The 54,227-nt window shown below is 67.8% G+C and carries 58 protein-coding genes and 1 pseudogene (2 of these 59 running past the window's edge); 21 read left to right on the top strand and 38 right to left on the bottom strand.

The features are described from left to right. Both H8F26_RS10250 and H8F26_RS10245 read right to left on the bottom strand, forming a co-directional pair. Positions 1-1,193 carry the 5' portion of a GH116 family glycosyl hydrolase gene (locus H8F26_RS10250; RefSeq protein ID WP_197153859.1) on the bottom strand. 1,393 nt of this gene lie to the left of the window's left edge, so the window shows 1,193 of its 2,586 coding nt (coding positions 1-1,193); it begins with the start codon at positions 1,191-1,193; its stop codon lies off the left edge, out of view. Between the two features lie 51 nt (positions 1,194-1,244). Next, the gene (locus H8F26_RS10245) at positions 1,245-1,496 is read right to left on the bottom strand and encodes a hypothetical protein (RefSeq protein ID WP_197153858.1); all 252 of its coding nucleotides are present in this window, start codon (positions 1,494-1,496) and stop codon (positions 1,245-1,247) included. A gap of 118 nt (positions 1,497-1,614) precedes the next feature. Between H8F26_RS10245 and cbiE the strand changes: the two genes are divergently transcribed. Further along, positions 1,615-2,949 (top strand): precorrin-6y C5,15-methyltransferase (decarboxylating) subunit CbiE, encoded by a 1,335-nt coding sequence (cbiE, locus tag H8F26_RS10240; protein WP_231605612.1) that lies wholly within the window; start codon positions 1,615-1,617, stop codon positions 2,947-2,949. On the opposite strand, the gene H8F26_RS10235 is transcribed toward cbiE, so the two are convergent. The 11 genes from H8F26_RS10235 to pheS all read right to left on the bottom strand — a co-directional run bounded on the left by H8F26_RS10235 (position 2,931) and on the right by pheS (position 10,420). Next, a complete protein-coding gene (locus H8F26_RS10235) occupies positions 2,931-3,590 on the bottom strand; it encodes a Na(+)/H(+) antiporter subunit B (RefSeq protein ID WP_197153856.1) in 660 nt (219 codons plus the stop codon). The two genes, cbiE and H8F26_RS10235, sit on opposite strands and share 19 nt — an antisense overlap. Then, complete coding sequence (locus H8F26_RS10230) at positions 3,587-4,111, bottom strand: hydrogenase subunit MbhD domain-containing protein (RefSeq protein WP_197153855.1); 525 nt, start codon at positions 4,109-4,111, stop codon at positions 3,587-3,589. Before H8F26_RS10230 ends, H8F26_RS10235 begins: the two co-directional genes overlap by 4 nt. Then, positions 4,108-4,434, bottom strand: a complete 327-nt coding sequence (locus H8F26_RS10225; RefSeq protein WP_197153854.1) for a monovalent cation/H(+) antiporter subunit G — start codon at positions 4,432-4,434, stop codon at positions 4,108-4,110. Before H8F26_RS10225 ends, H8F26_RS10230 begins: the two co-directional genes overlap by 4 nt. After that, a complete protein-coding gene (locus tag H8F26_RS10220) occupies positions 4,434-4,679 on the bottom strand; it encodes a hypothetical protein (RefSeq protein WP_197153853.1) in 246 nt (81 codons plus the stop codon). The genes H8F26_RS10225 and H8F26_RS10220 overlap by 1 nt, the downstream gene beginning before the upstream one ends. After that, complete coding sequence (locus H8F26_RS10215) at positions 4,676-5,107, bottom strand: Na+/H+ antiporter subunit E (protein WP_197153852.1); 432 nt, start codon at positions 5,105-5,107, stop codon at positions 4,676-4,678. The genes H8F26_RS10220 and H8F26_RS10215 overlap by 4 nt, the downstream gene beginning before the upstream one ends. After that, entirely contained in the window at positions 5,104-6,660 is a 1,557-nt protein-coding gene (locus H8F26_RS10210) for a proton-conducting transporter membrane subunit (RefSeq protein ID WP_231597745.1), read from the bottom strand. Before H8F26_RS10210 ends, H8F26_RS10215 begins: the two co-directional genes overlap by 4 nt. After that, positions 6,657-7,031 (bottom strand): cation:proton antiporter subunit C, encoded by a 375-nt coding sequence (locus tag H8F26_RS10205; RefSeq protein ID WP_197153851.1) that lies wholly within the window; start codon positions 7,029-7,031, stop codon positions 6,657-6,659. The genes H8F26_RS10210 and H8F26_RS10205 overlap by 4 nt, the downstream gene beginning before the upstream one ends. A gap of 109 nt (positions 7,032-7,140) precedes the next feature. Further along, the gene (locus H8F26_RS10200) at positions 7,141-7,695 is read right to left on the bottom strand and encodes a DUF192 domain-containing protein (RefSeq protein WP_370594610.1); all 555 of its coding nucleotides are present in this window, start codon (positions 7,693-7,695) and stop codon (positions 7,141-7,143) included. Then, complete coding sequence (locus H8F26_RS10195; protein ID WP_197153850.1) at positions 7,692-8,351, bottom strand: response regulator transcription factor; 660 nt, start codon at positions 8,349-8,351, stop codon at positions 7,692-7,694. The genes H8F26_RS10200 and H8F26_RS10195 overlap by 4 nt, the downstream gene beginning before the upstream one ends. After that, a complete protein-coding gene (locus H8F26_RS10190) occupies positions 8,348-9,271 on the bottom strand; it encodes an NAD(+) kinase (RefSeq protein ID WP_197153849.1) in 924 nt (307 codons plus the stop codon). The genes H8F26_RS10195 and H8F26_RS10190 overlap by 4 nt, the downstream gene beginning before the upstream one ends. 141 nt (positions 9,272-9,412) lie before the next feature. Then, the gene (gene pheS / locus H8F26_RS10185; RefSeq protein ID WP_197153848.1) at positions 9,413-10,420 is read right to left on the bottom strand and encodes a phenylalanine--tRNA ligase subunit alpha; all 1,008 of its coding nucleotides are present in this window, start codon (positions 10,418-10,420) and stop codon (positions 9,413-9,415) included. A gap of 89 nt (positions 10,421-10,509) precedes the next feature. On the opposite strand from pheS, the gene surE reads away from it, so the two are divergent. Continuing rightward, positions 10,510-11,325 carry a 5'/3'-nucleotidase SurE gene (gene surE, locus H8F26_RS10180; protein WP_197153847.1) on the top strand — a complete coding sequence of 272 codons (816 nt, stop codon included), beginning with the start codon at positions 10,510-10,512 and terminating at the stop codon, positions 11,323-11,325. Between the two features lie 44 nt (positions 11,326-11,369). Here the strand turns inward: surE and H8F26_RS10175 are convergent, their stop codons facing one another. Continuing rightward, positions 11,370-11,942, bottom strand: a complete 573-nt coding sequence (locus H8F26_RS10175; protein ID WP_197153846.1) for a DUF3611 family protein — start codon at positions 11,940-11,942, stop codon at positions 11,370-11,372. A gap of 100 nt (positions 11,943-12,042) precedes the next feature. Between H8F26_RS10175 and H8F26_RS10170 the strand changes: the two are divergent. The 4 genes and pseudogenes from H8F26_RS10170 to H8F26_RS10155 all read left to right on the top strand — a co-directional run. After that, positions 12,043-13,035 (top strand): annotated as a pseudogene (locus tag H8F26_RS10170) (bifunctional riboflavin kinase/FAD synthetase); the annotation flags it as partial. A gap of 205 nt (positions 13,036-13,240) precedes the next feature. Beyond that, positions 13,241-14,398 carry a thiamine phosphate synthase gene (locus tag H8F26_RS10165; protein WP_197153844.1) on the top strand — a complete coding sequence of 386 codons (1,158 nt, stop codon included), beginning with the start codon at positions 13,241-13,243 and terminating at the stop codon, positions 14,396-14,398. After that, on the top strand, positions 14,395-14,628 hold the full coding sequence (thiS, locus tag H8F26_RS10160) for a sulfur carrier protein ThiS (RefSeq protein WP_197153843.1): 234 nt from the start codon (positions 14,395-14,397) through the stop codon (positions 14,626-14,628). Before H8F26_RS10165 ends, thiS begins: the two co-directional genes overlap by 4 nt. An 86-nt stretch (positions 14,629-14,714) precedes the next feature. Continuing rightward, complete coding sequence (locus H8F26_RS10155) at positions 14,715-15,650, top strand: DUF1517 domain-containing protein (RefSeq protein ID WP_197159119.1); 936 nt, start codon at positions 14,715-14,717, stop codon at positions 15,648-15,650. Here the strand turns inward: H8F26_RS10155 and larB are convergent. Genes larB through era form a run of 5 tightly spaced genes read right to left on the bottom strand, consistent with a single transcriptional unit; the run spans position 15,619 to position 19,719 of the window. After that, positions 15,619-16,332 (bottom strand): nickel pincer cofactor biosynthesis protein LarB, encoded by a 714-nt coding sequence (gene larB, locus H8F26_RS10150; RefSeq protein ID WP_197153842.1) that lies wholly within the window; start codon positions 16,330-16,332, stop codon positions 15,619-15,621. The two genes, H8F26_RS10155 and larB, sit on opposite strands and share 32 nt — an antisense overlap. Beyond that, a complete protein-coding gene (locus H8F26_RS10145) occupies positions 16,329-16,781 on the bottom strand; it encodes a TIGR03792 family protein (RefSeq protein WP_197153841.1) in 453 nt (150 codons plus the stop codon). The genes larB and H8F26_RS10145 overlap by 4 nt, the downstream gene beginning before the upstream one ends. Continuing rightward, positions 16,781-18,004, bottom strand: a complete 1,224-nt coding sequence (trmD, locus tag H8F26_RS10140) for a tRNA (guanosine(37)-N1)-methyltransferase TrmD (protein WP_370594703.1) — start codon at positions 18,002-18,004, stop codon at positions 16,781-16,783. Before trmD ends, H8F26_RS10145 begins: the two co-directional genes overlap by 1 nt. A gap of 11 nt (positions 18,005-18,015) precedes the next feature. Next, positions 18,016-18,585, bottom strand: a complete 570-nt coding sequence (locus H8F26_RS10135) for a phycobiliprotein lyase (RefSeq protein WP_231597741.1) — start codon at positions 18,583-18,585, stop codon at positions 18,016-18,018. Positions 18,586-18,636: 51 nt separating this feature from the next. Beyond that, positions 18,637-19,719, bottom strand: a complete 1,083-nt coding sequence (era, locus tag H8F26_RS10130; RefSeq protein WP_197153839.1) for a GTPase Era — start codon at positions 19,717-19,719, stop codon at positions 18,637-18,639. Positions 19,720-19,753: 34 nt separating this feature from the next. On the opposite strand from era, the gene H8F26_RS10125 reads away from it, so the two are divergent. Continuing rightward, positions 19,754-20,287 (top strand): hypothetical protein, encoded by a 534-nt coding sequence (locus H8F26_RS10125; protein WP_197153838.1) that lies wholly within the window; start codon positions 19,754-19,756, stop codon positions 20,285-20,287. Between the two features lie 214 nt (positions 20,288-20,501). Here H8F26_RS10125 and H8F26_RS10120 read toward each other — a convergent pair whose 3' ends face one another. From H8F26_RS10120 to H8F26_RS10100, 5 genes are all read right to left on the bottom strand, one after another. After that, a complete protein-coding gene (locus tag H8F26_RS10120) occupies positions 20,502-21,233 on the bottom strand; it encodes a Bax inhibitor-1 family protein (protein WP_197153837.1) in 732 nt (243 codons plus the stop codon). A gap of 76 nt (positions 21,234-21,309) precedes the next feature. Next, the gene (locus H8F26_RS10115) at positions 21,310-22,305 is read right to left on the bottom strand and encodes a PhoH family protein (protein WP_197153836.1); all 996 of its coding nucleotides are present in this window, start codon (positions 22,303-22,305) and stop codon (positions 21,310-21,312) included. 11 nt (positions 22,306-22,316) lie between these two features. Then, complete coding sequence (gene rpsP / locus H8F26_RS10110; RefSeq protein WP_197153835.1) at positions 22,317-22,703, bottom strand: 30S ribosomal protein S16; 387 nt, start codon at positions 22,701-22,703, stop codon at positions 22,317-22,319. A gap of 69 nt (positions 22,704-22,772) precedes the next feature. After that, complete coding sequence (ffh, locus tag H8F26_RS10105) at positions 22,773-24,269, bottom strand: signal recognition particle protein (RefSeq protein WP_197153834.1); 1,497 nt, start codon at positions 24,267-24,269, stop codon at positions 22,773-22,775. A gap of 143 nt (positions 24,270-24,412) precedes the next feature. Further along, a complete protein-coding gene (locus tag H8F26_RS10100) occupies positions 24,413-26,635 on the bottom strand; it encodes an IMS domain-containing protein (protein WP_197153833.1) in 2,223 nt (740 codons plus the stop codon). A gap of 109 nt (positions 26,636-26,744) precedes the next feature. On the opposite strand from H8F26_RS10100, the gene pdhA reads away from it, so the two are divergent. Next, complete coding sequence (pdhA, locus tag H8F26_RS10095) at positions 26,745-27,839, top strand: pyruvate dehydrogenase (acetyl-transferring) E1 component subunit alpha (protein WP_197153832.1); 1,095 nt, start codon at positions 26,745-26,747, stop codon at positions 27,837-27,839. A 48-nt stretch (positions 27,840-27,887) separates the two neighbouring features. Here pdhA and H8F26_RS10090 read toward each other — a convergent pair whose 3' ends face one another. Together H8F26_RS10090 and H8F26_RS10085 are read right to left on the bottom strand one after the other, a co-directional pair. Continuing rightward, positions 27,888-28,820 (bottom strand): RNA polymerase sigma factor, RpoD/SigA family, encoded by a 933-nt coding sequence (locus H8F26_RS10090; RefSeq protein WP_197153831.1) that lies wholly within the window; start codon positions 28,818-28,820, stop codon positions 27,888-27,890. A 140-nt stretch (positions 28,821-28,960) separates the two neighbouring features. After that, complete coding sequence (locus H8F26_RS10085; protein ID WP_231605130.1) at positions 28,961-30,643, bottom strand: NAD(P)H-hydrate dehydratase; 1,683 nt, start codon at positions 30,641-30,643, stop codon at positions 28,961-28,963. 165 nt (positions 30,644-30,808) lie between these two features. Between H8F26_RS10085 and mnmA the strand changes: the two genes are divergently transcribed. Then, positions 30,809-32,011 carry a tRNA 2-thiouridine(34) synthase MnmA gene (mnmA, locus tag H8F26_RS10080; protein WP_197159116.1) on the top strand — a complete coding sequence of 401 codons (1,203 nt, stop codon included), beginning with the start codon at positions 30,809-30,811 and terminating at the stop codon, positions 32,009-32,011. Positions 32,012-32,033: 22 nt separating this feature from the next. Here mnmA and H8F26_RS10075 read toward each other — a convergent pair whose 3' ends face one another. Together H8F26_RS10075 and H8F26_RS10070 are read right to left on the bottom strand one after the other, a co-directional pair. Next, positions 32,034-32,291, bottom strand: a complete 258-nt coding sequence (locus tag H8F26_RS10075; protein WP_197153830.1) for a 2Fe-2S iron-sulfur cluster-binding protein — start codon at positions 32,289-32,291, stop codon at positions 32,034-32,036. A gap of 8 nt (positions 32,292-32,299) precedes the next feature. Then, a complete protein-coding gene (locus tag H8F26_RS10070) occupies positions 32,300-33,952 on the bottom strand; it encodes a Ppx/GppA phosphatase family protein (protein ID WP_197153829.1) in 1,653 nt (550 codons plus the stop codon). An 80-nt stretch (positions 33,953-34,032) separates the two neighbouring features. Here H8F26_RS10070 and H8F26_RS10065 point away from each other — a divergent pair, with 80 nt between their 5' ends. Next, positions 34,033-34,944, top strand: coding sequence for a 4-hydroxybenzoate polyprenyltransferase (locus H8F26_RS10065; RefSeq protein WP_197153828.1), 912 nt, complete (start codon positions 34,033-34,035; stop codon positions 34,942-34,944). Further along, the gene (locus H8F26_RS10060) at positions 34,941-35,942 is read left to right on the top strand and encodes an LD-carboxypeptidase (protein WP_197153827.1); all 1,002 of its coding nucleotides are present in this window, start codon (positions 34,941-34,943) and stop codon (positions 35,940-35,942) included. The genes H8F26_RS10065 and H8F26_RS10060 overlap by 4 nt, the downstream gene beginning before the upstream one ends. A gap of 52 nt (positions 35,943-35,994) precedes the next feature. Here the strand turns inward: H8F26_RS10060 and ispD are convergent, their stop codons facing one another. Continuing rightward, entirely contained in the window at positions 35,995-36,723 is a 729-nt protein-coding gene (gene ispD / locus H8F26_RS10055; protein WP_197153826.1) for a 2-C-methyl-D-erythritol 4-phosphate cytidylyltransferase, read from the bottom strand. A 33-nt stretch (positions 36,724-36,756) separates the two neighbouring features. Here ispD and H8F26_RS10050 point away from each other — a divergent pair, with 33 nt between their 5' ends. Genes H8F26_RS10050 through fabG form a run of 3 tightly spaced genes read left to right on the top strand, consistent with a single transcriptional unit; the run spans position 36,757 to position 39,582 of the window. After that, positions 36,757-37,623, top strand: coding sequence for a glycosyltransferase family 9 protein (locus H8F26_RS10050; protein ID WP_197153825.1), 867 nt, complete (start codon positions 36,757-36,759; stop codon positions 37,621-37,623). A gap of 25 nt (positions 37,624-37,648) precedes the next feature. Continuing rightward, the gene (locus tag H8F26_RS10045; protein WP_197153824.1) at positions 37,649-38,770 is read left to right on the top strand and encodes a TrkA family potassium uptake protein; all 1,122 of its coding nucleotides are present in this window, start codon (positions 37,649-37,651) and stop codon (positions 38,768-38,770) included. 50 nt (positions 38,771-38,820) lie between these two features. After that, the gene (gene fabG, locus H8F26_RS10040; protein ID WP_197153823.1) at positions 38,821-39,582 is read left to right on the top strand and encodes a 3-oxoacyl-[acyl-carrier-protein] reductase; all 762 of its coding nucleotides are present in this window, start codon (positions 38,821-38,823) and stop codon (positions 39,580-39,582) included. A gap of 95 nt (positions 39,583-39,677) precedes the next feature. On the opposite strand, the gene H8F26_RS10035 is transcribed toward fabG, so the two are convergent. Continuing rightward, positions 39,678-39,968, bottom strand: coding sequence for a hypothetical protein (locus H8F26_RS10035; RefSeq protein ID WP_370594609.1), 291 nt, complete (start codon positions 39,966-39,968; stop codon positions 39,678-39,680). 165 nt (positions 39,969-40,133) lie between these two features. Here H8F26_RS10035 and groL point away from each other — a divergent pair, with 165 nt between their 5' ends. Further along, positions 40,134-41,813 (top strand): chaperonin GroEL, encoded by a 1,680-nt coding sequence (groL, locus tag H8F26_RS10030; RefSeq protein WP_197153822.1) that lies wholly within the window; start codon positions 40,134-40,136, stop codon positions 41,811-41,813. A 71-nt stretch (positions 41,814-41,884) separates the two neighbouring features. Here groL and H8F26_RS10025 read toward each other — a convergent pair whose 3' ends face one another. From H8F26_RS10025 to H8F26_RS10005, 5 genes are all read right to left on the bottom strand, one after another. Beyond that, entirely contained in the window at positions 41,885-42,616 is a 732-nt protein-coding gene (locus tag H8F26_RS10025) for an N-acetylmannosamine-6-phosphate 2-epimerase (RefSeq protein WP_197153821.1), read from the bottom strand. A 3-nt stretch (positions 42,617-42,619) separates the two neighbouring features. Next, a complete protein-coding gene (locus tag H8F26_RS10020; RefSeq protein WP_197153820.1) occupies positions 42,620-43,486 on the bottom strand; it encodes an ABC transporter permease in 867 nt (288 codons plus the stop codon). Between the two features lie 101 nt (positions 43,487-43,587). Next, entirely contained in the window at positions 43,588-44,619 is a 1,032-nt protein-coding gene (locus H8F26_RS10015) for an ATP-binding cassette domain-containing protein (RefSeq protein ID WP_370594608.1), read from the bottom strand. A gap of 67 nt (positions 44,620-44,686) precedes the next feature. After that, positions 44,687-45,664, bottom strand: a complete 978-nt coding sequence (locus H8F26_RS10010) for a heme o synthase (RefSeq protein WP_197153819.1) — start codon at positions 45,662-45,664, stop codon at positions 44,687-44,689. Continuing rightward, entirely contained in the window at positions 45,657-46,571 is a 915-nt protein-coding gene (locus tag H8F26_RS10005; RefSeq protein ID WP_231605126.1) for a heme A synthase, read from the bottom strand. The genes H8F26_RS10010 and H8F26_RS10005 overlap by 8 nt, the downstream gene beginning before the upstream one ends. Before the next feature lie 217 nt (positions 46,572-46,788). Here H8F26_RS10005 and H8F26_RS10000 point away from each other — a divergent pair, with 217 nt between their 5' ends. The 4 genes from H8F26_RS10000 to H8F26_RS09985 all read left to right on the top strand — a co-directional run bounded on the left by H8F26_RS10000 (position 46,789) and on the right by H8F26_RS09985 (position 50,785). Then, entirely contained in the window at positions 46,789-47,733 is a 945-nt protein-coding gene (locus tag H8F26_RS10000; RefSeq protein ID WP_197153817.1) for a cytochrome c oxidase subunit II, read from the top strand. A 77-nt stretch (positions 47,734-47,810) separates the two neighbouring features. After that, entirely contained in the window at positions 47,811-49,475 is a 1,665-nt protein-coding gene (gene ctaD / locus H8F26_RS09995; protein ID WP_197153816.1) for a cytochrome c oxidase subunit I, read from the top strand. Positions 49,476-49,580: 105 nt separating this feature from the next. Then, positions 49,581-50,198 carry a cytochrome c oxidase subunit 3 gene (locus H8F26_RS09990; RefSeq protein ID WP_197153815.1) on the top strand — a complete coding sequence of 206 codons (618 nt, stop codon included), beginning with the start codon at positions 49,581-49,583 and terminating at the stop codon, positions 50,196-50,198. A gap of 152 nt (positions 50,199-50,350) precedes the next feature. Further along, the gene (locus H8F26_RS09985) at positions 50,351-50,785 is read left to right on the top strand and encodes an AbrB family transcriptional regulator (RefSeq protein WP_197159113.1); all 435 of its coding nucleotides are present in this window, start codon (positions 50,351-50,353) and stop codon (positions 50,783-50,785) included. Positions 50,786-50,793: 8 nt separating this feature from the next. Here the strand turns inward: H8F26_RS09985 and H8F26_RS09980 are convergent, their stop codons facing one another. Next, entirely contained in the window at positions 50,794-51,393 is a 600-nt protein-coding gene (locus H8F26_RS09980; RefSeq protein WP_197153814.1) for an HdeD family acid-resistance protein, read from the bottom strand. Positions 51,394-51,449: 56 nt separating this feature from the next. Then, positions 51,450-52,118, bottom strand: coding sequence for a riboflavin synthase (locus H8F26_RS09975; RefSeq protein ID WP_197153813.1), 669 nt, complete (start codon positions 52,116-52,118; stop codon positions 51,450-51,452). A 64-nt stretch (positions 52,119-52,182) separates the two neighbouring features. Between H8F26_RS09975 and H8F26_RS09970 the strand changes: the two genes are divergently transcribed. Beyond that, entirely contained in the window at positions 52,183-52,776 is a 594-nt protein-coding gene (locus tag H8F26_RS09970; RefSeq protein WP_197159112.1) for a bifunctional nuclease family protein, read from the top strand. A gap of 88 nt (positions 52,777-52,864) precedes the next feature. Then, positions 52,865-54,019 carry an aldo/keto reductase gene (locus H8F26_RS09965; protein ID WP_197159111.1) on the top strand — a complete coding sequence of 385 codons (1,155 nt, stop codon included), beginning with the start codon at positions 52,865-52,867 and terminating at the stop codon, positions 54,017-54,019. 103 nt (positions 54,020-54,122) lie between these two features. On the opposite strand, the gene H8F26_RS09960 is transcribed toward H8F26_RS09965, so the two are convergent. Beyond that, positions 54,123-54,227 carry the end of a twin-arginine translocation pathway signal gene (locus H8F26_RS09960; protein ID WP_197153812.1) on the bottom strand. 900 nt of this gene lie beyond the right edge of the window, so the window shows 105 of its 1,005 coding nt (coding positions 901-1,005); its start codon lies beyond the right edge, outside the window; its stop codon occupies positions 54,123-54,125.

Raw genomic sequence — 54,227 nt, 5'->3', positions numbered from 1 at the left:
GCGGCATTGTCTCCCACCGCACCGAAGACATCGGTGTAGCGACGCAGGGCGGTCGTGCCGCTGGCGAAGGCCGTGACCGGCAGGTCCCAGCTGATCACCACTGGGATCTCGACCGTGGCGCCGGGCTCCAGGCGCAGCTGCACCGCCAGGGCGGCACTGGCGGGATCGTTCTCCGCACTGCGGCGATCGTTGTCGCCATCGGGGATGGAGCCGTCGCGGGCGAAGGGTTCCCAGAGTTCGGCGCCACTGCCAGCCGGGTTCCAGCGGCTGCAGCGCTGAATGCGGGCCCCCGGCACGCCGGCTGCCTCCAGGGCTGCGGCATCGGGCACCGCCAGGCACCACTGCCCTTCCCCTTCGGCGATCGGCTCGCTGCGCTCGCCCTCCAGCAGGATCCCCTGCAGGCCCGGCTGATCGATCCAGCGGTTACGCTGGCCGCGGCTGTGGCCGATGGCGGGCACGTAGTTGTGCTCGGGGCTGCCGTCGTCGCGGAAGTGCACCGAGGCGGAGGGATCGGTATTGCGGAACCAGCCCACGGTGTTGCGCCAGCTCAGCAGCAACGACAGGTCCAGGGGGCGGTCGCTGGGGTTGTGCAGCGTCCACACGAACACCGCCACCGGATAGCTGCTGCGCTGGTAGTCGCCCGGCAGGATCGGACTGAAGGCCTCGCAGCTGAGCTCGGCGGCGAACACACCGCTGTAGTGGGTGGCGCTGAGGGGATAGCGGGCGGCGTAGGTGCCGGTGGTGGTCTCGGCGGTGCTGGCGGGGTACCAGCTCCAGCTGGTCAGGGGCTCGCCCGCCTCGGGCCGGGAGGCGTCCAGCGGCGGCTTCACGGCCAGGGCATGGGCGCGGCTGCTGCTGCCATCGCTCTCGAACAGGGCGAACTGGCAGTCCGGCAGGGTGCCGAACCAGTGCTCGCCGCCGTCCAGGTGCCAGAGGTTGACGCTGCCATCGGGGCCTCGGCCGATGCAGCCGGCGCCGAAGCCCCCCAGGGGCGTGCCGTGGTTGGGGCCGTCGTCGAGGTTGCTGGCGTAGCGCACGGTGTAGGGCGCGTCCCAACCCAGACCAAAGGGTCGCGACCAGCTGGCCACCGGAGGCTTCCAGGCCGTGCCGGCGCTGCGGCGGGACCCTTCAACCGGACGGGATCCGGCGTCCCGCAGCAGCGATGTCAGGGCGGACAGGCCAAAACGCGCCATGCAGGTTCTATGGATGCCCCCAGCTTGTCAGAGCTGGGTTGTCCCGTTCGATCACGGCTGCCACTCCTGGGGCTTCGGCGCCGGGAAGCCCCCATTCACCTCCTGATCCACCAGGGCATCGAGGGTGACGGCGGAGCGCACCAGGGCCTGATAACGCAGCACCACCCGGCGGTTGCGCTCGATCCAGGTGCCGGCATCGCCATCGGGCAGGCCGGCACCGTCGCCGGAAAGCAGCTCCAGGTCGCCCTGCTGGGCCAGCAGGGCGAGCACCAGATCGTGGATGCGCTGGCGGCGGTCATGCATGGCGGAGTGGCCGACGGACTCCCGAGGGAACGGAGTTGAGCATCATGGCCAGCACTGGCCGTGGCAAGCCCTGAGCGAACAATCCTGGCTGGATGTGGTGGGCACCGGTGCCGGCGGCATGGCCAGCCTGCCGGCGGCGGCACAGCAGTTGGTGCGCAAGGCTGCGCTGGTGGCCGCCCCGGCTCGCCTGCTCGACGAGCTGGAGCTCTGGTCGAAGATCCAGGGCCCGCAGACCACTGAGACCCTGACGGAGGCTGCAGGACTGTTCTCCGCCAAGTCAGCCATCACGGGTTCAGGCGCTTCGGACGCATCCGGACCAGGTTCTGGGCCTCTCCTGATCGCCAGCGACAGACCCGCCGAACTGATCCCCCGGCTGCAAGAGGCCTTGGCCCAGAACTGCCGCGTGGTGCTCCTGGCCAGCGGCGATCCGCTCTGGTTCGGCATCGGCCGGATCCTGCTGCAGCACTTCAGCCCGGAGCAGTTGCGCTTCCATCCCGCCCCCAGCTCCCTGCAGCTGGCCTTCGCCCGCCTCGGCCGCCCCTGGCAGGACGCCAGCTGGATCAGCCTGCATGGCCGTGATCCGGCGCCGCTGGCGGCGGCGCTGCAGAAGCGTCCTGCCGCCCTGGCGGTGCTGACCGATCCGGGCCGCGGTGGAGCTGCTGAGGTGCGCAGCCTGCTGCGGGCCTCGGGCCTGGAGGCGGCCTACGGCCTGTGGGTCTGCGAGCGGCTCGGGCATCCAGCCGAGCGGGTGCAGCGGCTGGCGCCTGCCGCGGCCCTGCCGGAGGATCTCGATCCGCTGCACCTGGTGGTGCTGCTCGCGGAGGCGCCGCCGCCGCCGGATCCGCTGGCGTTGCCCCTGTTCGGGCTGGCCGATGGGCTCTGGCTGCAGCACGACGACCGGCCGGGTCTGATGACCAAACGGGAGGTGCGCATCCAGCTGCTGGCCGATCTGGAGTTGCCGCCCAGCGGTGTGCTCTGGGACCTGGGGGCGGGGGTGGGCACGATCGGACTGGAGGCGCTGCGGCTGCGGCCGGCTCTGCAGCTCTGGGCCGTGGAGAGCCGCAGTGGATCCAGCGCCTTGATCGAAGCCAACGCGGCACGGCTGGGCGTCCGACCGGCCGCCATCCTCGAAGGCCGAGCGCCGGCGGTGCTGGAACAGCTGCCCGATCCCGATCGGGTGCTGATCGGCGGCGGCGGCCGAGATCGCGGTCCGATCCTCGAGGCTGTGATGGGGCGCCTGCGGCCCGGCGGCAGAGTGGTGCTTCCCCTGGCGACCCTGGAAGCCCTGGCGGACCTGCGGCCCCGGCTGGAGCAGGCCGGTTTCTGCCTCAGCGTCAGCCAGCATCAGGCCTGGCGCGGGGCTCCCCTGGCCGAGGGCACCCGCCTGGCGCCGCTCAATCCAGTGCTGGTGCTGACCGGAGTCAAGCCCGCCCTTCAGAGCAAACCGCGGTAACGAACGAAGAGCTGCACCATCGCCCAGGAGCCCAGCGTCACCTTGAGGGCGACCAGAATGTTGAGCAGGGGAATCCACCCACCGCTGGCGAGGCTGCCGAAAGCCCCCTGCGGCGGCGCCAGGCCATCCAGGGCGAGGAACGCCAACAGCACGAAGGCGATCACGGCGGCCTTTTCCCAGAGATCGGCCCGGTAGCGCTTGTACAGACGGTCGAAGGCGGCGGCGGATCCACTGATCAGCAGCAATCCGATCGCGGTGCCACCGGCGACCCCGGCGGCGAAGCCTCCTCCTGGGGAAAGATGGCCCCGCAGGGCGAGTTCCACCCCGATCAGGGCTGAGATCGTCGCTCCCAGGCGGCAGAGCGTCACCGATGGGGGGTCGTCGAGGGAGCGGACCCGTGCTGCGGCGACTTCGCCGGCAAGAACAAAGCGAACGCCGAGCGAGGCCAGGGTGAACACCACCACTTCGGCGACCGTGTCGTAGAGCCGGGTGTGGAGAATCACGCCCGACACAAGGTTGGGAACGCCGGTCTGGGAGGTGATGCCAGCCAGCAGGGAAGTCAGCGGCTCGGCCGCGGGCAGGGGCGAGCTCAGGGGCGCCAGGCAGAGCGCGATCGCCGCCAGCAGGTAGAGCCAGGTCATGGCCGCGGCTCCAGCACCAGCTCCCCGCCGTCGTCCTGCCAGCGCTGGAAGCCCTCGAGAGCCCGCAACTTCTCCGCCAGCTGGGGGTTGCCGAGTACCAGCCGTTGCCCCTGCTCGATGCGGCCGTGGCAGGGCATGGGTCCGCTGGCGCTGGCCTCAGACCTGGAGAGCAGGCGAAGACGAAGGTGCAGAGGCTCCAGCCAGGTGCGCAACAGCTGGATCCGCTCCTCCTGCAGGGGCTCGCCCTCGGGCACGGACAGCAGCAGCGCCATCGAGGAACGCAGGGCCACGGCGTAGAGCGTTGTCGAGAGCAAGGTGCCCACCAGTGCCTCAGTCAGGGCGACATCGGGAGCGCCGAGCAAGGCATAGAGCAGGGTGGCCACCGATCCCAGGATTCCGCGCAGCACAAGGGTCTGGTAGGGGTTGGACTGGCTCACCAGCAGGATGGCGGTGAGTGGCAGCAGGGCCGTGATCGGCAGCAACAGATCGAGATCGCTGGCCAGGGTGAAGACCTGGTTCATCGCGGCTCCCCCTGCGGGTTGCGGGAGAAGCCCGTGGGCCTTCTGCGCGATTGGGAACAGGTCGCCAGCACATAGCCGAAAATAGTGTTCCACAGCATCAGTGCCAGCAGCCCCAGGGTGAGCAGCGGCCACTGCCGCGGAATGCGCAGCAGCAGACCCAGAAGCATCAGGGCCGAGCCGAGGGTGTCGGCCACCGAAAGGGCATGCAGCTTACGGGCATAGCTGGAGGTCTCCAGCAGGGGCCAGGTTCCCCAGAACCAGAACACCAGGCCGGTGCCGAGCAGCAGCAGGCTGGCGGTTTCGCTGATGGCAGCCAGGCCCATCACCGCTCCTCCCGCAGCAGATTGGCGAGCAGCAGCATGCCCGCATTGCCGGCGCTCAGCACGATCACCCCCACCAGGCCGAGCATCCAGTCGCTCCTCACCACCGAGACAACGAGGATGATCAGGGCCACCTTCGAGGCGATGCTCGCGAAGGCGGCCAGCCGGTGCCAGACGTCCTGCTGGCGGCAGGCAACGGCAATCGGAATCAGCAGGGCCAGGACCATGCCCCAGAGCAGCACGGTCATGGCGTCTCCTCGGCTGATGGCCTGAGCGTCTGCCGCCGGGGAAGCAAGGCATGGACGCGGTAATGCTGGCCATCGGGCTCCAGCCCCAGGGCGATCGTGAACGGCGTGAGGGTGATGCGGAACACGTCCAGGAAAATCAGCAGCGGAATGCTTCGATTCGTCACCGGTTCCTGGATCAGACGCTCCTCCAGATCGACGGCCACCATCAGCCTCAGGGCCTCGCCGTAGGCCTGGGGGACGGCCGCCAGACTGAGCCAGAGGGCGCGCACCAGCTCTCGCAGGGGCAGCGGCCTCGATCGGGCTCTCGGCAGAGCCAGGGCCACGGCCACACCGATCAGCAGATTGAGACGACCGAGATCGGCCGTGAGCAGGCACCAGAGCAGCAGCCGGAAGCCGGTGCTCAAGAACAGAGGGAGGAGTCTTCTCATGGCTGCAGCGCCACCATCAGGGAGGCCCCGACAATCCCGACGCTGCCGACAAGATCCTGGAAACGTTCCAGGTCTGGCAGCCTCAGCTGGCCCAGTCGGCGCAGCGGCTCCAGGGTGCGGTGGACGATCAGGGCCGCCAGCAGAACCAGGGCGGTCTTGGCGGCACCCTTGAGGATCGAGCTGGACAGATCAGCCATCGAGGCTGTCGAACCAACCAAGGAGGCCGACCCACCCCACCCGGCGATGGGCAGAAGCACAGTCAACAGCAGCAAGGCCGCCAGCAACAGAACGACCCCGGCAGACCAGGAGGCCCCCGATCGGGCTTGCTCCAGCGCGGCGTCCGGTGCGGCTGGGTCATGGGGAAGAGCCGCTGACAAGGGGGTGCCCCAGAGGCGGACATAGACCGCTGCTGTGCCCACCATCAGCACCGTGGTGACCAGGGCCGTTGGCCCGGCAATCGCCTCGTCCAGCTGTTGCTTGGCGAGGTATCCAAGCAAGGGCGGCGCCCCCACGATCGAGAGGGACGCGATCCACAGGGGCCAGGCGACTGCAGCCGGCAGGGGCCGACTGACCCAACCCAGCAGCTGGCGGCTGGGGAAACGCCGTGCCAACAGGAAGAGAGTGGCCTTGGCCAACCCATGGGCCAGGGCATACAGACCAGCTGCGGCCGGCACCAGAACCACAAAGCCCACCTGGGAGAGGGTGCTCCAGGCCAGCAGGCGCTTCGCATCGGTCTCCACCAGCGCGAACAGGATGCCGAGGGCCGCACTGGCCAGGCCGATCGGGACCATCACGGCCGAAAGCGATGGCACGACATCCATCAGACGCACCAGGGGGCAAAGTCCGCCGGCGACGACCACGCCGGAGAGCAGGGCAGACACCTCAGCCGGCGACTCGGCATGGGTGCGCGGTAGCCACAGGCCCGAGAGGAACAGACCGGATTTGGTGAACAGGCCCACCAGCAGCAGGGCCAGGGCACCACCACCGCTGGTGAGGGCCACCGCTTCGAAGCGGAAGCTGCCCTGCTGGAGATAGATCACCGCGGCACCGATCAGATACAGGGTCATCACCGTGTTGCCGATCAGCAGATAGCGAAGCCCCACCCAGAGGCAACGATCCGATCGGCTCGTGAGCACGAGCAGGAAGGCACTGACCCCCACCACCTCCAGGCAGACATACAGGCTGATCAGATCAACGCTGACGAACGCTGAATTGAGGCCGCCCTGCAGCACCATCATCAGCAGCAGAAACGGCCCTGTGCTCGGCCGTTGCCAGCCATCCAGCAGCACCGCGCCGCAGACCAGGGCATTGAGCAACAGGAAGGGAACAGCCAGGGCATCGGGCGCCAGCGCGACCCCTTCAGGGCCAAGAAGCAGGAGCGTGGCCGGCATGGCCTGAAGCCCAATCGCCGCGGCGATGGCAGCAGTGGCCAGCACACAGCCCAGGGCCAGCCAGCGAGCCAGTGCCGGCAGCAGGGCGGCCAGGAAAGCCGCCAGGAACGGCAGCAGCAGCCATGCGGTCAGGATCGTTTCAGGGGAGAGGGCAGCGATCACTGCGTCTCCTTGATGTCGAAGCTGGCCAGATCGAGGCAGGGATCGCGCAGGGAGAGACGCGAGATCACCACCAGCAGCAGGGCCTGGATCGACAGGCCGATCACGATGGCCGTGAGGATCACCGCCTGCGGGATCGGATCGGCCCAGGCCGACACCCCCAGCGCCTGGATGGCCCCATCCGGCGTTCGTCCGAGGATGGGGCTGCGCAGGCCCGAGCGGGCTGCCAACAGCACAAACAGCGCCACAACGGCACTGCCCATCACATCCATGGAGAGAACCTTGAGGAAGAGGTTGCGCCGCAGCAGCAAGCCAACCAGTCCGGCCAGCACGGCCAGGAGAATCAGAAGTTCCAGAAGCCGGAAGGCTTCCATGCGATCAGGTGGCCCGGGGGACAGCCGGGACGGAAGCGGAACAGTAGCGATCCCGGCTGAAAACGGACTGGGGCAGCCGGTGACACCTGATTGCTGCCACGGAGGGCGACTAGGGAGACAAGGAAGGTCCAGAGGGAAGGGGCTCCAGCTGGACGCGGGTCCCGATCACAATGGCCTGGGCTTCCGCCTGGCCCGCCGCCAGCTCGATCACCCCGTCCACCGCCTGGTCGGGGCCGTAGCTCCGGCAGGGAAGATGGGGGCAGGGTTGCGTGTTGGTCTCGATCGCGATCACCTGGCCATCACGCACGAAGAGCATGTCCAGCGGTTCGGGCGTGCGGTGCATCCAGAAGCGGGCCAGGGCCGGGGGGTCGTAGGGGAACCACATGCCCCGCAGGGGCGGCAAGGGGGGACGCAGCTGCAGGCCGAGGGCCTGCTCGCGGGGAGCATCAGCCACCTCCAGGTCGATGCAGCGATCGGCCTCCAGGCACCAGCGAGCCTCGATCGGCAGAAACTGCGGCGCAGCCTTGGGGGCGGAATCCGTTGCAGGGGGGCGGGTGGTGGCTGGGGGATCAGTGCCAGCCCGGGCACACCGAGCGGCCAGCACCAACACCGTCATTCCGATCAGGCGAAGTCCACGCAGGGAGTGTTCTCGGTGGATGCTCATCCACGGCCCTCCAGCGTCGGCAGGCGCTCGGCGAGACAGTAGCCACGGCCCCGCACGGTGTGGATCAGGCGCCGCTCGCCACCCTCTTCCAGTTTCTGGCGCAGATAGCGCACGTACACCTCAATCACGTTGCTGGCCGTGGCCTGCTGGTCGTCCCAGACCTCCCGCAGGATCTGCTCGCGGCTCACCACCTCCCCGGCATGGCGCAGCAGCAGCAGCAGCAGCTGGTATTCCCGCGCCGTCAGAGCAACGGACCGGTTGCCGCGCTTAACCTTACGGCCGCTGGGGTTGACCCGCAGGTCGGCCACCTGCAGCACCGGCAAGGGCGTCGTGCTGCGGGTGGCCAGCTGCAGATGGAGCCGCAGGCGGGTGAGCAGATCACTGGGTGGACTGCTGGAGAGCCAGTAGTCGTCGGCGCCGGCGGTGAGGCAGCGGGAACGGCCTTCCACCGAATCCGTTGCGATATCCAGCAACACCGGGATCGGACCCCAGCGGCGCCGCAGCTCCTGGATCTGGGGGGCCTGATCGGATGAGAGCAGGGCCGCGTCCACGTTGGAATCGTGATCCAGGGCGGTGAGGGGCTGATAGCCCGAGGCCGCCAGCCGCTCCGCCAGGGCCACCGCTTCAGGACCCAGCAGCAGAACGGCGGAGCTCATCGTCCCTGCTCCGGTGCCGACCCCGGCTTGGCCACGTGGGGTAAACCCCAGCCCAGCTTGTTGCGCAACACCTGGAAGAACTCGTGGGCGGCCAACCGCACAAAGCGCACCGGATGGTCGCTGCGACGGATCAGCACGCGATCTTCCGGCCACACATAGCAGCCGGCGCTGCCGTCCACCACCATCATCAAGCGCTCTGGTGTGGCTGGAAACACGGTCACCGGCTCCCGATCGTTGAACACCAGGGCGCGGGAGGCCAGGGAATGGGGTGCGATCGGCGTCAGCTGCAGCACCGGGCAGTCCGGCGTGATCACGGGGCCACCGGCGCTGAGCGCATAGGCCGTGGAGCCGGTGGGTGAGGAGAGGATCACGCCATCGGCGGCGATGTCCACCGGCGCATGGCGGCCGATCGCGATCTCGAAGTGGCACATGCTGGTGAGCGGTTCGCGGTGCAGGGCCATCTCGTTGAGGCAGAGCACCTCCCAGCGCCGCTGCTCACCGCGCATCACACTCACCACCAGCAGAGTGCGCTCCTCCACCGTCCAGCGGCGTTCGATCACCTGCTCGATCACGGCATCGAGGTCCTTGAGGTAGGCCTCGGCCAGGAAGCCGAGGTGTCCCGTGTTGATCGTCAGGATCGGCACGCCGATCGGCGCGGTCTGGCGCGCCGCCGAGAGCACGGTGCCATCGCCCCCGAGCACCACGGCCAGCTCCATGTCCGCGTTGAAGAGGGGCGGAACGCAGGCCGCATAGCCGAGGCTGCGCAGGTGCTGGTCGGGGTTGGCGAAGCCCACCATGCCGCCGGAACTGCTCACCCGCACCACCTCGAAGCCACCGTTCTGGAGGCGCTCTTCGATGGCGTTGGCCGTGGTGATGGCCAGGTCCTTGCCGTCGTTGACGATCAGTCCGACCCGGGGCACCGATCGCAGGCAAGTGGCAAGCTGAGTTTATGGGCGCCGTCCGGCCGCTGACGGGCCCCGTTCACAAGGCGCAGCCGCCCCCTCAGCCGGCCGAGCCACTGTTGCCTCAGAAAGGGCAGAGCACCGGATCAAGGCAACGGCTCAGAACTGCTCAAGGAAGCGGAGGTCGCTGGTGAACAGTCGGCGGATGTCGTCGATGCCGTGGCGCACCATGCAGAAGCGCTCGACCCCCAGGCCGGCGGCGAAACCGCTCCAACGCTCCGGGTCGAGACCCAGACCCTGCAGCACCGCAGGGTCGACCATGCCACACCCCATCACTTCCAGCCAGCGGCCCCGCCATTGCACATCCACCTCGGCGGAGGGCTCGGTGAAGGGGAAGTAGCTGGCCCGGAAGCGCACCGGCAGATCGCCGAAGAACTGCTGCAGGAAGGTGGTCACGGTGCCGCGCAGGTGGCTGAAATCCAGCCCCTCGTCGATCGCCAGCACCTCCACCTGGTGGAACACCGGCGAGTGGGTGGCATCCACGGCATCGCGGCGATAGACGCGGCCGGGGGCCACGATCCGCACCGGCGGTGGGTTGTTCTCAAGGTGACGGATCTGCACCGGTGAGGTGTGGGTGCGCAGCAGACGGTCGCCGGGCAGATAGAAGGTGTCCTGCATGTCCCGGGCCGGGTGGTGCTCCGGAATGTTCAGGGCGGTGAAGTTGTAATAGTCGGTCTCGATTTCGGGGCCTTCCGACACCCGGTAGCCCAGCCCGGCGAACAGGTCGACGATCTCCTCCACGGTGGCGATCAGGGGATGGCGATGGCCCGGCGGCACAAAGCTGCACGGGGCGGTGACATCCAGCGTCTCCTGGGCGATCCGTTCGGCCAGGGCGGCCCCCTTCACCGCCTGCAGCCGCTCGGCCATCAGGCCCTGCACCTGCTCCTTGAGCCGGTTGGCGCGCTGACCCACCAGCGGACGCTCCGGAGCGGGCAGCTTGCCCATGGCCCCCAGCACCCCTGACAGGCGTCCTTTTTTCCCCAGCAGACCGACCCGCAGCTCCTCGAGAGCCTCGGCGCTGGCGGCCGAGGCAATGGCGTCGGCCGCCTCCGCCTCGAGCCGATCGAGCTGGCCTACGAGCTCCTGCAGGCTGACGGGGGCGCTCACGGCAGTCACGGGACGGGTGATGGGGATGGCCGACTGTAAGGAGGCGCCCTGTTTAGGTTGCCAGCAGCCACAGCAGCCAGAGCACACCGATGGCACCGCTCCGGATCCTGATCAGCAACGACGACGGGGTCTTCGCCGGCGGCATCCGTACCCTCGCCGCGGCAGCGGCGCAACGGGGGCACCAGGTCACGGTGGTGTGCCCGGACCAGGAGCGCTCCGCCACCGGCCATGGCCTCACCCTTCAGACCCCCATCCGGGCGGAACGGGCCGACGAACTCTTCGCCGAGGGGATCACCGCCTGGGCCTGCAGCGGCACCCCCAGCGACTGCGTCAAGCTCGCCCTGTTCAGCCTGCTGGATCAGTGGCCCGATCTGGTGCTGTCGGGCATCAACCACGGCCCCAACCTCGGCACCGATGTGCTGTACTCGGGCACCGTCAGTGCGGCCATGGAGGGCACGATCGAGGGACTGCCCGCCCTGGCGGTGAGCAGCGCCGATTTCCAGTGGCGCCAGTTCGAACCCGCTGCCGCTCTCGCCCTCGATGTGGCCGAGATGCTGCTGGCCTCCGGCTGGCCCCAGGGATCCCTGCTCAACCTCAATGTGCCGGCGCTGCCGCCGGAGCGGATCGGAGCGCTGCGCTGGTGCCGCACCGCCGTGCGCCGCTACACCGATCAGTTCGACAAGCGCATCGATCCCCGCGGCCGCACCTATTACTGGCTGGCAGGTGAGGTGGCCAACGATCTGGAGGCCACGGCGGCGGGGCCGGGCGAGTGGCCGACGGACGTGGCCCATGTGGCCGAGGGGGGCGCGTCGCTGACGCCCCTGCAACCCGAGCTGTTCTGGCGTGGTGATGCCATAGCCCTGCCGCCCTGCGAGAGCCTGCGGCCCAGCCGCAAGCTCGACTGAACCCTCCTGGTTAGACCGTGCCGCCGTGCGGGGTCACCTGCCGTTCAGGCCGTGCGGGAGATGCGCTGCAGCATCCAGAGGGTGAAGATCAGGCCGATCAGATGGGCGAACAGCACCTGGGTGTTGCTCAGCACCGAGAGCATTTCCAGGGAGGTGATCGGATAGTTCGTGATCCGCCCATTCGGGGTGCTCATCACCCCGCCGAAGGCGAAACCCGCCTGCATCGAGGCCTGCACGAACAGACTGCCCGCCAGGGCCTGATAGCCCACCGCCGCCAGGGTGAGTCCGACCAGATCGGCCAGCAGCCCGCGTTTGATCAGACGGGCGGTTTCGCCGCGGCTGGGCCGCACCGGACTGGCCAGGGCGCGGCCGCAGCGCACGATCAACCAGCCTTGCCAGAGGCTGAACAGCAATGCAAAGAACGACAGCGTGGTCAGGGAGAGGCCGGGCCCCAGGCCCAGGGCCTTGTCGGCGCGGGCCGCGATCTGACCGCCGATGTTGTTGAACAGCAGCACCCCCACCACCACGACCCCCAGCACCAGCTGGGTCCAGAAGCGCACCCAGCCCACCCGCCGCAGGGCCGCGGAGATGCGCTGGAGATCAAGAGGGTCGGCCATGGAGCGGCACCGAAGCTCCCCAAACTTGCCATGGGAAGATCAGCCCCTGACCTGGAATCGGCCCTGTCGCCCTGCCCCCACGTTCCGGACGCCTGACGCATTGATCCCTCTGCGATCCCCCCAGGACGCCTTTCGTCCTTCCAGCATCGCCCTGGGCAGCTTTGACGGCCTGCATCAGGGCCACCGACGGGTGATCGCGGCGATCACAGGCCAGAACTGCCCCAGTGGCTGCACCCCCACGGTGGTGAGCTTCTGGCCCCATCCTCGGGAGGTGCTCCATGGCGACACCCGCCTGAGGCTGGACCTGCCCGCCGAGAAGCTCGCCCTGCTCCAGCCCCTGGCGGTCAGGCAGCTGGTGTTGATTCCGTTTGATCGCGCTCTGGCCAGCCTCAGTCCTGAAGCTTTTGTCGAGCAGGTGCTGGTCGATCAGCTGCAGGCGCGCCGGATCGCGGTGGGGGACAACTTCCGCTTCGGGGCGGGCCGCCGCGGCGACGCCCAGGACCTGGCCCGGATCGCCGCCGGGCATGGTGTGGCGGTGGCGGTGCTGCCGATGCTCTGGGATGGCAGCGAGCGCGTGAGCAGCAGCCGCATCCGCCGGGCTCTGGCGGCCGGAGAGCTCGACGAAGCCCGACGTCTGCTGGATCGTCCCTACCGCTTCTGCGGCCAGGTGGGCAGCGGCCGCGGTCTGGGGCGGACCCTGGGCTGGCCCACGGCCAATCTGCAGGTGGACGGGCGCAAGTTCCTGCCCGCCGAAGGGGTCTATGCCGCCTGGGCCTGGGCGCATCAGCCTGGCAGCGATCAGGCAGACGGCAACACAGGGGCATTGGCGGAGCGAGCTGCCAGAGCCGGGACAGAGGCCCCCAGGGAGGCGATGGCGGCGGTGATGAACCTGGGTCCCCAGCCCACGGTGGATCCCCAGGCCCCTTCCGCCGTGGAGGTGCACCTGCTGGATCGCCAGCTCAACCTCAACGGCCTCGCTCTGACGGTGGAGCCGTTGCGCCTGCTGCGCAGCCAATGCCGATTCAGTGGTCTGGAGGAACTGGTGGCGCAGATCGGCAGGGACGCTGACCAGGCACGTCAGATCTGCGCGGCGATCGTGCCCGACCCAGACCCCTGGAATGCTGATGGCTGAAGCTCTCAGCCGGCCGGATAGGCGTGGGTGAGCCCCCAGCCGATGAAGGCGGCGATGCCCCCCAGGAGCAGCACTCCAGACACCAGCACCAGCATCGGGTTGTCGCTGCCGCCCTGCTCCATCTCGACTGGTTCCTAGGCTCTCCCACCCTACCCAGGTCGCACCCATGGCGGGTTCTCCCGCGCCGGATCAGGTGGCAATTCATCGCCTGATCGACGCCAACCTCGACCGGGCGCGCGAAGGCCTGCGGGTGCTCGAGGACTGGTGCCGTTTTGCCCTGGAACGCGGGGATCTGGTGGTCCGCACCAAGGACCTGCGCCATCGGCTGGGCCAGCGCCATGCCGATCACTACAAGCTGGCCCGCCGCACCGCGACCGATCCGTCCACGGGGCTGGGCCATCCCGCCCAGGAGCAGCGCCGCACCCCGGATCAGGTGATCGGTGCCAATGCGGCACGGGTGCAGGAGGCCCTGCGGGTGATCGAGGAATTCGCTCGCGCCGGCGATCCTGAGCTGGCCCAGGACGCTGCGGCGATCCGCTATCTCCTCTACGACCTGGAAGTGGAACTGCTCCAGGCCTCAGAGCCCACAGCCGACCCAGCTTCAGCCACAGCCCCAACTCCAGACGCAGCCGCTTCGCGGCGCCAGCGCCTCACCGCTTGCAACCTCTATCTGGTCACCGCACCGGTGCCCGATCTCGCCGGTGTGGTGGAGGCCGCCCTGCGGGGTGGTGTGCGCCTGGTGCAGTACCGCGCCAAGGAGGGCACACCGGGGCTGGATGACCAGCGGCGCCTCCAGGAGGCCCAGGTTCTGTGTGACCTTTGCCGTCAGCACGGTGCCTTGTTCCTGGTGAATGACCGGATCGATCTGGCCCTTGCGGTGGAGGCCGATGGCGTCCATCTCGGCCAGGGCGATCTGCCGGTCCCCCTGGCTCGGCGGCTGCTGGGTCCGGAGCGGTTGATCGGGCGCAGCACCCATGCCCTTGAGCAGTTGGAGCAGGCCGTCGCTGACGGCTGCGACTACGTGGGGGTCGGTCCGGTGATGGCGACGCCCACCAAGCCCGGCCGCGAGCCCGTCGGGCTGGCCTACGTGCGTCAGGCGGCAGCCCAGAGTTCGATTCCCTTCTTCGCAATCGGGGGGCTCACGGCAGAGCATCTGCCCGCCGTCCTGGCCGCCGGTGCCCGTCGGGTGGCGGTGGTGCGGGCCGTGATCGAAGCGGAGGATCCGGCTGCCGCCGCCCGGCATCTGCTCGATCAGCTGGACGTGGGCGGGCCAGCCGACACCCATACTCATCGGGTCCTGAAGCACCAGGAGATCCCCTCGTGACCACGCCGCCGGAGCCCCAGGAGCTCATCCGGCTGCAGGTGAATGGCGAGGAGCGACGCTGCCCGGCCGGCCTCAATCTCGAGCAGGCCCTCGTCGCCCTCGGCTACCGGCCCCAGCTCGTGGTGGTGGAGCTCAATGGTGAGATCCTGCCGCGCCGGCAGTGGCCGGAGCACCGGGTCGTGGAAACCGATGGGCTGGAGGTCGTCACCATCGTGGGAGGCGGTTCCTAGATTCGTTTCACCCGCAAACGGCGTCCCTGGTGTTCTCCCCGCGACCAAACCAGCCCCTTCGGAGCAACAGACCCGGCCAACGCCCCCTGCGGCGATTGTTCAGCTGGCTGGCGATTCCCCTGCTCGTGGCGGGGCTGTTGCTGGCCCATCCGGATCCCAGCTGGGCCGCTAGAGGCGGCCGCATCGGCGGCGGCAGCTTCCGCTCTGCCCCCTCGGTGCCTCGCAGCTATGGCGGCGGCAATCTCGGCGGTGGCGGTTATCGCGGTGGGAGTTACGGCAGAGGTTTCGGCGGCGGCATCGGCTTTCCCTTCCTGATTCCGATCTTCGGCTTCGGCGGAGGGGGCCTGTTTGGTTTCCTGATCCTGATGGCGGTGGTCGGCGTTCTGCTCAACGCCGTCCGTGGCATGGGGAATGGCCCGAGCCTCGGCAGTGGCAACGGCGTTGCCTACCCGTCCCGCCCGGATGGTCCCGTCACGATCGCCCAGGTTCAGGTCGGTCTTCTGGCCACGGCTCGGCAACTGCAGCAGGATCTCCGCAGGCTGGCCGCCAGTGTGGATACGGGGACCAATGCTGGCTTGCAACGGGCCCTGCAGGAGACCACCCTGGCCCTGCTGCGCCATCCGGATCTCTGGGTCTATGCCCACAGCGATGTGGGTCAGGTGCCCTTTGCCAGCGCCGAATCCACGTTCAACCGCCTTTCCATGGCCGAGCGCAGCAAGTTGTCACGCGAGGTGACCAGCAATGTCGGCGGTCAGCGCCTCAGCGACAGCAGCATGACAGCTGGCGACAGCGACGCCACCAGTGATTTCATCGCCATCACCCTGTTGGTGGCAACCCGCACCAAGCTGGCGCTGAAGGGTTCCGATACCGCCGAAGACCTGCGCCAGACCTTTCAGAAGCTGGGTGCCGTGGGCATTGAAGATCTTCTGGCCCTGGAAGTGATCTGGCAGCCTGATGGTGCTGGCGACGTGCTCAGCACCGAGGAGCTGCTCACCGCCTATCCAGATCTGCAGCACCTCTGATCCGCAGGATGCGCAGCGCCGCCATAGCGGCGCCGTAGCCGTTGTCGATATTGACGACGCTCATTCCTGGGGCGCAGCTGGCCAGCATGCCGTGCAGGGCTGCCATCCCTCCGGCGCTGACGCCGTAGCCCACCGAGACCGGCACACCGATCACCGGCTGCGGCAGCAACCCGGCCAGCACCGTGGGCAGGGCTCCTTCCATGCCGGCACAGGCGATCAGCACGGTCGCCTGTTGGAGCCGTTCCAGCTGGCTCTGCAGACGGTGCAGCCCGGCTACCCCGACATCCAGCACCAGCTCCACGGGCACGCCATGGCAGGCCAGGGCAAGGTGAGCCTCGGCCGCGACACCCAGGTCGCTGCTGCCACCGGTGAGAACGATCACGCGGCCGAGCTCCGGATCGGGCGGCGGCGGTGCCGGCAGGGTGAGGCAGCGGGCCTCTGGGTGGTGCAGCGGCCGGTCTGTCTCCTGGCCTTGGCCAACGAAGCTCTCCAGAATGGCCTCGGCTTTGTCGGGGGCCACGCGTGTCACCAGGGCCAGCTCGCCCTGGTCGTAGAATCGGCGCAGCAGGGTCACAATCTGCTCGGCGCTTTTGTGTTCCCCCCAGATCGCCTCCACCATGCCGAGGCGTCCGCGCCGCTCGAAGTCGAGGCGGGCCCAGATCTCGCTGCTGAGCCCGCTCATGGGCGCAGGATCTGCAGTTCGCCCTCCTGAACCAGTGGGAAGGGATTACCCGCGGCCTGTCCGGTGGCCGAGCGGGCCAGTTGCTCGAACTGCTCCTGTACCGCCTCCACCTCCTGGGGGGCGATCGCCTTCCACTGCTCGCGGCTGGCCCAGCGAATCAACAGCAGACCCTCCTCCCGCTCCTGATCCCAGAACAGATCACGGCCCAGGAACCCATCCTGTTGACGCAACCAGGGCTCCCAGCTGCCGCGCTCCGCCTCCAGCCAGGCCTGCTGGCCATCAGCCGGAACCTTGACGCGCAGCTGCTCCACGATCGCCACGTCATAGCCACCCTCGGGATCGGCGAAGGCGGCAATGCTGACCTGCGGATGGGAGCCCAGCAGCACGATGAGGAGCCCAATGGTGCTGAGGACCCTAAGGAGCCAGACACGGGGTCGGCGAGAGCCCATCAGCCGGCGCTGGGGCGCTGCAGCAGAGCCACCGCATGGCAGGCGATGCCCTCTTCACGGCCGGTGGGGCCGAGCTGTTCGTTGGTGGTGGCCTTGATGCCCACCTGGTCGGGATCCAGGCCCATGCAGGTGGCGATCGCGGCACGCATCGCCGTGATGTGGGGTTTGAGCTTCGGGCGCTCAGCCACCACCACCGCATCGACGTTGCCCACACGCCAGCCCCGCTCCGCCACCAGAGCCACCACCTGCTGGAGCAGCTGCAGGCTGTCGGCGCCCTTCCACTGCGGGTCGTCCGGCGGGAAATAAAGACCGATGTCCCCCAGGGACAGGGCACCGAGCAGGGCATCCATCAGGGCATGGACCAGCACGTCAGCGTCGCTGTGGCCGTCGAGGCCCAGGCCGGCTGGATGCTCCAGGGTCTGCCCCCCCAGGATCAGGGGGCGTCCTGGCACGAGGCGATGGATGTCGTAGCCGTTGCCGATCCGCAGCTGCATCATGGAGCGCCCATGGTGGCCGCCAGTCTGTCCTGCCGGAGCCTCCTGCACGAGCCAGCGGGCATGCAGATCCGGCCGCCGCGCGGCGGTGCGCTGCAGCTGTTGCTCAGCCCGCCAGCGGGCGATGGCGCCATGGTCGCCGCTGCGCAGCACGGCCGGCACGGCCATGCCGCGGAAGTCGGCCGGCCTGGTGTAGTGCGGATGCTCCAGCAGGAGGGTGCTGTGGCTTTCCTCCTCCAGGCAGGCCTCGGTGCCCACGGTGCCGGGCAGCAACCGCACCACCCCGTTGATGATCGTCGCCGCCGGCAGTTCGCCGCCGGTGAGCACGAAGTCGCCGATCGACACCTCTTCATCGGCCAGGCTGCGAATGCGCTCGTCGAAGCCTTCGTAGTGGCCGCAGAGGAACAGGAGCTGCTCGTAGTCGCTGGCCCAGCGGCGCAGATCGGCCTGGGTCAGCGGCTTGCCCTGGGGGCTCATCAGCAGCACCCGGCGCCGCGGCACAACCGGAATCGCCTCGACGGCCGCAAACACCGGCTCCGGCTTGAGCACCATGCCAGCCCCGCCTCCGTAGGGGATGTCATCGACCTTGCGGTACTTATCGGTGGCGAAATCCCTCGGGTTGTGAACGTGCAGCTCGGCGATGCCGGCCGCGAAGGCTCGCCCGATCACCCCCAGCCCCAGCAGCGGCGCAAAGGCCTCCGGGGCCAGGCTGACCACATCGAGGCGCATGGCCATCGGCTTCAGACCGCCGTGGCGCCAGGCGCGGCCGCACGGCTGACCCGCCGGATCTCGGAGCTGAAGCTGGCGCGGCCGGGGCTGCCATCGGAGCGGTGTTCCACGGTGCTGCGCAGCCGCAGGTTGGGCTTGGTGAACCAGATGCGCTCGCGCACCTCCGTGCCGCCGCTCTCCAGCCGCAGCTCCAGGCTCCCGTCCGGCCACAGCTGCCAATGTCCCGCTGGGCTGGTGCCGGAGGCTGCCGCTGAAGCCCGGAATCCACCTTGCCGATCGAAGACCAGGCTGCGTTCGGGGTGCCCCTTCGGGGCGATCAGCAGCCCACCGGGTTCCGCAGGGTGCTCGGCCCTGAGGTAGGTCACCACCAGCTCGCCGCGCTCGGAGCTGTGCCACTCATCACCATTGGCGCCCTCTTCCAGCTGCCCCAGGCCAAACAGACTGCGCAGGCTCATCCATTCGCCCGCACAGAGCTGCAGGAAAGCCGTCAGATCACTGGGCGGAAAGGGAGCATCCGTTGACGCCGCCGGGACAGGAGGCGTGGAGGCGGCAGCGCTGGCGCCGGGGCTGGCGTCGACCAAGGCGGATCGGTGCACGATCGTCCCATCCTCTCAGCCGCCCTCCCGATCGCCTCAGTCGCCGCGATAGCCCAGTTCCGCCAACCGTGCCGCGCTGCGCCGCCAGTTGGGCACCACCTTGACGAACAGCTCGAGATAGACCGGTCCGTCGAACACCTTCTGCATCTGCAGCCGAGCCCCCTGGCCGATCTGGCGCAGCATGCTGCCCCCCTTGCCGATCAGGATGCCCTTCTGGCTGGCCCGTTCCACCAGCACCGTGGCCAGTACGGCCGTGCGGGGGCCGTCATCGACGATGCGATCGATCTGCACCGCCACCGAATGCGGCACCTCCTCGCGGGTGTGGCAGAGCACCTGCTCGCGGATAAGCTCGGCCAGCAGCAGTTGCTCCGGTTGATCGCTGGTGGCATCGGGGGGATAGAGGTGGGGGCCGATCGGCAGATCGGCGGCCAGAGCCTCGACCAGCTCCGCCGTGCCGACTCCCGTGAGGGCACTGACCGGATGGAGGGGCCAGTCCAGCCGTGGCGCAGCGGTTGGCCCGACGTCGTCCCCAGGGCTGGCGCCAAGCGTGTTGTCGCCGGCCAGGAGCTGCCGGTAGGTCTCCGCCAGCTCCCGGGCCTGCTCGGGCGGCACCAGATCGCTCTTGTTGAGGGCCACGTGCACCGGCACCCGGGCGTGGCGCAGCAATTCGACGATGAAGCCGTCGCCTCGCCCCGCGGGCTGGCTGCCGTCCACCAGCAGCAGCACCAGGTCCACCTCCCCGATCGCGCCCCGGGCGCTCTGGACCAGCCGCTCGCCGAGCAGATGGTGGGGCTTGTGGATGCCGGGCGTGTCGAGCAACACCAGCTGAGCGCTGGGGGTGGTGAGGATGGCCCGCAGGCGGTTGCGGGTGGTCTGAGCCACCGGCGAGGTGATCGCCACCTTCTCCCCCACCAGCTGGTTGAGCAGGGTGGATTTGCCCACGTTGGGGCGACCGATCAGGGCCACAAAGCCGGAGCGGAAGCCCTCGGGGGCCAGGCCGAAGCTGCTTCCCCCGGCGGCCGGGGGCTGGGGAATCGGCAGCAGACGCCCACCTGCTGCTGCGGTGCCCTCGGGGCTGGGTTGGGGCGACGACGGATCGCCGGGGTGACTTGGCTCCATAACCTCAACACTGCCAGCAGACGGTGCCGACCCCATGGATACGTCCACCCCCCTTGCCCAGCCCACCTTCCCGCAGGCGATGGAGATCACGGCCCAATGGCTGGGGCTGTGGGAGAGCGGCGAGCTCAGCGACGAGGTGCTGGCCGATCGGGTGGGGGAGCTGGTGGCCAGCCGCGACGGAGCCCGTGGCTTTTTCGTAGTGGCGCTGGCGGGCGATTGCCCTCTGATGGACCGCCTGCCCGAGCCGCTGGTGCTGCAGCTGCGGGCCGCCGGCGATGGAGTGGTGGATCTCACCGCCCGCAACCTGGCGATGAGCACCGCCATGACCCTGCACCACAGGCGCGCCGGCGATGATCAGCAGCGTGCCGCCTCCGGGCGGGTGGCGGCACGCTGCACCGAGCTCATCCGCCTGCTGGAACCCCTGGCGGTGAAGACCCGTCTGGAGATCCTGTTGGCGGCCGCCCGGAACGGCTCCGGCACCGATGTGGATTTTCTGGATCGCTGGGGCTACGACACCGAGCAGCGCGCGGCCATTGCCGAGGCAATCGAGGCGGTGGCCGAGGACTGATCGCGAGCCAGACAGTTAATTGGCCAGCCAGCAGCCAGGCAAGCACGTTATTTCACAGAAAGGCACACAATTGACACTGCTGAATCAATATCAATCAGTGCCCCCCAGTTCGGGCACGTCCCATGAAAAAGCGCCCCTTTAGGGGCGCAGAAGAGATTCGAGGAAAGATCAGCAATGACTGCTTTTCAGGCCTTGGGATCAATCGTGCTGGGATTCAGTCGCGACGGCCACCACCCTGCAAGGCGATGATCAGGCGCAGAATGAAGATGAAGAGGTTGATGTAGGTGAGGTACATCCCCAGGGCACCGGCCAGATACTGGTCGTCGGTGTAGGACCTGGGCATCGTGTAGAAATCCAGGAATGCGGCACCGACAAACAGCACGGTGCCGAAACCGGCGATCATCAGTTCAAAACCACCGGTGCTGAACATGCCCGGGGCAAAGATGCTGCCCACAACCTGAACCACCATGGCGATGATCAGGCCGAGCAGACCCAGACCCACCACGGCTCCAAGGGCCTGACCGATGCTGTCGCTCATGCGGCGTCCCAGCACCGACGCCACCACAAAGGTGATGCCAGTGGCCAGGGCGGCTGTGCCTACGGCACCGATACCTGCAGAGGCAACGGCGTAGCCGACGATGCCACTCAGAGTGAAGCCCGTGATCAGGCTGTAGGCGGCCAGCAGCGGCAGAGCGGTGCTGTTGTTGCCCTTGGAGGCCACATTCTGGGCCACGAAGAACAGGATGAAGTTCCCGATCAGAGCCACCCAGAACAGGGGCATGTACAACGGGCTCGACATCATCGAAAGCCCACCCAGCACCCCGCCAGCGGTGAGCACCATGCCACCACCTACGTAGGGCAGCGCCTTGCTGACGACATTGGGCCCAACGAGGGCGCTGGAATTGGCCTCGCGGATCGCTTCCTGGAAATTGCTGCTGGCCGGCATGGCTCACCAGTTCTGCGTACTGACTCATCCTGCCAGCCAGTGACGGGGGCCGGTTGATGCGTTGGTGCGGATCTCCCTATCGTCGGCTGCTGGAGCCGGAGGGCGCTCCATCCCTGCGGGCATAGGCCTGCACCAACCGCTGCACCAGTGGATGCCGCACCACATCGGCAGCTGTGAGGGTGCAGATCGCCACCCCCTCGACCCCCTGCAGCACCTGGGCGGCTTCCGCCAGGCCACTGGTGACCCCAGGAGGCAGATCCACCTGGGTGGGGTCGCCGGTCACCACCATGCGCGAATTCTCACCGAGGCGGGTCAGCACCATCCGCATCTGACCCGCCGTGGTGTTCTGCGCCTCATCGAGGATCACAAAGGCATCGACCAGGGTGCGGCCTCGCATGTAGGCCAGCGGTGCCACCTCGATCACACCCTTTTCGAGCAGCGTGGCGGTGCGCTCGCTGCCGAGCAGGGTATGGAGGGCGTCGTACAGCGGCCGCAGATAGGGATCCACTTTCTGCTGCAGATCACCGGGCAGGAAGCCGAGCCGTTCTCCGGCCTCCACAGCGGGCCGGGTCAGGATCAGCCGTTCCACCTTGCGCTCGTGCAGCATCCTCACCGCCAGAACGGTGGCGAGGAAGGTCTTGCCGGTGCCGGCAGGGCCGAGGGCCAGGGTGAGGTCGTGGCGCTCCATGGCGTCCACGTAGGCCTTCTGCTTGAGGGTGCGGGGGCGCAGCAGTTTGCCGCTCTGGCTGCGGGCCAGCACCTGATCACTGAGGCGCGCATGTTCGTGCTCCCGGCCCGTATCCAGAGCCTTGAGCGCGGTCTGCACGTCCACCCGGGTGATCGCCTGTCCCTCCTGCCACAGCGGGCGAAGCAAATCCACCAGGGCAGAGGTGCGCTCCAGCTGGGAGGCCCGCCCCTGCAGCACAAGGTCGAGCCCGCGCAACACAAGAAGCGTCCCGGTGAGGGACTCAAGGTGCCGCAGGCTCGACTCGGCTTCCCCAGCCAAGGCAAGGGCTGCCTCGGGGGAGGGGAGCGGAATGGAGAAGGTCTGGAGCCCCGCCGCTTCGGCCATGGGGCGGCCGATCAGGCTTCTACGGCGGCGGGTTCGGGTTCAGCGGTCGCTGCTGCCGCCTCAGCGGCCTTGGCAGCGGCTTCAGCGGCGGCCTGCTTGGCAGCGGCCTCACGGGCGGTGGCCTGCTTGGCCTTGCCAACCACCTCGGCGGAGCGGATCGTCTTCTCGATCAGACCACCCTTCTCGAGTAGGTAGCGCACGGTGTCCGTGGGCTGGGCGCCCTGGCTGAGGCGCTTGCGGATCGCCTCGGTGTCGAGGCGCGTCTCTTTGGTGCGGGGGTTGTAAAAACCGAGTTCCTCGAGGGGATGGCCATCCCGGCGTGAGGTGCTGTTGGTGGCCACGAGGCGGAAGCTCGCTTCCCGCTTCTTACCGAACCGCTTCAGGCGGAGCTTGATCATCGAGGCTGTGCCGCTAGGTGTCCAAAGGTCGAATCTACCTCTCAGACCTTCACCCCCCGCAAGAGGCCCTCAGAGTTGCCCGAAGCCCTTGCGCTTCTTGGCCGGCCGGGCCGGTTTCGGCGCGCCGCCACGGCCAGCAGGCGCCCCCATCCCGGGCATTCCGCCCATGCCAGGCATCCCTCCCATCCCCGGCATGCCGCCCATGCCGGGAAAGCCCCCCATGCCAGGGAATCCCCCAGGCATCCCTCCCATGCCCGGCATGCCACCCCGGCTCATCTGCTGCATGAAGCCGCGCATCTTCTGGAAATCGGTGAGCACCTTGTCCACCTCGGCGGGGCTGTGGCCGCTGCCGGAGGCGATGCGCCGCCTGCGCGAGGGCTGGGAGGCCAGCAGATCGGGTTGCTCCCGTTCCTGCTGGGTCATCGAGCCGATCATCGCCTCGATCTTCCTGAGCTGCTGCTCGCCCTGCTTGAGCATGCCGTCGTCGATCTTGTTCATGCCCGGGATCATTTTCATCAGGCCGCCCAGGGAGCCCATGCGCTTGATCAGGCGCATCTGCTGCACGAAATCGGAGAAGTCGAAGGTGGCCTCCTGCAGCTTCTGCTGAATGCGGGCCACATCGGCCAGCTCCACCTCCTTGGTGGCCTTCTCCACCAGGGTGAGCACATCACCCATGCCGAGGATGCGGCTGGCCATCCGTTCCGGGTGGAAGGGCTGCAGCGCCTCCACCTTCTCGCCGGTACCGATGAACTTGATCGGGGCACCACTCACCTTGCGGATCGAAAGCGCTGCCCCGCCTCGGGAGTCGCCGTCGAGCTTGGTGAGCACGGCGCCGGTGATGCCCACCTGCTCGTGGAAGGCGCGGGTCAGTTCGGCCGCCTCCTGACCGATCATCGAATCCACCACCAGCAGCACCTCATCGGGCTGCACGGCTTCGCGGATCCGCACCATCTCCTCCATCATCGACGTGTCGATCTGAAGGCGGCCGGCCGTGTCGACCAGCACCGTGTCGAAGCCCTCCTGCCGCGCTTTGGCGATACCGGCTGCGGCGATGGCCTCAGGCCTGGCCTCGGTGCCCAGGCTGAACACCTCCACGCCGATCTGGCCGCCCAGGGTCCTGAGCTGTTCGATGGCAGCCGGGCGGTAGACGTCCGCTCCCACGAGCAGCGCCTTGCGGCCCTGGTCCTTGAGGTGCAGGCCGAGCTTGGCGGTGGCGGTGGTCTTGCCGGCGCCCTGAAGGCCGGCCATCAGGATCACCGTGGGAGCCCCCTCCGTGCCGCCTGCCGCCAGGGGAGCGTTCTCGCCCCCCATGGTCTCCACCAGCTGTTCATGCACCAGCTGGATGAACTTCTGATCGGGGCTGATGCCACGCACCACCTCCGACCCCACGGCCCGGCTGCGCACCTCGTCCACGAAGGAGCGCACCACCGGCAGGCTCACATCGGCGTCGAGCAGAGCACGTCGCACCTGCTGGAGGGCCCCCTCGACGTTGGTTTCGGTGATTTTGTCCTGACCCCTCAGGCTCTTGACGGCGTCTTCAAAACGCTGGGAAAGCTCGTCGAACATGAAGGGCTGGCGGAAGGGGCTGACGGAAGCAGGCTGACGGAAGACGCGGCCGGAGTCGGGGCCTCCAGTGCCTGCGATCGTAAAAACTCAGCGTCGGTGGTGATCTCCCGGTGGAGCGTTCCCCTCTGCCGCGGATGGGAAGATCAGCCCCCTCGGTGGAAGCTCACCAGCTGCCAGGGACCGTCTTCACGGCCAAACACATAGGTGTTGGTCAGTGTGAAGGGAGGGGTGGTCTCGATCACGGCGCCATCGGCAGCCAGGGTCTGATCGGAGTAGCGCAGCTCAGCCACCAGCACGACCCGCCGGGGCGACTGCTCGGTAATCCGCAGATCCAGCACCTTGGTGTCGATCACCTGGCGCCGATCATGAGCCTGGTCCCGTCGCCTTTCGCCCTCAACGGCAGCGGCCTGGTTGGAGCGAGCCACCGCTTCGAGGGCAACTGCCGGCTTGTCACCGGCGAGTACCGCCGCTTTTGCAGCCAGCCACCCCTCGAGCAAGGCACGCATCTGAGCTTCGCTGGGCTCAGCCGCCTCCAGGGGAAGAGCCTGGGCTGGCGTCGGCATGGTTGCGGAGGGCTGTGCCTGGGGTTGTGTTGGCGCTGCAGTGGAGCTTGGGGACGGAGTCTTCTGAGGAGCTGCAACTTGAGAATCCTGTCGACCCTGATCAGCCACGTGGGGACTCCAGAGCCACCAGCCGGTCGCCAGCAGCCCCCCCCCCACCACCAAGGCCCCACCCCACAGCAGGGGCCGGGGCAAGGCGGCCAGCTCAGTCGAGATCCTGGAGACCGCTGGCTCCCACAGGTTGGACCGCAGCTGGGCGGGATGGAGATCGGACCAGCGCAGGAGCGGCACTTCCTGCAGGTCTGGATCCTCCGCCTCCATGTTCTGTTCGAACTGGGGGGTCATTGATGCCCGGGACAGCTCTTCTGGAAAGGGGTGGTGAGGATCGCGGGTGAGGTCCCAGCCTGGCACCATCGACTCAGCCAGTGGAGGAAGGGGTGCAGCACCGGTGAACAGGCTTCCGGCGGCGGACAAAGCGGCAGGAGTGGCTGGGGACATGGAAGAGCCAGGGGAATTCACAGGCGTCGAGGCCAGACTTCCGCCGGTCGCGGTGGCTGGCGGGGACAATGCCGCAGATGTCGTGGCCGTCACTGACTCGGTCGCAGGCCTGGGATGCTCGGCTTCGGCCCGGCGACGTCGACGGTCCTGGCGTTCCACGAAGCTCTGCACGTCACGATCATTGAAATAGGCGTCCAGGTCAGGTTCGGAGTCCAGGTCGCGGTAGCCGGTGAGCACCTCCCGGGCCAGCCAGTCGCGGCACACGGCGCAGAGCCGAACCAGGAGTGGATCCTCCCCATCAATGGCGTGGTGTGGGTTCTGAGGCGCTGTGCTGGAGAACAGCGCCTCCGCCTGATCCACGTCTCCAAGCAAGAGCAGCAGACAGGCTTGATCGGTCTGCTGGGGTGGTGGCGCACCTCGGATAGCCAGCCGCTCCAGGGCCGCGGCGATCCGTTCGGGTTTGCGCTGGGCGAAGCCGCTGGCAGTGAGAGCCTTGCAGGCCAGAAGTTCGGCGCGGGCCGACCCCGCCCGTGACCAGCGCTCGAACAGATCGAGTTGCTCCTGCAGGGTGAGGAAGGAACGGATCTGGGCCAGAAACGCCAGGAATTCCTGGGGGCTGAGCATCGTGCTGGCTTCACTGTCCATACCACCGCGCTGCTGCACCAACTGCTCCAGCAGAGCCATACCTTCATTCCGCTGAGCCACGGCGGCCAGGTCACGGCTGAGCAGATCGAGGATCCGGTACGGCAGGAGCTGATCGCGCTCCGTGGCCATCTGGTCCCGAAGGGCTGCACACTGGCCCATGCGTTGCAGCAGTTGCAGGCCACGAGTCAAGGTCTGGGAAGCGGCTTCATAGCGGCGTTGACGGCGATATTCGGTTGCGGCTGCCTGGCTGCTCAGCCCAGCCAGCAGCGTGAGATCCGCCTCGCGGCCGCTGCCAAGAGAGGGTGCCCGAGGGGGCTGCAGGCACCGCTCAGCCTGCTCGAAAGTCTCCAGAGGTTGACCGGCTTCAAACAGCAGGAGAAGCCCGCCCACCTCGTGGGAACTGGATACCTCCAAGGCTGCCATGGCCTGGGCGTCGTCGCCCACAAGGGACGTGAGATGGGATTCGTAAGTGCGCCGTCTGTCTTCATCGGTGAGCAGATCGGCACTGGCGCGCAGCAGCTCACCCCTTGCATCCAGCGTCTCATGGGTGAAACCCTGGTCGGGAGCCCGATCGAGCCTCTGCTGCAGGGTACGGAGCACAGACTGGGCGTCTGTGGTGGGGGTGACACCGAGCAGACGGAAGTGATCGATCGGCAGTTCCAACCAGGCATCCGCTCCTGGGAGCCGACTGTAAGCAGGAGAAGCAATCTGGACAGCCGTTCGATGTCGGACCCCGTACAGTCAGCAACACGCTTCAGCATCCGGGCCCGTCATGACGCAGGAGATGGCCGCAGAGACCACCGCTATGGGCAGTGCCATCCCCTCCGGAGCCGGCAGCCATGCCGAGCGCCTGTCCTCCCTTTACCCCTCAGGCAATCTCAGCATCAGCCGCGAGGAGGGTCTGATGCTCTACCGCGACATGACCCTGGGGCGGCGCTTTGAAGACAAGTGCGCCGAGATGTATTACCGGGGCAAGATGTTTGGGTTCGTGCACCTCTACAACGGCCAGGAGGCTGTGAGCACGGGCGTGATCAAGGCGATGAAAGCCCAGCACGACTGGTTCTGCAGCACCTATCGCGACCACGTGCATGCCCTCAGCGCCGGTGTTCCTGCCCGTGAGGTGATGAGCGAGCTGTTCGGCAAGGCCACAGGCTGCAGCAAGGGCCGTGGCGGTTCGATGCACCTCTTCTCCAAGGAGCATCATCTGCTGGGGGGCTATGCCTTCATCGGCGAGGGCATTCCCGTCGCGCTCGGTGCCGCGTTCACCAGCCGCTACAAGCGTGATGCCCTCGGCGATACCGACAGTGACTCGGTCACAGCAGCCTTTTTCGGCGACGGAACCTGCAACAACGGCCAGTTCTTCGAGTGCCTGAACATGGCGGCACTCTGGAAGTTGCCCATCCTGTTTGTGGTGGAGAACAACCGCTGGGCCATCGGCATGGACCATGACCGTGCCACCAGTGATCCTCAGATCTGGCGCAAAGCGGCCTCCTTCGGCATGGCCGGTGAGGAAGTTGATGGCATGGATGTGCTGGCCGTTCGGGCTGCCGCTCAACGCGCCGTGGAGCGTGCCCGGGCCGGCGAAGGCCCGACCTTGCTGGAATGCCTCACCTATCGCTTCCGTGGCCACTCCCTCGCCGATCCAGACGAGCTGCGTGCCGAAGCTGAAAAGCAGTTCTGGGCTCAGCGCGATCCTATCAAGCAGCTGGCTGCTCACCTCACCAGCCAGGGATTAGCCAGCGGGGACGATCTCAAGGCGATTGAAAAAGAGATCGATGCCGAAGTGAGCGATTGCGTTTCCTTTGCACTGGATGCGCCCGAGCCCGATCCAAGCGAACTGACCCGCTACATCTGGGCGGAAGACTGAAAAGCCGCACTGCCGACACTGAGTGCTCGCAGGTCAATAATCTGGGGGCTATCGGCGGGTGAGATTCCGCAGTTTGCGCAGCGCCTTGAGCTCCACCTGCCGTACCCGCTCGCGGGAGACATCGAGCCGGCGCCCGATCTCGGCCAGGGTGTGGCGCTCTTCGCCTTCAAGGCCGAAGCGCAGCTGCAACACCTCCTGCTCCTGCTCGGTGAGCTGACTGAGCCAACGCCCCAGCTGTTCCTGGTGCATCCCCCGTTCGACCCGATCCAGCGGTTCCTCACTGCTGATGTCGGCGATCAAGTCGCCGAGGAAACTGCGACCTTCGTCACCGCTGACAGGCGCATCCAGGCTTGAGGTAGTGAGCGCCTGACGCAGCAAGGAGTCGAGCTCCTCGAGTGGCATATTGATCGCCTCAGCGATTTCGCGGCGACTGGGCATGGCGCCTAACTTATGGGCCAGCTCCAGGCTCACACGGCGCACGGTGGTGAGCCTTTCGCTGAGATGAACCGGCAGACGGATAGTGCGCGACTGGCAGGCGATTGCCCGGGTCATGCTTTGGCGGATCCACCAGAAGGCATAGGTGGAGAACTTGTACCCCCGAGTGGGATCGAACTTCTCCACAGCGCGCTCGAGCCCGAGGGAACCTTCCTGAATCAGATCGAGCAACTCCAGGCCCCTGCCTTGATATTTCTTGGCGACGCTCACCACGAGCCTCAGATTCGCTTTCATCATGCGCTGCTTGGAACGACGCCCCAGACGCAGAATCCGACGCTGCTTCTCCGTTTCCGCGTCGGGCTCTGGCTCACAGTCGCGTTCGCCCCGCTCCAGCAGATGCATCATCGCCTGCACCTGGTTGCCCAGTTCAATCTCCTCGGCTGCGGTGAGAAGAGGCTCGCGACCGATCGTGGCGAGATACCAGCTGATCGAATCACCGCCACGCCGGCGACTGGAGTCCCCCGTCTTCAGGGATGAGGTCGCCATTGGGGAAGGGTCGGAGGCTGGAATGTCGACTATCCACGAAAAGGATGAAAAGGGGCTGTACTTTCAACAACCCTTCAGGTTGTGACAGCAAAACCACACAGTCGAATCGTTAGTCCAGTCTCAAATCAATCTTGCCGTGGTTAATGCTGTTGTGCGGCTCGCAAGTGTGCGGATTTCTTGACTTTCCTCACTGTCGGTAACGCTGCCGCCACCGCTTCCGGTGTGGCGGCCCCCTCCCCCTGCTGACGCACCACCAGGCCACCGGCCTCGGCATGGGCCAGGGCCGCGCCGGCCAGCAGGACCGGCAGCGCTTCCAGGTCTGCTCCGGCCGCCAGCGCTCTGCCCCCCACCCCAGCGGCGAAGCCGGCCAGCACATCGCCCAGCCCAGCCCTGGCTGCGCCAGGCCAGGCTTTCAGCAGCTGCCAGCAGCGGCCATCAGCCGCAGCCACCACGCTGCGGGCACCCTTGAGCAGCACGGAACAGCACGCCAGAGCCGCCGCCTGCCGGGCGGCTTCCAGTGGCTGCAGGTCGCCCAGATCGGGAAACAGCCGGTTGAATTCACCGCGATGGGGCGTGATCCAGGTGGGTCCGCCGCGTCCTCGTAACCAGAGAATCCCAGGCGCCTCGCCCGGCTCACCGCTGGATGCGGCGAGCCGGTTGAGGCCGTCGGCATCAAGCACCAGCAGCCCGGGGAAGGCCTGCAGCTGATCCCAGAAACTCTGTTCCGCCTGCCACAGCCTGGCTTCTGCGGTTGCCGCGGCCGCTCCCAGCCCCGGTCCCAGCAGCACCGCATCGAGACGATCCAGCGCCCCGGCGCCCAGCCCCCCCAGCGCCAGTCCACCTTGGGCAGTGCTGCCCAGGCTGGCCTGCAACACGGTGTGGGGCTGCACCAGCCAGAGCCGCTCCGCCACCGCCTCGGGCAGCGCCGCCCGCAGGCTGCCGACACCGCTGGCACTGGCGCCGCTCAAGGCCAGGATTGCAGCACCGCGGAAGGTCTGGCTTCCAGCCACCACCAGCAGGCGACCACGGCCGTACTTGGCGGCGGTGGGATCGATCTGGGGCCAGGGGAGGGCACCCAGATCGGAAGCAGCCATGGCGCCACCGATACCGAGGAGTTGGCTCGGCGGCAGGGAGCCAAGCAGAGTCGCAGCCAGACCCAGGTCGATCCGCCGCAAACGCCCCACATAGGGCAGGGCCGCATCCTGCACCAGGCCCTGCTTCCGCAGGCCGATGCAGAAGGTGGTGTGGGCCACGGCAGCCCCGTCCCCCAGGCAGCGTCCGGAGTCGCTGCAGAGTCCGCTGGGCACATCGATCGCCAGCAACTGCGCCGGTTGTTGCTGCTGGCGATGCGCCAGCAGCTGCTCCAGGGCTGGATCCAGCCGGCGGGTCTGGCCCACCCCGAACAACGCATCGATCCAGAGGGCCCCATCGGCCGGGTCGGGCTCTCCTTCCAGGGCGGCTATGCCCAGCCAGGCGGCGTGGCGGCGATGGGCTTCGGTGAGCGGTTTGAGCCGCGGCCAGGGGCACCAGATCCGCACCGGCCAGCCGGCCAGATGCAGTTCCCTTGCCACCACCAGGCCATCGCCTCCGTTGTGGCCCGGCCCCACCAGCACCAGCACGCCGGCCCTGCGGGCCCGCCCGCGCCAGGCAGAACCGATGCGCACTCGCTCAGCCACCGCCAGGGCAGCCTTCTCCATCAGGGCCTCGACCGGCAGGCCGGAGGCGAACAGTTGCTGCTCCAGCGCAGCCATCTGGGCACCGCTGACCAGCAGGTGATCCGCATCGCGCCGGGGCCAGCAGGGCGCAGGGGGGAGGGGCGACAAGGCGGTGATGGCGGCACGGTTTCATGATGGAAAGCCTGCGGCCCGCCGACAGCCGCGTACTGCCTCCAGGTCTTGACCGTCCATCCCGCTCCACTGTCTTCGCCGTTGCCTGCGCCGCTGTCTGCTGAAGGCGTGACTGCGTCAGCCGATACCGCCCTCCGCGCCGTGGCCGCCCCGGTCACCCCTGCCGGAGCTGAGGCGCTTGAGCGCCTGCGCCGCTGGCCGGGAGAGCATCGGGTGGCCGTGGGCCTCTCCGGTGGTGTCGACAGCTCCCTCACGGCGGCCCTGCTGGTCGAGGCCGGCTGGCAGGTGGAAGGGCTCACCCTCTGGTTGATGAGCGGCAAGGGGGCCTGCTGCGCCGAGGGCCTGGTCGATGCGGCCGGCATCTGCGAGCAGCTCGGCATTCCCCACCACGTGGTGGATGCCCGGGAGCGCTTCCGCGAACAGATCGTCGATGTGCTGGTGCAGGGCTATGCCTCCGGGATCACGCCGCTGCCCTGCTCGCGTTGCAACCGGGAGGTGAAATTCGGCCCGATGCTGGAGTGGGCGCAGCAGCACCGCCGCATCGAGCGCATCGCCACCGGTCATTACGCCCGGGTGCGCCATGCCGATGCCGGCGATCCACTGCCGGTTCCCACCAGCGCCGCTGCAGAGGGCGCGACCGTGGCCGGGCGCCATCAACTGCTGCGCGGCCTGGATCGCCACAAGGATCAGAGCTATTTCCTCTACGACTTGCCCCAGGAAGTGCTGGGGCGGCTGGTGTTCCCCCTGGGGGAGCTGACCAAGCCGGACACCCGGCTGGAAGCGGCGCGCTACGGCCTGCGCACCGCCAGCAAGCCCGAAAGTCAGGACCTCTGCCTCGCCGACCACCATGGCTCGATGCGGGCGTTTCTGGACGCCTACCTGCCGCCCCGCCCGGGCGAGATCGTGCTGGCCGACGGCACCGTGGTGGGCAGCCACGACGGCATCGAGCATTTCACCATCGGTCAGCGCAAGGGTCTGGGGGTGGCCTGGAGTGAGCCGCTGCATGTGGTGCGGCTCGATGGCGCCATGAACCGGGTGGTGGTGGCTCCGCGGCGGGAGGCGGCGCGGGACCGTTGCATCGTGGGGGCGATCAACTGGATCTCCATGGCTCCGCCGGCGGCGGCGCTGGAGGTGGACGTGCAACTGCGCTACCGCAGCGCCCCCGTGGCAGCCCGGCTCACCCCCCTGGCCGCCCAGCCAGACGACGGGGCCCATGGCCGGCCCCATCGCTGCCAGGTGGAGTTCGCCGAGGAGCAGTTCTCGATCACCCCCGGCCAGGCGGCCGTGTTCTACGCCGGCGAGGTGGTGCTGGGGGGAGGCCTGATCCAGGCTCACCAGGTTTGATCCAGGTGCTCCAACCGGGAGCTCACCAGTAGGGATCAGCGGCCAGCTCCACCTCCAGGCTGCCGCCGGCACTGGCCGGCACCGTGGCGATGCAGGCACGCACCACCTGGCCGTTCACCTCGATCTCGCAGGCGCCGCAACTGCCGCCGAGGCAGCCGGTGGGAATCGACTGGCCCGCCTCAGCAGCCGCCAGTAGCCAGTCGCAACCCATGGCCGCCTGACTGACGCGACCATCGGGCCAGCGGATCGTGATCGTTCGGCGTGTCGCGGGGTCCGCCATCGCTGCCCTCAGGGCACCATCTCGCCATCGGGCCCGGCCACCCGAAGCCGGAAGCCGCTGGCTTCCAGCACCACCTCGGCGCAGGAGCGCAGGCTCCAGCGCTCGAGACCAAGATCGATCGGTGGCTCACCGGGCGCTGGCGGCAATGATCTGAGGCTGATCAGCAGCCCGTTCACCCCATCGTCATCCCGCAGGGGCACCACCTCGAGCCCGGCGATCACGGGAACGGGCCGCCGATCCAGGGCGGCCGCCAGCCGCAGCAACAGGGCCATCGATGCCACGGTGCGGCGCTGGTCGCGCCCCTCGATCAGCTGCCACGACTCATGCCGCTTCTTGGGCAGCCCGCGGCGGTGATACCGGGCGATCGCCGCCACCATCAGATGTTCGGCCTGGGAATACCCCAGCAGCTCGCCGTAGCGGATCAGATACCAGGTGTGTTTGTGGTAAGCAGCGATGTTGATGTGTTTGCCGCAGGTGTGCAGCTGCGCCGCCGCCCAGAGCAGCTGGCGGCCATAGCCGCCGTATTCGTGGTCGTGGTGCAGCAGGCCACGGGTCTGGTCGTAGAGGCTCACGGCCAGTTCGGCCACCCGATCGGCCTGGGCCCGGTCGACGCCGTACGACTGGGCGAGATGACGGACCGTGCGCTGGCGGATCGAGCTCTGGAATGAGAACCGGTCGCCCAGCAGACCCTGCCGCAGCATCCAGTCCACGATCAGGCCCTCCCGCAGGGCGCGGTCGCAGACCACCAGGGCATCGGCCTGGAGCATGGTCATGGCGGTCTGCATGATCAGCACGCCGGGCACGATGATTTCGGCCCGCCGCTCGTTGATCACCGACAGAGCGCGCCGCTGCTCCGGTGTCATGGCGAGCAGCTTGGCCACGATCTGATCGACCTTCTGGCGATCGAGCCGGTAGCCCTGGAACTTCAGCGGTGGCTTGGCCTCCTCGGCGGCCGCCAGGGCCGCCAGGGCCATGGCGGTGCCGCTGGTGCCCACCAGCACGGGCTTGCTGCCGGCCGGCAACGCCGCCCTCACCTGGGCCACGGCGGATTCCAGGGATCCCTGGATATAGGCCTGCAGGAACTTCCTTCGCTCGTCTGGCAGTGGCTCCTCGCGGATGAAGTCGCGCTGCAGCCGCACGGCGCCGATGCGGGTGCTGGTCAGGGCGCGGGAATCGCGGCTGTCCGCCAGGATCAGCTCGGTGGAGCCGCCACCGATGTCGATGATCATGTGGGGCTGCTCGCCGAAGCTCATCCCCGAGAGCACGCCGAGGTAGATCAGACGCGCTTCTTCGGGGCCGCTGACCAGATCCACCTCCAGCCCCAGCTGCTCCTGGACGGCCTGCAGGAAGTCCTTGCCGTTGGGGGCTTCGCGCACGGCACTGGTGGCTGCCGTGACGATCTGTTCGGCCCCATGGCTGGCGGCCAGATCGCGGCAGTGGCGCAGGGTTCGGAAGCCCCGCTCGATCGCCGCCGCACTGAGATCTCCGGTTTCGGGATCCCGTTCCCCCAGTCGCGTGGTCGATTTCTCAGCCAGCACCACGCTGAAGCTCTGCAGCTCCGGATCCACCTCGGCGATCAACAGGTGGATCGAGTTGGTGCCGATGTCGATCGCCGCCACCCGACGCAGGCCGGCCGAGGCGACAGGAGGGATCTGGGCCATCGGCAAGGCCGCCGGGACAGGGGCGGCGTCACTTTGCCACCCCGCACCAGACCTAGGGTGCTGGCGAGCACAACCGCTGCATGGCTCCCAGTCGCCTGGCTTTCCACGGCATCGCCGACCGACTGCGGGCCTGGATCGAGCTGCTGCGGTGGCACAAGCCGAGCGGTCGGCTGATCCTGCTGATCCCCGCCGGGTGGGCTCTCTGGCTCACCCCCCAGGCCCCCCCGGAGCCCGTGTTGGTGGGGTTGATCGTGTTGGGTGGTCTGGCGGTGAGTGGTGCCGGTTGCGTCGCCAACGATCTCTGGGATCGGCGCATCGATCCGCTGGTGGAACGCACCCGCCATCGCCCCCTGGCCGATGGCCGTGCCGGGGTGCCGGAGGCGGTGCTCCTGCTGCTGATCTGCCTGCTGCTGGCCTTGCTGGTGGTGCTGGCCCTGCCTTCAGATGGTCGCTCGCTCTGCCTGCTGCTGGCGGTGGCCACCCTGCCGCCGGTGCTGCTCTACCCCTCCGCCAAGCGCTGGTTCGCCTTTCCGCAGTTGGTGCTGGCCCTGTGCTGGGGCTTCGCCACCCTGATCCCCTGGGCGGCCGCTACGGGCAGCCTGGCCGGCGGAGCGCCACTGCTGCTGGTGTGGCTGGCGGCCGTGAGCTGGACCTTCGGCTTCGACACGGTTTATGCCATGGCCGATCGCGATGACGACGCCGTGCTGGGGGTCCGCAGCAGTGCCCTGAGCCTCGGGGCCCAGGCGCCCGCGGTGGTGGCCGGCTGCTACGGGGTCACCGCCCTGACCCTGGCGATCGCGGCGGTGTTGCAGTCGATCAGCCTGGCGTTCTGGCCGCTCTGGCTGGCGGCCGCTGCGGGGATGCAGCGTGAGGCCTGGGCCCTGCGCAGCCCCTCCCTGCCCCGCTCCCGCTATGGCCGCCATTTTCTGCGGCAGGTCCAGCTGGGCGGCCTGCTGCTGCTGGCCCTCGTGCTGAGCCGGGGACCGGCATGAGCCAGCTGCGCTGGCCGCAGGACTGGCCCCGTCCGCTGCGCCGGGGGGATCGGGTGCAGCTGGTGGCGGCCAGCTCCGCTCTGATCGGCCCTGATGCCCCAGACCGGCTCACGGCAGGTGCAGCGTTGCTGCAGCGGTGGGGGCTGCAGCTGGAGCCCTCCCAGCCGGAGCGTCTGCTGGGGCGCCGCTGGGGCTACCTGGCCGGCCGCGATGCGGAGCGGGCCGCGGACCTGGACGCCGCCGCCGCCCTGTTGGCCTGCGTCAGGGGGGGCTGGGGCTCCGCCCGACTGCTGGAACGGCCGCTGTCACTTCCGAACGGCTGGCTGCTGGGCTTCTCCGATGTCACCTCCCTGCTGTGGGCCCAGCAGGCGCGGGGCCACCGTGGCGGCATCCATGGACCGCTGCTCACCACCCTGGCGACGGAACCCCGCTGGAGCCGGGAACGGTTGCGGGCCCTGCTGTTCGGCGAACCCCTGCCGCCGCTGTCTGGCGTGGGCTGGCAAGCCGGTGTGGCCGAGGGGCCGCTGTTGGTGGCCAATCTGACTGTTGCCACCCATCTGCTGGGCACAGCCCACCTGCCGGAGCTGCGGGGGGCGATCCTGATTCTTGAGGATGTGGGCGAGGCGCCCTACCGGATCGAGCGGATGCTGACCCACTGGCGCCTCTGCGGTGCTCTGCAGGGCCTGGCCGGCATCGGCTTCGGCAGCTTCCTGGGCTGTGATGAGCCCATCGAAGAGCCACCACAAGACGACGAGGTCGAAGCCAACGGCTCATATCAACACGACGGCGCGTCCGAAGACAACAGCCTGATCGCGGCCCGCGGAGCCGCCGGGCGCTTCAGCCTGGAGCAGGTGCTGCGCGAACGCACCCAGGATCTGGAAATCCCCGTGGTGGCTGGCCTGCCGGTGGGCCATGCCCCCGGCAACGCCGCCCTGCCGATCGGGGCACCGGCCCGGCTGGATGGCCGGCTCGGCACCCTGGAGGTGGGTGGGATCTGAGCCGTGGTGCGGTGGTCAGCGGCGGAGTGGTCAGCGGCGCAGTGGTCAGCACTCATCCGGCCGCCCGCTGGGCCAGCACCGCCTCGGCAATCGTGAGATCAAAGGGCGTGGTGAGCTTGATGTTGGACGGCGGCGCCTGCAGCACCTTGACGGGTTTTCCGAGCTTTTCGAACAGGGCCGCGTCGTCGGTGACGCTCCAGCCCTCGGTGGCGGCGATCGCATGGGCCTGGCGCAGATCGTCCACCGGGAAGCCTTGGGGCGTCTGGGCTGCCCAGAGGTCGCTGCGATCGGGGGTGGCTTGGATCGTGCCCGCATCGTCCACCTGCTTGATCGTGTCGGTCACGGGGGTGGCGGCGATCACGGCGGCGCCGGCGGCCACGGCCTCGGCGCAGCGGCTCAGCAGCTCCGGCTCCACCAGGCAGCGGGCTCCATCGTGGATCAGGACCCCCTCGGCCTCGGTGGGCAGGGCCGCCAGGCCGCGGCTCACCGATTCCTGCCGGGTGTCGCCGCCCACGATCCACTGCACCGGCAGCCTGGGCCCGGCTGCCGCCACAATCGCCGCCACGGCCTCCTCATCCACGGGCTGACCCACCACCCCGATCCAGCGGATCACCGGACAGGCCAGGGCCGCATCCAGAGTCCAGGCCAGCACGGGACGACCGGCCACCGCCAGCAGGAGCTTGTTGCCCTCGGCCCCCATACGGCGGCCGCTGCCGGCGGCGGCGATCAGCAGATGCACAAGCAGCTCCCGGAACGACGGGCAGATCAGGAACTGCTCCATACAATCAGGCCGCGATGCCCCGCCCAACGCCTGATGCGCGCCCTTTTTCTGATTCCAGGCGACAGCGTCAGCCAGTTGCAGGTTCTGCCGGCGGTGGCGGCAGCGGCGGATCAGCTCGGGTTCCAGGTGCAGGTGGCCTGCAGCCCTGAAGCCGGGACCGTCTGGAGTCTGTTGCCGGCCGTGGAGAAAATCCTGCCGATCGCCTATGGCAAGGCCACCCTGGCCGACTGGACCAACCTGCTGGGCCTGGTGAGGGATCCTGATTTTCAGCTCTGTATCAACCTCGTGGCCAGCGGACCCGGTGGCCGTGCCATTGATCTGCTGCTGTCGATGAGCCACATCCCCACCCGGGTGGCGGCGGCGGGGTTCTCGGCCACCGAACGGATTGTTCCCTCCAGCCAGGGCTGGATCGATCAGCGCCTGGAGGCCTACCTGCGCCCCGTTGGGGTGCGGTTGGATGCCGCGGCCTACCGCCTGCCGATCGCCAGGGCGGATCTGGACAAGGCCAGCGCTGCCCTGCCACAAGGCTCCGGGCCGATGCTCCTGCTGGCACCAACCGGCGGCGCCGGCGACTGGCCGGCTCCCCACTGGCAGGCCCTGCCGGAGCGCATCCAGACCCGCCTCAGCGATCTGCGCAGCCTCACCCTGGAGCCCACTGCGCCCAGCCCGAGTTCCGGCTCCCTGCGGCGGCGGGCTGCCCAGGTGGCCGCCGCCGACGTGGTGCTGGCCAGCGATCCCGTCACGATCGAGCTGGCCCTGCTGTGCGGTGTGCCGCTGGTGGCCCTGGGCCGCGATCCGGCCAGCCTGCCCCAGCGCCAGGGGGTGACGGGCCTGGGCGAGGCCGCTCAGCTGCAGGAGCTCTCCATCGACCCGGTGCTTCAGGCCCTGGGCCTCGGATGAGCCGAGACCGGATGGGGCTGGCGCCATGATCCCTGCTCTGCGGCGCCGGCGCCGTCCCCCATCCACCCGGTTGCGACGCCCCTGGCGCACCCCGATGGTCGCCCTGGCGATCGTGGTCAATCTGTCTGCCCTCGGCTATCGCCTGACCGAAGGATGGGACTGGGGCGATTGCTACTGGATGGTGGCGATCACGATCAGCACCATCGGCTATGGGGAGGTGGAGCCCCTCTCCCCGGGTGGTCGTCTGGTGACGGCCCTCTCGATCATCGGTGGCCTGATCGTGGTGCAGCTCACCATTCAGGGGGTGCTGGGTCTCACAGAATCGGGCTACTTCCGGCGCATGCGCCAGCGCCGCTTTCTCCGCTGGATCGAGACGATGCAGAACCACGTGATTCTCTGCGGCTACGGGCGGATCGGTCGGGAGATTGCCGAACAGATCAGCAGCGAAGGGGTGTCACTGCTGGTGGTCGAAATGGATGAGGAGCGCAAGCGGGAGGCGGAAGAGAGGGGTTTGCCGGTGCTCAGCGCCGATGCCACCCTCGACGAGACCCTGGTGGAGGCCGGCATCCACCGCTGCCGCAGCCTGGTGGCGGCCCTGCCGAGCAATGCCGCCAACCTCTACGTGGTGCTCAGTGCCCGTGGCCTGGCGCCCGGCTGCCGCCTGATCGCCCGCTCCGACAGCGAAGAAGCTGAGCGCAAGCTGCGCCTGGCTGGTGCCGATCAGGTGGTGAGTCCCTATGTGGCGGGTGGACGCACCATGGCGGCCACAGCCCTGCGCCCCCTGGCGGTGAGCTTCATGGACCTGCTGGCCGGCTCCAATTGCGAGGTGGAGGAGTTCCAGCTCAGCAGTGATCCCCGCCTGCTGGGCGATCTCAGTGGCCGCACCCTCGCCGAACTGACCCTGCGACGGCGCACCGGCGCCCTTGTGCTGGCGATCCGCAATCCGGAACCGCCCAGTCAGCCAATACCCACCTACCGCGGTGCCCCCGTCCTGCCCTCGCCGGTCACCCTGATCGCCAATCCCGATGGTGATGTGCGCCTGGGCCCGGGCCAGCTGCTGGTGGCCCTGGGCAGCAAGGAACAGCTGCGCGCCCTCGCCGACCTGCTCGGCCCGGCCCTGGAGGCTGTCGAGACCATGCAGGAGTGAGGGGGGCGTGGGCGGCACATACGATCGGGCCCACCTTGACCTGATTGGCCATGTCCGGCGGCTTCCCCACCACTTCCCTGGCTGGCCAGGTCGCCCTGGTCACCGGGGCCAGCCGCGGCATCGGACGGGCCATCGCCCTGGAGCTGGCGGCCAGCGGCGCCACCGTGGTGGTGAACTACGCCAGTTCACCGGAGGCTGCCGCCGCCGTGGTGGCGGAGATTGAGGGCCAGGGCGGCAAGGCCTGGAGCTATCAGGCCAACGTGGCCGAAGAAGCGGCGGTGGAGTCGATGGTGAAGGCGGTGCTGGAGCGGGAAGGGCGGCTTGACGTGCTGGTCAACAACGCCGGCATCACCCGCGATGGGCTGTTGATGCGCATGAAGACCAGCGACTGGCAGAGCGTGATCGACCTCAATCTCACCGGCGTGTTCCTCTGCACCCGCGCCGTGAGCCGCACGATGCTCAAGGCCCGTGCCGGACGGATCATCAACATCACCTCCGTGGTGGGCCTGATGGGCAACCCCGGCCAGGCGAACTACAGCGCCGCCAAGGCAGGCGTGATCGGTCTGACCCGCAGCAGCGCCGCCGAATTCGCCAGCCGTGGTGTGACCGTCAATGCAGTGGCTCCCGGTTTCATCGAGAGCGACATGACCAAGGACCTGGCCAAGGAACCGATCCTGGCCGCGATCCCCCTGGCGCGCATGGGCCAGCCGGTCGAGGTGGCCAGCGCCGTGCGATTCCTGGCGGCCGATCCGGCCGGTGCCTACATGACCGGCCAGGTGCTGCAGGTGGATGGCGGCATGGTGATGCGCTGAAGGGTGCCGGGCTGAATCCTGCTGCAAAGAAGGCCGCTGCGCTGAAGGCCGCTGCGGTGAACTGATCGACGCAGAAGTGCCTTGACCTGGGTCGATCAGTCGTTGGCGGTCGAGACCGTTGGGGGGCGGAGGTCAGAGGTGGTCGAGGAGTCTGCCTGGAGTGGCTGACCCAGATCGTCCCGCAGCCGACGGATTCTCTGCAGCAGTTGAAGCCGGCGGCGGCGGGCGGTGATTGTGAGAAACAGCCGGATCGGCACGTAGACCAGGGCCATCAGCAGGCCCAGGGCTGCGATCAGCAGGAAGACCATGGCATCGGCCTTGGAGCTGGCGGCCAGGGCACTCTCGGCGGTGGCACTGTCCAGTGCGCTCTGCAGCAGATCCTCCATGGCTCGCGTAGGCTCCCGGCCCTCTGCCCTTGGTTGACGCTACTGGCCATGGGGCCGCTGGGACAGGGGCACGGGCAGGCTGATTCGGCATTCACCACCACCTAGGCACTGCGGCTGGACAGTGCGCTATGGGACGCTGAACCATCTGTTGTTCTGCTCTCCCCGATGGCCAAATTGATCCAGTTCGCCGATCAATCGCGCGAATCTCTGGAACGGGGGGTCAATGCCCTGGCCGACGCCGTGAGGGTCACGATCGGTCCGAAGGGCCGCAACGTCGTGCTGGAGAAGAAGTTCGGCGCTCCGGACATCGTCAATGACGGTGTCACCATCGCCCGGGACATCGAACTCGAGGATCCCTTCGAGAACATCGGCGCCAAGCTGATTCAGCAGGTGGCCGCCAAGACCAAGGACAAGGCCGGTGACGGCACCACCACGGCCACGGTGCTGGCCCAGTCGATGGTGCGGGAAGGCATGAAGAATGTGGCCGCTGGCGCCAGCCCGGTGCAGCTGCGCCGCGGCATGGAGCAGGCCGTTGCCCTGGTCGTGAGCGGCATCGCCGCCCGTGCCCAGTCGGTGGCGGGAGACGCCATCCGCCAGGTGGCCACCGTGAGCTCCGGCAACGACGACGAAGTGGGCGGCATGATCGCCAAAGCCATGGACACGGTGAGCGCCGACGGGGTGATCACCGTGGAGGAGTCGAAATCCCTGGCCACCGAACTGGAGATCACCGAAGGCATGGCCTTCGATCGGGGCTACAGCTCCCCCTACTTCGTGACCGACCAGGAGCGGCTGGAGTGCGTCTATGAGAATGCCCTCCTGCTGATCACCGACCGCAAGGTGAGCAGCGTCGCCGATCTGGTGCCGGTGCTGGAGGCCGTGGCCCGCAGTGGCCGGCCCCTGGTGATCCTGGCCGAGGAGGTGGACGGTGAGGCCCTGGCCACCCTGGTGGTGAACAAGAACCGCGGCGTGCTGCAGGTGGCGGCCGTGCGGGCTCCCGGCTTCGGCGATCGCCGCAAGGCCATGCTGGAAGACATCGCCATCCTCACCGGCGCCACCGTGGTGAGCGAGGACAGGGCCATGAGCCTCGAGGCGGTGACCCTCGCGGACCTGGGAACGGCCCGCCGGATCACGATCACCAAGGACAGCACCACTCTTGTGGCGACCGATGATCACCGCCAGGCGGTGGTCGACCGGGTGGCCGCGATCAAGCGCGAACTCGATGCCACCGACTCCGAGTACGACTGTGAAAAGCTCAACGAGCGGATCGCCAAACTCGCCGGCGGCGTGGCGGTGATCAAGGTGGGAGCCCCCACCGAAACCGAACTGCGCAACCGCAAGCTGCGCATCGAGGATGCCCTCAATGCCACCCGTGCGGCGATCGAGGAGGGCATCATTCCCGGGGGCGGCTTCACCCTTCTTCAGCTGGCCTCGGAGCTCGATGGCCTGCTGGCGAGCAGCAGCGGCGATGCTCGAACCGGTGTGGCGATCGTGCAGCACGCCCTGGGTGAGCCGGCGCGTCAGATTGCGGTCAACGCCGGTGCCGATGGTTCGGTGGTGACCTCCGAGTGCCTGAGCCGGGGTCAGGGCTACAACGCCGCCACGGGTAGTTACGAGGATCTTCTGGCCGCTGGCATCGTCGATGCCGCCAAGGTGGTTCGTCTCGCCCTGCAGGATGCGGTGTCGATCGCAGCGCTGCTGATCACCACTGAAGCGGTGATCGCCGACAAGCCCGAGCCCGCTGCTGCCTCCCCTGGTGGCGACATGGGTGGCATGGGCGGAATGGGTGGCATGGGCGGTATGGGCATGCCCGGCATGGGCGGCATGGGGATGCCCGGCATGATGTGAGGCCCCGGTGGGTGTGGGTCAGTCGGCCCACGCCCCTCCTGAGGCCCAAGCGTCAGTGCACCAGCTCCCGCTCAGGCGCGCAAGCGCTTCACGTAGGCCGCCACCTGTAGATCCACTCCGGTGATGGCGGTGCCCACCACCACGGCATCGGCTCCTCGGCTGACAGCCTCAGCGGCCTGCTCGGCCGAGGCGATGCCGCCCTCGCAGACCAGGATCACCTCCGGAGAAAGCTGGCGGCGCAGGGGCTCCAGCAGATTCCAGGCTGGAGGTCTGAGTCCGGAGGTGTCTTCCGTGTAGCCGTACAGAGTGGTTCCCACCCAGTGGCAGCCCAGGGCGGCAGCCCTCAGCCCATTGGCGATGCCATCGACATCGGCCATCAGGGGAATGCCCATCGCCCTGGCCCGCGCAACGATCTCGGCCAGGGTTTCGTGCTCCGGTCTGGGGCGATCGGTGGCATCGATGGCCACCACATCGGCTCCTGCCGCCCACACCTGCTGCAGGTCCTGCCAGCGTGGCGTGATGTACACGGCGCTGCCGGGAAGGGTGCGTTTCCACAGCCCCACGATCAGGGCCTGTGGGCAGCGACGACGCACGGCACCGATGTGTTCGGGGCTCTCCAGCCGCACCCCGATCGCGCCCTGGGCCAGGCTGGCTTCCGCCATGGCTGCGATCACGGACGGTTCACGCATCGGTGATCCTTCCGGCGCTTGGACGGACACGATCAGGCCGCCCGCCAGAGCGGATCGCCCGGGCACAGAGCGGACGGACAATGGATCGAAGGCCGCGGCGGAAGTGCTGGTCATCATTCAGGCGAGTTTGCGATCCAGAAGCGGGCGGATCAGCAGAAACAGGCCGGCCGCCAGGGCGGTGAGGATCAGCAGGCAGGTGGTGGTGGTGAGTGAACCGTAGGGAGCCTCCATCACCACCGCCGACAAACTGACCTGGCCGGCATAGGCGGCGCGGATCGGCTCGATCGCGAAGGTGAGCGGATTGATCGCGGCCAGCCAGCGCAGCCAGGCCGGCATGAAGGCCAGCGGCGCCAGGGCGGTGCTGGCAAACAGCAGCGGCAGGTTGGCCACGAAGATCACTGCGATCAGCTCGATGTGGCCGGGAAGGGCAAAGGCGAGACCGAGGCTGAGGGCCGTCACCGCGAACACCAGCAGCAGCAGGGTGACCAGCACCAGCAGCAACCCCGCACCCCCCGGCCAGCCGTAGCCCAGCAGGGCGGCGGTGCCCATGATCGCCAAGCTCTGCACCAGGCTGAGGCTGGTGATGTAGAGCACCGACGCCAGCACGATCGAGCTGCGTGAGCGCAGCGGCGCCACCAGCAGACGGTTGAGGAAGCCGAACTCCCGGTCGAACATCACCGGCAGCCCGGCGTTGAGGGCGGCGCTGAAGGCGGTGAACACGATCACCCCCGCCCCCAGGAAGCGGCCATAGCTCTCGCCCCCCGGCAGCAGCCCCGTTGGCGCATTGGCGAACAGGGCACCGAAGAGGATCAGCCAGATCAGCGGCTGCAGAACGCCGGCCACCAGGGTGGAGGGGCGACGCTGCAACTGCAGGAAGAGGCGGCGGGTGAGCGCCAGGGTTTCCTGACGGATTTCGGCAAAGGCGGAGGGCTCTTGCTCCGCTGGGGTGCCGGCTGAGGGGTAGGAAGGCGTGGCGCTGGTCATCGGCGGATCGGCGGCGGATCGGAAAGCAGGGCAGCCGGACCAGAACGGAACCGGGTGCAGAACAGTGGCGGAGGAAGGAGGAAACGCTTCGCGGCCAGGGGTCAGCGCATCGCCTGTTTGCGTTCGGCCTTGGGATCGCGGCTTCCGGCCACGGCCAGCTCGGCATCCATCAGGGTGCGGCCCGTGGCCTGCAGATAGACATCGTCAAGGCTGGGGCGGCTCTGGGCCAGGGCGAACACCGGCAGATCGGCCTGCATCAGCTGATGGCGCAGGGTTTCGAGCACGGCGGTGTCGTCCACCACCAGATTGAGCGAGTAGCCCTGGGCCCGGTTCACCACCACCTGCCGCACCCCGCCACAGGCCACCAGCAGCCCGCGCACCCGCTCGGCCTCTTCGGCTGTGCTGAACTCCCGCACCCGCAGGGTGACGCGGTCGCCACCGAGGGCGCCCTTGAGCTCGCTGGGGGTGCCTTCGGCGATCACCCGGCCAGCCTCCACGATGGCCAGGCGATCGGCCAGGGCATCGACCTCCTCGAGGTAATGGCTGCTGAGCAGCACCGTGGTTCCTTGATCCCGCAGCTGACGTAGCACCTGCCAGATGGCAGAGCGACTTTCGATATCCAACCCCACGGTGGGCTCATCCAACACCAGAACGCGGGGGCGATGCAGCAGCCCGGTGGCCAGGTCCAGGCGGCGACGCATGCCGCCGGAATAGGAGCCACAGCGACGATCGATCCACTCCTCCATGCCCAGCAGGTCGATCAGTTCGGCGATGCGGCGATCCCGCTCGCTGGTCGGCAAGTGGTAGAGGTCGCCCTGTAACCGCAACAGCTCGCGGCCGCTGAGGATCTTGTCGATCGCCACTTCCTGGGCGACGTAGCCGAGCAGCCGACGCACCTGGCGCGGCTGGGCCAGGGCATCGACTCCGGCCACCGAGACAGTGCCGCTATCCGGGGCCAGCAGGGTGCAGAGGATGCGCAGGCAGGTGGTCTTACCGGCTCCATTGGGCCCCAGAAGGCCGTAAAGGCAGCCCTGGGGCACATGCAGCGAGAGGCCGTCGAGGGCCTGCACGCTGCCGTAATGCTTGCTGAGGTGCTGGAGCTCGATCACCCGCTCACCACTCCTGGAAACCACGCATGGTTGGCCAATCTAAGGAGAACCGGACGGGCCATCCGACACAGCAGTGATCCAGGCCGGAGCATCAGGACAGCCCCAGGCCCAGCAGCGGGGTGAATGCCACCAGGCTGAAGGCCTCCGCCTGAGGGGATCGGGCCATCACCAGCAACAGGCAGATGCCGAACAGATAGAGGATCGACCAGCGAAACAGGTTGCGAGCACGCTGGGGATCGTTGGGGTCACGGCTGAGGGCACCGCTGAGTTGCAGCAGGCGTGCGTTGAAGGGCACCACCAGCAGGCCATAGAGCAGGCCGCCGCTGGGCAGGGCCAGCACGCCGATGCCACTCGCCAGCACGGTGGCCCAGGCATAGCGACCGATCGCCAGGGCGGTGACGGCTTCGCCCTTGACCACCGGCAGCATGGGAATGCCGACCGAGCGGTAGTCATCCTTGAGAAGCAGAGCGAGGGCCCAGAAATGGGCGGGGGTCCAGAGCATCACCAGGCTGAACAGCCACCAGCTCGACCAGGTGGGCAGGCCACCGGCGGCCGCAGCCCCCACCAGGGGGGGAATGGCTCCGGCAACGCCGCCGACCACGATATTGCGTGGTGTGCGGGGTTTGAGCAGGGCCGTGTAGAGCAGCACATAGCTGCATAACCCCAGCAGAGCCAGCGCGGCCGCCAGCGGGTTGACCCCCAGAACCAGCACCGCCACCGAGGCGGAGGTGAGCAGGATGGCCAGCAGGAAGGCCTGGCGCTGGGCGAGCCGACCGGAGGGCAGAGCCCGTCGGCTGGTGCGCTGCATGCGGCCGTCGAGTTCCTGCTCCCAGAGGCAATTGAGCACACCGGCGGCGGCAGAAGCGAGGGCACCGCCCACCAGGGTGCAGATGATCCGCAGCGGATCGAGTGGCCAGCCCACCGAGAGGGCCATGCCCGCCAGTGTGGTGGCCAGAAGCAGGGGAATCAGGCGGGGCTTGGCCACCTCCAGCCAGGCGGGCAGACGGACCGACCGCGGCACGGCGGGACGGGAAACGGCCGCCAGAGCCTCAGGGTTGACGCTAACCATGGGCCACCTTCGCGGACAGGGATGGATTGGGAATGCCGCAGGCCGCCGGAGCGTCTGCAACGGAGCTCGGTACCGCACTGCGACCGAGAATCGCGGCGAGGACGGCCACCATCAAGGCAGCAACCAGCTGATGGGCCACGGTTAGGCCGGGGACCTGAAGCTGCTGGCTCAAGGTGAGGATTCCAAGAACAACCTGGGCGGCCACCAGGGCCGTCGCCCCCAGGGCCAGACCCTGGAGATGGCGGCAGCGTCGCGGCAGGGTGAGGCTGCCGATCGCCATGGCCAACAACGCAGCGGCGGCCGGGTAGGCGCCGATGCGGTGGGCCAGCAGCCAGCGGCAGGCATCGCCCGCTGAGAAACAGCGATCGGCGGCCCACTGGCTGGCCATGCTCCCGCCCAGAACGCACTGTGCGAAGACCAGAACCAGCGCCAGACTGGACAGAACCCGGAACCAGATCGGTGGGGACTCAGCTGGGGCTGCCAGCCGCTGATAGCCGGCGCTCATCAGAGCCACCAGGGCGAGGGCCGTGGCCAGATGGGCGGTGACGATGTCCGAGGCCAGCAAACGGGTCACGGTGAGGGCACCCAGTGCCCCCTGAACGGCCACCATCAGCAGGGCCGCTGCACTGAACCAGGGCAGCCAGGCGGGCAGCAGGCGTCTGCGCAGCAGACTTATGGCGCAGAGCACCAGCAAGGCCACCCCGACCAGGAAGGCATCGAGGCGGTGAAACCACTCCAGAAACACCTGCATGTTCATCTGCTGACCAGGCAGAAGCACGCCATAACAAAGCGGCCAGTCCGGGCAGGCCAGACCAGCCTCCATCACCCGTGTTGCGCCGCCGATGGCGACCAGGGCCACCAATGCCACAACAAGGTGGGAGAGCAGCAGCGCCAGGGATGTGATCAAGGAATCCCTACGGGGAGCCATAAAGTAGCCAGTTCAAAAGCGTTGCGATTCCCTCACGTCTCATCGCTTCGTTCCAGACGTCACCTGACCCCCGTTTCGCCGTTGCATCGGAATTCACTGCCGGATCCGGCGACTGGATCAACTGACTGCATTCAGTGACTGGATCCACTGCCGCAATCCAGGCCCCATAGGCTGGCTGCTGATCTGATCTGCCCCGGTGACCATTCCCACCTCCCTGATCACGCTGGTTCTGGGCATGGTGCTGGTGCTCGGTGGCCTCTGGGTGGGTCAGAACGTCAATCTGCTGCCCGTGGACGCCAGCAGCAATGCCCCGGTCTACGACGCGCTCTTTCAGGTTCTGTTCAGCATCGGCACGATCCTGTTCGTGGGGGTGACCGGCTTGCTGATTTTCAGCCTGGTGCGGTTTCGTCGTCTTCCCGGCGATCGGGGCGACGGCCTGGCGATCGAAGGCAATCTGCCCCTGGAGATCCTCTGGACCGCGATCCCCGCCGTGGTGGTGCTGTTCGTAGGCATCTACAGCTACGACATCTATGAGCGCATGGGCGGCATGACGCCCCTGAATGGACATGAAGCCATGCATGGCGATGTCTCGTCCGTGATGCTTGCTGAGCACCAGCACCAAGGCGGCGATGCCTTGGCCGCTCCAGCCCTGCTTCACGAGGGGGCAGACAACAGCGCAACCCTGCTGGCCGATGACCCGGGCGAGGCTCAAGCGGAACGCGTCTGGGGTGGCATCAGCACTGCCTCGGGCGATGCCTTGCCCGTGGAGCTCACCGCCATGCAGTTCGCTTTCATCTTCCATTACCCGGACAGCTCCATCACCAGCGGGGAGCTGCATGTGCCGGTGGGTCGTCCCGTGCAGCTGCGCATGGAAGCCCGTGATGTGATTCATGCCTTCTGGGTGCCCCAGTTCCGTCTGAAGCAGGACGTGATCCCCGGCCAGCCCACCGTGATGTCGTTCACCCCCACCCGCCCTGGCACCTACCCGATCGTCTGCGCCGAGCTCTGCGGCCCTTACCACGGCGGCATGCGCACCAACGTGGTGGTCCATGAACAGGAGGCCTTCGAGGCCTGGATTCACCAGAACGCCCCGGCGGCGCCCAGCACGGTGGCCCTGGCAGCGGCCCCGCCGACTGGCTGAGATCACGAAGTCTGATCAAGCTTTTTCAGACCCACCGGCCTCGGCTCCCGACTTTCGATTCCGCCACCCCTGTTTCCATGACCGTCGCCAGCCCCGAAAGCTTCCAGGGCAGCCTGCAACCCCAAGGGTGGCTGCGCTATTTCAGCTTCAGCCTGGATCACAAGGTGATCGGCCTTCAGTACCTCGTCACCGGCTTCATCTTCTATCTGATCGGGGGTGCTCTGGCTGGTGTGATCCGCACCGAGCTGGCCAGCCCCATCTCTGATTTCATCAGCCGGGATACCTACAACGAGGTGCTCACCCTGCATGGCACGGTGATGATCTTTCTCTGGATCGTGCCGGTAGTGAATGGCGGCTTCGGCAATTACCTGATTCCCTTCTATGTAGGTGCCAGGGATATGGCATTCCCCCGGCTCAATGCCGTGGCCTTCTGGATGATCCCTCCAGCTGGAATCCTTCTGATCAGCAGCTATTTCATCTCGGGTGCAGCTCAGTCCGGCTGGACCGCCTATCCGCCGCTGAGCATCACCACCCCTGCGGCGGGGCAGGTAGTCTGGATTCTGAGTGTGTTGCTCCTTGGGGGCAGTTCGATCTTCGGGGCGATCAACTTCATCGCCACTGTGCTGAAGCTTCGTCAGCCTGGCCTGAAATTGATGCAGCTACCGATGTATTGCTGGGCCATGCTGGGCACCAGCATTCTGGTTGTGCTTTCCACGCCTGTTCTCGCAGGCACTCTGATCCTGCTCAGCTTCGATATCGTCGCCCACACCGGCTTCTTCAATCCTGCCCTGGGCGGCAACGTAGTGGTGTATCAGCACCTGTTCTGGTTCTATTCCCACCCGGCTGTTTACATCATGGTGCTGCCGGCCTTCGGTCTGGTGAGTGAGATCCTTCCGATCCATGCGCGCAAGCCGCTGTTTGGTTACACCACGATGGTGTATTCGATCCTGGGGATTGTCTTTCTCGGGTTGATCGTCTGGGCGCACCACATGTTCACCAGCGGCACACCGCCTTGGATGCGGCTGTTCTTCACGATCGCCACCTCCTTCATCGCCGTGCCGACCGGCATCAAATTCTTCAACTGGCTGGCGACCCTGTGGGGCGGCAAGATTGCCCTGAACAGCGCCATGCTGTTCTCCTGCGCCTTCATCTTTCACTTCGTCTTTGGCGGCATCACTGGCGTTGCCCTAGCCCAGGTTCCGTTTGATATTCACGTCCACGACACGTATTTCGTGGTCGGACATTTTCATTACATTGTCTATGGCGGCACCGTTTTCGTGATCTTTGCGGCGATCTACCACTGGTACCCCAAGTTCACCGGCCGCATGCTCAACGAAGACCTGGGGCGGCTTCACTTCCTGCTCACGTTCGTTGGTTTCAATCTCTGCTTCCTTCCCCAGCACTGGCTTGGTCTCAATGGCATGCCCCGCCGTGTCGCCGAGTACGACCCCGCCTTCACCACGCTCAATCAGGCCAGCAGCGTTGGCGCCCTGCTGATGGCGGTCAGCACGTTGCCCCTGCTTTACAACGTGATCTGGAGTGCCTTCCGCGGCCCCGTGGCGGGAGACAACCCCTGGCGCGCCCTGACTCCCGAATGGCTCACCTCCTCGCCGCCGCCGGTTGAGAACTGGGTAGGAGCGGCTCCGCTGGTGCATGAGCCCTACGCCTATGGCATCCCTGCCGACCAGATCGATCTCGACGTCACCAGTGGCAAGGATCTCTGGAGCGGCGGGCGGGGCTGAGAGACCCACGGGTCAGCTTCTGCTGAACAGCACCTTCTTCTGAACTGGCCCATGATGCTGGTGATCTGATCCACCACCGTTCCCCATTCCGCAGCCCCTGCTCCAATGACCAGCCTCGCCTCCTCCTCCACCGTCGTCAGTGCCACGAGCCTGGCTCCTCCTGCTGATGCGGTGGAGCATGGTCATGGGGATTTCCGCATGTTCGGGCTGCTGCTGTTCCTGGTGGCGGACGGCATGACCTTTGCGGGATTTTTCGCTGCTTACCTCACCTTCCGTGCGGTTAATCCGCTCCCACCGGGATCGAACTACGAACTGGAACTGCTGCTGCCCAGTCTCAACACCGTTCTGCTGGTGGTGAGCAGTTTCACGTTCCATCGCGGTGGCAAGCAGCTGCTGGCCGGAAACCGCAGCGGCTGCCGCCCCTGGCTGCTGCTCACGGCAGCCCTCGGCAGTGCCTTCCTGGCCGGCCAGATGGTGGAGTACTTCTCCCTGCCCTTCGGGCTCACCGAGAACCTCTTCGCCAGCACCTTTTACGCGCTGACCGGTTTCCATGGCCTGCACGTGACCCTGGGAGTGATCTGCATTCTTGTGGTCTGGTTCCAGACCCGCGATCGGGGTCGGGTGAGCACCAGCGAACCCTTTGGGCTCGAAGCAGCAGAGCTCTACTGGCACTTCGTCGATGTGATCTGGCTGGTGCTCTTCGGTCTGCTCTACGTGCTCTGAGCCTCACCTGCGCTTGCTGGTAGGGCACCCGTCTGGGCACAATCGGCGCAGGCCGAAGCCCTCCAGTCCGTACCAAGCCCGCCCCGATGTCCTACAGGAACGGAACTACCTCGGCCCGCACAACGGACGCACGACCCGCCCAGAGCCAGGACATGCTCAAGGGAAAGGAACTGCTGGAGCGAGCTCGCTCGTTGAGCAACCGTCCGGAAGAGCAGATCGCCCGTGCCTGCGGCTACGTGGGGCCCAGTGGCCGGGTCCTGAAGAAAAGTTTTTATCGCGCCCTGGTTGAAGCCAAGGGTTATCGCCTGCCGGAAACGCCAGGTGGCGGCGGTGGTGCTGGCGGTGGCAGCAAGGGACGCCAGGCCGAATTCCGCACCCGGGTGCATGGCAACGGAAATCTTCTGATCGGCCAGGCTTACACCCGACGCCTCGGCCTGGTGCCCGGCCAGGAATTCCGCATCCAGCTCCATGCCGAAACCGGATCGATCTGGCTCGTCGCCCTTGATGGCAGTGAGGACCAGGCTGATCAGTCGCAGGAGAAATCCGATCAGACCCATGACCCTGATCAGGCCCAGGACGAGTCCTGATCCCGTCCTCAGCCGCCGACGTCAGAGCCTGCTTCGCCGTCGTGGAAGCTGGCGCTGAAGGTGATCAGATCGAGGCCGCTGAACAGGAAACTCACGCCCACGAGCACCCCAAGCACCCAGCTCAGGTTCCAGAACTTCATCGTGAGGATCAGCAACCCCAGCACCAGGGTCACCACGCCGTTCACCAGCCCCCAGCCCCAGCCCATCAGGCGCTGATGGGCCAGGGAGGCCACGATGACCACGGCCCCCTCCACCAGGAACACCAGACCCACCGCCAGGGCCAGGGACGCCACAGGGGCAGCCGCACGCTCGGGGCCTGCTCCCATCTGATGGAGCATCCAGAAGCCCGTCACCACGAACAGGGTGGAGACCAGCAGGCGGGAGAAGGTGAGCCAGCGGCGCAGTTGGCGCGCCCGCAACAGGTTGGTGATCCAGCCGACCAGCCCGCCCACCAGAAAGGCCACCGCCACCATGGCGGTCACCCAGATCGAGGCCACAACCGGAAAGAACAGGGCCAGCAGCCCCAGCACCAGCATCAGGATGCCTTCGGCCAGCGCAAAGCTGCGCAGGCCGCGGTCGACGGAGAGCAGGGGGTCAACGACCGCCATCGGCGAAGAGTCAGAAGAGATTCCCGGACCTTAGACAGGGCCTCTGTCCCCGGCTCCTAGCCCCAGCCATGCTCCGCCAACCAGCTGTCGCTGAGATCCTGCGCCGGCGCTGCAGCGGCTGGTCTGCCCCCCTCCAGCAGGAGCCGCTCGGTGTACTTGGCCAGCAGATCCGCCTCCAGGTTGACCCGGTCGCCGAGCCGCCGCTCCGCCAGGGTGGTGGAGGCCCAGGTGTGAGGGATCACGGCGATCCAGAAGCGGTCACCGCCGGGATCGCAGCCCGCCACCGTGAGGCTGATGCCATCAACGGCCACGCTGGCCTTCTCACAGATATAGCGGCCGTAGGCCGGGTCGTCCCAGGCCAGTTCCAGGCGCCAGGAGGCGGGTTCGCGGCTGATGCCCCGCACCCGCCCACCGCCATCGACATGACCGCTGACCAGGTGGCCGCCGAGGCGATCGGCCAGGCGCAGGGCCGGTTCGAGGTTGACGTGGGCCTGTTGGTCGGCCTTGGCGGCCAGGCCGGTTCGTGCCAGGGTCTCCGCACTGACATCGGCGCGGAATCCATCGGCGAACAGTTCGGCCGCGGTCAGGCACACCCCATCCACGGCGATGCTGTCGCCGAGGGCCACCGACCCCAGCGGCGCGCCGGCCTGCATCAGCCAGCTCACCCGCACTCCCTGGGGGCAGCGCTGCAGCCGACCCACGGCCTGGACCAGTCCGGTGAACATCGCCGCTCCGGTTCTGCTGGCCATAATCACCCAGGCAGAGGATCCTCCCAGGAGAAGCATCCGCATGGTGGAGATGCGCATCGCCGGGATCGCCCTGGATGCGGCCAGTCGGAGCCCGATCGTGCTGTTGCGCGATCCCTCCGGCCGCCGCCAGGTGCCGATCTGGATCGATCAGGCCCAGGCCCAGAACATCATGGCGGGCCTCAACCAGCAGCGTCCTCCCCGTCCGCTCAGCCACGACCTGATGGCCAACCTGATGGCGGTGGCTGGCCTCAGCCTGGAGCGGGTGATCATCCACACCATCGAAGACAACACCTTCCGGGCCGTGCTCAAGCTGCAGGACAGCGAGGGCGAGGCCAGCGAGCTCGATGCCCGTCCCAGCGACGCCATCGCCCTGGCCCTGCGCACCGGCAGCGGCATCTGGATGCTGGAGGAAGTGGTGGCCGACGCCTCGATTCCGGTCGATGCCGAAGCCGACGCCGAAGACCAGGAGGACTTCCGCCGCTTCCTGGAAACCACCAGCCCGGCCGAACTGGTGCGGCAGCGCCGCCGCGCCCAGCCCGACCTCCCCAATGGCCAACAGCTTGGGGAGGGTGGAGGGTCGAACGATGACGACACCACAGATCCCGGCGGATCCGGTGCCCCCTCTGCCGGCTGACACCGCTGACCGGTCCCTGGAGTCCGGTGGAAGCAGCCTGCGGCCCTTCGGGCGGGCGCGGCCGGTGTCGCCCTTCACCCTGGGCACGATGCGGGCCCTGGACAGCCCCGCCCAGATGGAGGCGGTGCTGCTGGCGGCCGTGGCGGCCGGCATCAATCACATCGAAACCGCCCCGGCCTACGGGCCGGCGGAAACCTTCCTGGGCCAGGCCCTGGCCGCCCTGGAACGACGTGACCGCCAGGCTCGCGCCCACCTGGTGCTCACCAGCAAGCTGCTGCCCGGCCCCGACCTGTCGACGGCCCAGGCCCAGCTGCGCGCCTGCCTGAAGCGGCTCGGGGTCGCCCGGCTCGACAACCTGGCCGTGCATGGCCTCAACACCGCCGACCACCTGGACTGGGCCTTGCGAGGGCCTGGGGCCGAGCTGCTCGCCTGGGCCGAGGGGGAAGGGCTGGCGGTCCAGGTGGGCTTCTCCAGCCACGGCAGCAACGATCTGATCGCCGCGGCCCTGGAGTCAGGCCGTTTCGGCTTCTGCTGCCTGCATCTGCACCTGTTCGATCCGCAGCGGTTGCCGCTGGCCCGCGCCGCCCTGGAGGCCGGGCTGGGTGTGCTGGCGATCTCCCCAGCCGACAAGGGCGGCCGCCTCTACGACCCGCCGCCCGAACTGCTGGCCGATTGCGCGCCGTTCCAACCGCTCGAACTGGCCTATCGCGTCCTGCTTGAGCAGGGGATCTCCACCCTGAGCCTGGGGGCCTCCCAGCCCGGGGATCTGGTCTGGGCCCGCCGCCTGACGGCCGCCGCAGGCCCGCGAGGCCAGCTCAGCCCAGACGAGGCCGAGCCAGGGCCCGAACCAGCGCCAGATCCAGGTCCAGGTTCAGGTTCCGTTTCAGGGCCCACTCCGGTCGATCTGGCTGTGGAGCGGCTGCGGGCTTCAGCGGCCCAGCGGCTGGGCGAGGAGCGGTGCGGCCAGTGCCGGGCTTGTCTGCCCTGCCCCAGCGCCGTGCCGATCCCGGAACTGCTGCGGCTGCGCAACCTGGCGGTGGGGCACGGCATGGTCGCCCATGCCAGCGAGCGCTACAACCTGATCGGCCGGGCCGGCCACTGGTGGGAAACCCTCAACGCCGAGGCCTGCCGCCAGTGCGGCGCCTGCCTGCCGCGCTGCCCCCACGGCCTGCCGATTCCCGATCTGCTGGCGGATACCCATCGCCGCCTGGCGGCGGCACCGCGGCGACGCCTCTGGGGTTGAAGATCGCCTGAGTCCGGGTACAGCATCAGGCTGCTGCCTCGCAGGGTTGCGCAGGGTTGCTTTGAAGGGCTTCAGGGGCTTCCTCTGTCCGGGGCCGCCCGACTTAGGGGGCTGACGCGTCCCAGAGGTTCTGCAGCATCAGCCTCTGGCGGACATCCAGGGGCGGCAAGGACCAGCAGCGGCGCAGCAGCTCCGGCCGAGGCAACAG

The sequence above is a fragment of the Synechococcus sp. CBW1006 genome, assembly GCF_015840525.1.
In the GTDB taxonomy this organism is placed as follows: domain Bacteria; phylum Cyanobacteriota; class Cyanobacteriia; order PCC-6307; family Cyanobiaceae; genus CBW1002.
This window is presented reverse-complemented; position numbering and strand designations above follow the sequence as displayed.

Bases quoted from the DNA above. Each gene is read 5' to 3' on its own strand.
- H8F26_RS10245 (WP_197153858.1), bottom strand. From the start codon at position 1,496: ATGCATGACCGCCGCCAGCGCATCCACGATCTGGTGCTCGCCCTGCTG.
- cbiE (WP_231605612.1), top strand. From the start codon at position 1,615: ATGGCCAGCCTGCCGGCGGCGGCACAGCAGTTGGTGCGCAAGGCTGCG.
- H8F26_RS10235 (WP_197153856.1), bottom strand. From the start codon at position 3,590: ATGACCTGGCTCTACCTGCTGGCGGCGATCGCGCTCTGCCTGGCGCCC.
- H8F26_RS10230 (WP_197153855.1), bottom strand. From the start codon at position 4,111: ATGAACCAGGTCTTCACCCTGGCCAGCGATCTCGATCTGTTGCTGCCG.
- H8F26_RS10225 (WP_197153854.1), bottom strand. From the start codon at position 4,434: ATGGGCCTGGCTGCCATCAGCGAAACCGCCAGCCTGCTGCTGCTCGGC.
- H8F26_RS10220 (WP_197153853.1), bottom strand. From the start codon at position 4,679: ATGACCGTGCTGCTCTGGGGCATGGTCCTGGCCCTGCTGATTCCGATT.
- H8F26_RS10215 (WP_197153852.1), bottom strand. From the start codon at position 5,107: ATGAGAAGACTCCTCCCTCTGTTCTTGAGCACCGGCTTCCGGCTGCTG.
- H8F26_RS10205 (WP_197153851.1), bottom strand. From the start codon at position 7,031: ATGGAAGCCTTCCGGCTTCTGGAACTTCTGATTCTCCTGGCCGTGCTG.
- H8F26_RS10200 (WP_370594610.1), bottom strand. From the start codon at position 7,695: ATGAGCATCCACCGAGAACACTCCCTGCGTGGACTTCGCCTGATCGGA.
- H8F26_RS10195 (WP_197153850.1), bottom strand. From the start codon at position 8,351: ATGAGCTCCGCCGTTCTGCTGCTGGGTCCTGAAGCGGTGGCCCTGGCG.
- surE (WP_197153847.1), top strand. From the start codon at position 10,510: ATGGCACCGCTCCGGATCCTGATCAGCAACGACGACGGGGTCTTCGCC.
- H8F26_RS10175 (WP_197153846.1), bottom strand. From the start codon at position 11,942: ATGGCCGACCCTCTTGATCTCCAGCGCATCTCCGCGGCCCTGCGGCGG.
- H8F26_RS10165 (WP_197153844.1), top strand. From the start codon at position 13,241: ATGGCGGGTTCTCCCGCGCCGGATCAGGTGGCAATTCATCGCCTGATC.
- larB (WP_197153842.1), bottom strand. From the start codon at position 16,332: ATGAGCGGGCTCAGCAGCGAGATCTGGGCCCGCCTCGACTTCGAGCGG.
- H8F26_RS10145 (WP_197153841.1), bottom strand. From the start codon at position 16,781: ATGGGCTCTCGCCGACCCCGTGTCTGGCTCCTTAGGGTCCTCAGCACC.
- trmD (WP_370594703.1), bottom strand. From the start codon at position 18,004: ATGCGCCTCGATGTGGTCAGCCTGGCCCCGGAGGCCTTTGCGCCGCTG.
- era (WP_197153839.1), bottom strand. From the start codon at position 19,719: ATGGAGCCAAGTCACCCCGGCGATCCGTCGTCGCCCCAACCCAGCCCC.
- H8F26_RS10125 (WP_197153838.1), top strand. From the start codon at position 19,754: ATGGATACGTCCACCCCCCTTGCCCAGCCCACCTTCCCGCAGGCGATG.
- H8F26_RS10120 (WP_197153837.1), bottom strand. From the start codon at position 21,233: ATGCCGGCCAGCAGCAATTTCCAGGAAGCGATCCGCGAGGCCAATTCC.
- H8F26_RS10115 (WP_197153836.1), bottom strand. From the start codon at position 22,305: ATGGCCGAAGCGGCGGGGCTCCAGACCTTCTCCATTCCGCTCCCCTCC.
- rpsP (WP_197153835.1), bottom strand. From the start codon at position 22,703: ATGATCAAGCTCCGCCTGAAGCGGTTCGGTAAGAAGCGGGAAGCGAGC.
- ffh (WP_197153834.1), bottom strand. From the start codon at position 24,269: ATGTTCGACGAGCTTTCCCAGCGTTTTGAAGACGCCGTCAAGAGCCTG.
- pdhA (WP_197153832.1), top strand. From the start codon at position 26,745: ATGACGCAGGAGATGGCCGCAGAGACCACCGCTATGGGCAGTGCCATC.
- H8F26_RS10090 (WP_197153831.1), bottom strand. From the start codon at position 28,820: ATGGCGACCTCATCCCTGAAGACGGGGGACTCCAGTCGCCGGCGTGGC.
- H8F26_RS10075 (WP_197153830.1), bottom strand. From the start codon at position 32,291: ATGGCGGACCCCGCGACACGCCGAACGATCACGATCCGCTGGCCCGAT.
- H8F26_RS10070 (WP_197153829.1), bottom strand. From the start codon at position 33,952: ATGGCCCAGATCCCTCCTGTCGCCTCGGCCGGCCTGCGTCGGGTGGCG.
- H8F26_RS10065 (WP_197153828.1), top strand. From the start codon at position 34,033: ATGGCTCCCAGTCGCCTGGCTTTCCACGGCATCGCCGACCGACTGCGG.
- H8F26_RS10060 (WP_197153827.1), top strand. From the start codon at position 34,941: ATGAGCCAGCTGCGCTGGCCGCAGGACTGGCCCCGTCCGCTGCGCCGG.
- ispD (WP_197153826.1), bottom strand. From the start codon at position 36,723: ATGGAGCAGTTCCTGATCTGCCCGTCGTTCCGGGAGCTGCTTGTGCAT.
- H8F26_RS10050 (WP_197153825.1), top strand. From the start codon at position 36,757: ATGCGCGCCCTTTTTCTGATTCCAGGCGACAGCGTCAGCCAGTTGCAG.
- H8F26_RS10045 (WP_197153824.1), top strand. From the start codon at position 37,649: ATGATCCCTGCTCTGCGGCGCCGGCGCCGTCCCCCATCCACCCGGTTG.
- fabG (WP_197153823.1), top strand. From the start codon at position 38,821: ATGTCCGGCGGCTTCCCCACCACTTCCCTGGCTGGCCAGGTCGCCCTG.
- H8F26_RS10035 (WP_370594609.1), bottom strand. From the start codon at position 39,968: ATGGAGGATCTGCTGCAGAGCGCACTGGACAGTGCCACCGCCGAGAGT.
- groL (WP_197153822.1), top strand. From the start codon at position 40,134: ATGGCCAAATTGATCCAGTTCGCCGATCAATCGCGCGAATCTCTGGAA.
- H8F26_RS10025 (WP_197153821.1), bottom strand. From the start codon at position 42,616: ATGACCAGCACTTCCGCCGCGGCCTTCGATCCATTGTCCGTCCGCTCT.
- H8F26_RS10020 (WP_197153820.1), bottom strand. From the start codon at position 43,486: ATGACCAGCGCCACGCCTTCCTACCCCTCAGCCGGCACCCCAGCGGAG.
- H8F26_RS10010 (WP_197153819.1), bottom strand. From the start codon at position 45,664: ATGGTTAGCGTCAACCCTGAGGCTCTGGCGGCCGTTTCCCGTCCCGCC.
- ctaD (WP_197153816.1), top strand. From the start codon at position 47,811: ATGACCGTCGCCAGCCCCGAAAGCTTCCAGGGCAGCCTGCAACCCCAA.
- H8F26_RS09990 (WP_197153815.1), top strand. From the start codon at position 49,581: ATGACCAGCCTCGCCTCCTCCTCCACCGTCGTCAGTGCCACGAGCCTG.
- H8F26_RS09985 (WP_197159113.1), top strand. From the start codon at position 50,351: ATGCTCAAGGGAAAGGAACTGCTGGAGCGAGCTCGCTCGTTGAGCAAC.
- H8F26_RS09980 (WP_197153814.1), bottom strand. From the start codon at position 51,393: ATGGCGGTCGTTGACCCCCTGCTCTCCGTCGACCGCGGCCTGCGCAGC.
- H8F26_RS09975 (WP_197153813.1), bottom strand. From the start codon at position 52,118: ATGTTCACCGGACTGGTCCAGGCCGTGGGTCGGCTGCAGCGCTGCCCC.
- H8F26_RS09970 (WP_197159112.1), top strand. From the start codon at position 52,183: ATGGTGGAGATGCGCATCGCCGGGATCGCCCTGGATGCGGCCAGTCGG.
- H8F26_RS09965 (WP_197159111.1), top strand. From the start codon at position 52,865: ATGCGGGCCCTGGACAGCCCCGCCCAGATGGAGGCGGTGCTGCTGGCG.